This is a genomic window from Streptomyces sp. NPDC052299, from assembly GCF_040679335.1.
Taxonomy (GTDB): Bacteria; Actinomycetota; Actinomycetes; order Streptomycetales; family Streptomycetaceae; genus Streptomyces.
The window spans coordinates 113377-171047 of record NZ_JBFAUP010000010.1 but is presented as its reverse complement, the minus strand read 5'-3'; the positions used below and the strand labels follow the sequence as shown (position 1 = coordinate 171047).

Sequence of the window (57671 nt, the reverse complement as noted above, 5' to 3'; positions counted from 1 at the left end):
ACAGCGCCGGGGCCGACGGCACGGCGCAGGCGCAGGAGAGGACGAACGCTGTGAGGCAGCAGACCGCGGAGAAGGCGGCCCTGGCCACCGGCCAGGTACGCGACAAGGCGGCACTGGTCGCCCAGAAGCTGAGGGAACGCACGCCCGACCCCGTCCTGGAGAAGACGGCACAGGCCGCCGCCCAGGTACGCGAGAGCGCGGCCAGGGCCGGACAGTACGCGGCGGACAAGGCACCCGACCCCCTGCGGGAGACCGCGGGCCAGGCCGCCACCGCGGCGCGCACCCACCGCGCCCCGCTGCTCGCCGCCGGGGCGCTGCTCGCGGTGGTCGTGCTGGTCCGCCGCGGCCGGGGCCACCGCCGGTGAACGCGGCCAAGATCGCGTACAAGCCGGTCGGGATGATCCTGGGCGCCGCGGGCGGCATGGTAGCCGGCATGGCGTTCAAGCAGGTGTGGAAGGTCATCGAGGGAGAGGGCGACGCCCCCGACGCCATGGACGAGGACCGCAGGTGGCGGGAGATCCTGCTCGCCGCGGCCGTCCAGGGCGCGATCTTCGCCGTGGTCAAGGCGGCGATAGAGCGTTCCGGCGCGGTGACCGCCCGCCGCCTCACGGGCAGCTGGCCGGGCTGAAGCGCAGCGGAGACGGAGGGGCCGGGGCAGGCTCACGGACACCGGCCCCCTCCGCCTGCCAGGACCTGTCGGCGGGCGCACGCGGGCCGTGCGCGGGCGAACCCGGCCGTCTTCGGGGAACGTGGATCACATGACTCCTTCGCAGACCCCGGACCCGGATCCGGAACGCCGCGAGACCACAGGACCGGCACCCGGCGGCGGAGTGCCGCCCGAAGAGACGCCCCCCGTCGAGGGCGGCCTGTCGGGAGCGGGGCCCCAGGACATCACGTACAACCCGCCGAAGGGCTGGGCCAAGGCCCCGATGGCGCTGATCATCGTCGTCACGCTGCTCATCGCGGCGTTCTTCCTGGTGTACGCGATCATCCTGCTGCTCTGAAGCGGGGAGACGGCGACCCGAACGGCCGAACCGGCCCGGCGCGGGTGGGCCGACTCCGCGCGCCCGCCCGGGCGGCCCGCCCTGCCGGGCGCGTAAACCTCGCATAGCTTGAGGAAAAGGCGCATACGTACACGTTCCGAAGGAGTCGACGCACGTGACGGACGTTTCGAGCAGGGGGCCCGCCGCCGGGGACGAGCGCGAGACGCTCACCAACCGGCAGGGCCATCCCGTGTACGACAACCAGAACCAGCGCACCGTCGGTGCCCGCGGCCCGGCCACGCTGGAGAACTACCAGTTCCTGGAGAAGATCAGCCACTTCGACCGCGAGCGGATTCCCGAGCGCGTGGTGCACGCCCGGGGCGTGACCGCGTACGGCTACTTCGAGGCGTACGGCACCCTCGGCGACGAGCCCGTCGCCCGGTTCACCCGTGCCAAGCTCTTCCAGGAGCGCGGCAAACGCACGGACGTCGCGGTGCGCTTCTCGACCGTCATCGGCGGCCGGGACTCCTCCGAGGCGGCGCGCGACCCGCGCGGTTTCGCGGTGAAGTTCTACACCGAGGACGGCAACTGGGACCTCGTCGGCAACAACCTGGGCGTCTTCTTCATCCGGGACGCGATCAAGTTCCCCGACGTCATCCACGCGCTCAAGCCGGACCCCGTCACGTTCGAGCAGCAGCCGAGGCGCATCTTCGACTTCATGTCGCAGACGCCCGAGTCGATGCACATGCTGGTCAACCTGTTCAGCCCGCGCGGCATCCCGGCGGACTACCGCCACATGCAGGGCTTCGGCGTCAACACGTACAAGTGGGTCAACGAGGCCGGCGAGTCCTTCCTCGTGAAGTACCACTGGATGCCCAAGGCGGGCGTGCGCAGCATGACCGAGGAGGACGCGGCGAACGTCCAGGCCGACAGCCTCGGTCACGCCACGAAGGACCTGTACGAGGCCGTGGGGCGCGGTGCCCACCCGGAGTGGGAGCTGCTCGTCCAGCTGATGGACGACCACGACCACCCGGAGCTGGACTTCGACCCGCTGGACGACACCAAGACCTGGCCCGAGCAGGACTTCCCGCCCAGGGCGGTGGGCCGGATGGTGCTCGACCGGATGCCGGACAACTACTTCGCGGAGAACGAGCAGATCTCCTTCGGCACCGGTGTGCTGGTGGACGGGCTCGACTTCTCCGACGACAAGATGCTGGTGGGCCGCACCTTCTCGTACAGCGACACCCAGCGCTACCGCGTCGGGCCCAACTACCTGCAACTCCCGGTCAACCAGGCCAAGAACGCCACCGTGCGCACCAACCAGCGCGACGGCCTGATGACCTACCACGTGGACGGCGGTGGCGGGAACCCGATCGTCAACTACGAGCCGTCCATCACGGGCGGCCTGCGCGAGGCGCACTACCCCACGCACGACGAGGTGGGCCCCGAGGTGCGCGGCCGGCTCACCCGCAAGCGCATTCCCCGGACCAACGACTATCTCCAGGCCGGGCAGCGCTACCTCCTGATGGAGCAGTGGGAGCGCGACGACCTCGTGCACAACCTCGTCAACCTGCTGTCGCAGTGCGACCGGCCGGTCCAGGAGCGGATGGTCTGGCACTTCCTGCTCGTGGAGAACGAACTCGGCCTCAAGATCGGCGAAGGGCTCCGCATCACCCCGGCGGACGTCAAGGGGCTGGAGCCGCTGCCCGGCCAGACCCTCACCGACGAGGACCGGCAGCGCCTCTCCCGCCTCGGCGACAACCCGCCGCGCGACGTCACGGGCCTGACCATGACCCACTGCGTTCCCGACGAACGCCACGTCGTCACCCGCTGACGTGACCGGCCCTCCCGCGCGCACGCGCGGGAGGGCCGGTCCGGGGTGAGGTCAGTGCTTCATCGTCAGCAGGCCGGGCCGGTACGGCAGGAGACCGTAGTCACCGCCGGACTGTGGGCTGCGACCCTGGTAGAGCAGCTGCAGGTTGCAGGGATCGACGGTCATGGTCTGGTCGGCGCTGGTGCGGATCAGTTCGCCGTGGCTGATGTCGTTGGTCCAGGTGGCGCCGCTGTTCGCCTTCCCCGCGAAGGGGTTGCCCTCGGTCGCGGCCTGGGGCGTCCACGACCCGTTCAGGCTGGTGGCCGTGAACGAGCGGAAGTAGCGGCCCTGGGAACCGATCGCCTCGACGATCATGAGGTAACGGTTCTGGCCCTGCAGCTTGTACACCTGCGGGGCTTCGAACAGGTTGTTCGTGGTGTCGCTCATGACCACGGTCGAGGACGTCCCGAAGCTGCCCGGGAAGTTCCCGATCGGCATGCTCGCCCGGTAGATCTTGCCGTTGTCACCCGCGAAGAACAGGTACATGTTCGTCCCGTCCCCGATGAGCGTCTGGTCGATCGGTCCCGTGCCGGAGCCGCTGATGCTCCCGGAGAAGAGCGTCTGCGGGGCCGACCAGCCGTTCGCGTTGGTGGGGTCGTTCGACGTCCGGTACGAGAAGGCGGTCGCGCCCCACTGGTAGGTGAGCACCCAGATGTTCTTCGGCGCGAAGTAGAAGAGCGTGGGCGCGACGGTCCCGGAGGACATCGCGTTCTGCCCGGCCGACGCCATGTCCGACCAGTTGGTGAACGGGCTGAAGTTCATGGACCCCCAGTTCGACCCCAGGTCGTGCGTCGTCGCGTAGACGAGCTGCTTGCCGTTGTACGGGACGACGGTGAAATCCTTCAGCGAGGCCCAGCCGGACCGGGGCTGCGCCAGCGCGCCGGTGGAGCTCCAACTGTACGAGGACGGGAGCTCGCACGTACCGGTGCCCGGGTTCTCGTCGCCGGTCTTCACCAGCTTCCACTGCTGGTTGGCGCCGCTCCAGTCGTCGTACTGGACGATGTTCGCGCCGTCGGCGGTGGAGGCACCCTGCACTTCGAGGGCCTTGCCGCTGTGGCGCGAGATCAGCCGCACGTATCCGTCACCGCTGTCGGCGAGCCGCCACTGCTGGTTGGTGGCGTTCAGATCGGTCCACTGGACGATGGAACCGCCGTTCGCGGTCGACCAGTTGTAGACGTCCAGCACCTTGCCCGAGTGGCGGGACTTCACGCGGTAGTAGCCGTCACCGGAATCCACGAACTGCCACTGCTGCTGGGCCTGGTCGTTCCGGGACCACTGGGTGATGCGGGCACCGTCATTGGTCGCCAGGTTGTATACGTCCAGCGCCTTGCCGCTGTTGCGGTTGACCAGCACGTACGAGGCGCCGGGATCCACGGTCGCGGCGGCGGCGGGCTGCGCACCGAGGAACGTGGCGACGAGCAGCAGGGGCGCCAGGACGGCGAGCAACCTTCCTCGACGGAAGGGGAACAAGGGGCGACACCGCATGGGGGGACCTCCTGAGAGCAGGGGTTTGAGAGCAGAGACACCGTCGAAATGTTTCGAGCAGGGCTCGGCGTGTGGTGCCACAAGCTAGAAATGTTAGCGCTCACAGTCAAGGTGTACGGCGGATTCTCTTCCGCAGAACTCCGCGTAAGTCGTTTCGAAATATTTCGTTTCGAACTCGGAAACATTCTTTGACCGAAGTATTGACGAGTCACGGTCAAAGCCTCAATCATCCGTTCCTGAGCGGGCCACGCGGCCCGCCCCGCTTCGGTCCTTCCCCGATCCCCCTACCGAGGAGGCACAGCCATGGGCTCGTACGCCCTTCCGAGATCCGCTCTCAGCCGGCCACTGCGCGCACTGTTGCCGGCCCTGCTCGTCGGCGTCCTGGGCGCTTCCGCCGCACTGGTCGCACCGTCGGACGCGCACGCCGCCGAGACCACCCTCGGTGCCGCCGCGGCGCAGAGCGGACGCTACTTCGGCACCGCCATCGCCTCGGGCAAGCTCGGCGACTCGGCCTACACCTCGATCGCGTCCCGCGAGTTCAACATGGTGACGGCCGAGAACGAGATGAAGATCGACGCCACCGAGCCGCAGCGCGGCCAGTTCAACTTCAGCGCCGGTGACCGCGTCTACAACTGGGCGGTGCAGAACGGCAAGAAGGTGCGCGGGCACACCCTCGCCTGGCACTCCCAGCAGCCCAGCTGGATGCAGAGCCTCAGCGGCAGCACCCTGCGCCAGGCGATGATCGACCACATCAACGGGGTGATGGGCCACTACAAGGGCAAGATCGCCCAGTGGGACGTCGTGAACGAGGCGTTCGCGGACGGCAGTTCGGGTGGCCGCCGGGACTCCAACCTCCAGCGCACCGGCAACGACTGGATCGAGGTGGCCTTCCGCACCGCGCGCGCCGCCGACCCGGCCGCCAAGCTCTGCTACAACGACTACAACATCGAGAACTGGAACTGGGCCAAGACCCAGGGCGTGTACAACATGGTCAAGGACTTCAAGCAGCGCGGAGTGCCCATCGACTGCGTCGGCTTCCAGTCCCACTTCAACAGCGGCAGCCCGTACGACAGCAACTTCCGCACCACCCTGCAGAGCTTCGCCGCCCTCGGCGTGGACGTGGCCGTCACCGAGCTCGACATCCAGGGCGCGTCGGCCTCGACCTACGCCAACGTGACCAACGACTGCCTGGCCGTCTCGCGCTGCCTCGGCATCACCGTCTGGGGCGTCCGCGACAGCGACTCCTGGCGTTCGAGTGACACGCCGCTGCTGTTCAACAACGACGGCAGCAAGAAGGCCGCCTACACCTCCGTCCTGAACGCCCTCAACGGCGGCTCCACCACGCCCCCCGACCCGGGCGGGAACGAGGGGAGCGGGCAGCTGAAGGGCGTCGCCTCGGGCCGTTGCGTGGACGTGCCCAACTCCAGCACCTCGGACGGCACCGCGGTCCAGCTGTACGACTGCCACAACGCCACCAACCAGCAGTGGGCGTCCACCTCCGCCGGGGAACTGCGGGTCTACGGCAACAAGTGCCTGGACGCCGCAGGCACCGGCAACGGCGCCAAGATCCAGATCTACAGCTGCTGGGGCGGCGACAACCAGAAGTGGCGGATCAACTCCGACGGATCCATCGTCGGCGTGCAGTCCGGACTCTGCCTCGACGCCGTGGGCGCCGGCACCGCCAACGGCACCCAGCTCCAGCTCTACTCCTGCTCGGGCGGCAGCAACCAGCGCTGGACCCTGTCGTCCTGACACGGTCCCGCACCGGCCTCCTCGCCCCGCGGGGAATCCGCTGAAGGCCCGGGGGGCCACCGCCGTGACGGCGGTGGCCCCCTCGCGGCGTGGTCCGTCCCCGCCCGTGGAGCCACCCCCGCACCCCGGCACCTTGAAGGGAACCGCTTCTGTGCACACGTACGACAACCCGGTGATCAGCGGCTTCCACCCCGATCCGAGCGTCTGCCGGGTCGGCGACGACTACTACCTGGTGTGCTCCAGCTTCGAGTACGTCCCGGGGCTGCCCCTCTTCCACAGCAAGGACCTGGTGCACTGGGAGCAGATCGGCAACGTGCTCGACCGCCCCGGGCAACTGCCCCTGCCCCTCCCCGGTGCCAAGGCCTCCGGCGGCCTGTACGCCCCCACGATCCGCCACCACGACGGCCGTTACTGGGTCATCAACACCAACATCGACGGGGGCGGCAACTTCGTCGTCACGGCCGAGCGGCCCGAGGGGCCGTGGAGCGATCCGGTGTGGATCGACCTGACCGGCATCGACCCCGACCTCGCCTGGGAGGAGGACGGCACCTGCTGGTGCGCCTTCTCCGGCCCCGCCGGGGGCATCAACATCGCCAGGATCGACCCGGTCACGGGGGAGGTCCTGGAGGGGCCCTTCCCCACGTGGTCGGGCAGCGGTCTCAAGTTCCCCGAGGCACCGCACCTCTACCGCATCGGCGACTGGTGGTACCTGCTGATCGCGGAAGGCGGCACGGAACGCGGCCACAGCGTGTCCATCGCCCGCAGCCGCTCGCCGCGCGGCCCCTGGGAGGGCGCACCCGCCAACCCGCTGCTCTCCCACAGCGGGACCGCCCGCGCCATTCAGAACACCGGCCACGCCGATCTGGTGGAAGCTCCGGACGGCAGCTGGTGGATGGTCCTGCTCGGCGTCCGCCCCCGCGGCTTCACCCCCGACGTGCACGTGCTCGGCCGCGAGACCTGCCTGACGCCCGTGGAGTGGGACGACGAGGGCTGGCCCGTCGTCGCGCCCGTCCCCGCGAAACACCCGGCCCCGGGCGGTGCCTGGCATCCCGTCGCCGCGCCGCCCGACCGCGACGACTTCGACGCGCCGGCCCTGGCGCCGCACTGGATCTCGCCGTTCACCCGCCCGGAAGGCTCCTGGTCCCTCACCGAGCAGCCGGGCCGGCTGGTGCTCCACGCCACGGGGCCCACCCTGGACACCCCCGGCTACACCTTCGTCGGCCGCCGCCAGCAGCACCACGAATGCCGGGTCACCGCGCTGATCGACCCCGGCACCGGCCGCGGCGGTCTCTGCGTGCGCCTGGACGAGGCCCACCACTACGAGATGGAGGCCGGGGACGGGGAGGTCCGCGTCGTCGCCCGCATCGGCCCCCTCCGCCAGACGGTGGCCCGCAGGGCGGTCGCCGCCGGGCCGCTGCGCCTCACCGTGGCGATCCGTACGCAGGACCTCGTTCCCGCCTCGCCCCACCTCACGGACGGCGGCACCACGGGCCCCGACACGCTCGCCTTCTGGCTCGGCGACCCGGGAGCGCCGGACGCCTCGCCGCTGGCCGAACTGGACGGGCGCTACCTGTCCACCGAGGTCGCCTGCGGCTTCACCGGCCGGGTGATCGGCATGTACGCCACACGGGGCTCGGTCGCGTTCGACTGGTACGAGTACGTCCCGGCTCCGCCGCCGTCCGAATGAGGCCCGGGCGCCCGCCCGAAGCGGTCATCGGGCCCCGGAGGACCCCCTGTCCGGTTGGGCTAACCTTTCCCCATGCCGCCTCGACCAGCCGCATCGCGCCCCACCCTGTCCTCGGTGGCCAAGACCGCCGGTACGAGCGTTCCCACGGTGTCCAAGGTGCTGCGAGGCGGAACGGACGTCTCGGCGGAGACCCGAGCGAAGGTCATGGAAGCCGTGCGGGCCGTCGGCTACACCCGCCGGGCCGGGGCCAAGAGCGAGAAGGGGCGGGACGACAGCGGCGGGCTGTCCCAGGTGCTCGACCTGGTGGTCACCCACTTCGAGGGATCGTGGGCGAACCTGCTGATAGCCGGTGTCGGGCGTGAAGCGGCGACAGCGGGGCTCGACGTCGTCCTGACCCTCGCACAGCCGAGGGGCGACTGGGTGTCACGGCTGCTGCGAAGGCGCACCATCGGTGTGATCGGGACGCTGGTCGATCCCGCGTCGCAACAGTTCGGCGCACTCTTCGCAGCGGGCGTCCCCGTCGTGCTGATCGATCCCATGAGCACACCCCCCTCCGGGGTGGCGAGCGTCGGAGTGGCCAACTGGGAAGGCGGCCGCATGGCGGGGGAACACCTCCTGTCGCTCGGGCACGAGCGGATGGGCGTGGTCGCCGGCCACGCCCGCCACCTCTTCAGCAGGGCGCGCGTCGACGGCTTCCGTGCGGCCGCCGACACCACGACCGCCGGCAGCGCCACGGTTTCGGTGGCCCACGGTGCGTGGAACCGGGCGAAGGCGGCGACCGCCACCCACACCCTGCTCGACGGCGATCCGGACATCACCGCGATCTTCGCCTGCGCCGACTCCATGGCACTCGGCGTCTACGACGCACTGGCGGCCCGGGGCCTGCGCATCCCCGAGGACATCAGCGTCATCGGCTTCGACGACCTGCCGGAGGCGCAGTACATCACCCCGGGCCTGACGACGGTCAGACAGCCGAGTACCGAACTGGGCGCCGCCGCCGTCAAACTGCTCCTCGAGATCTCCCGGGGCGACGACGGCGGCGCCCGGTCGCCGGCACGCATGGAACTGGCCACGGAACTGGTCGTCCGGGCCTCCACCGGCCCCGTCCGGGCGGTCGCACCGTCGCCCCGCTGACCCGAGCGGGCGGCGGCCCGCGCCCCCGCCCGCGTCAGGACGGTGCGGGCGGCACGACCTGGAGGACGAGGCGGCTCGGACGGTCGGCGCCGTGACGGATCGTGTACACCGCGACGACGGGGTCCGCCCGGCCGGCCGGGTCGAACACATTGCTCCCGACGTCCCAGCGCGGTGACGAACTGGGCGCGACGTCGACGCGCACCCGGTGACCCGGCAGGAACGTGTGCGCCGTCGACCAGAGATCGATCACGAACTCGTGGTCCCGGCCCGGCTCCAACGGCCGGCGCTCGCCCACGCCCGTGACCGGGTCCACGAACCGTGCCGACCCGCGCTGCACCCCATCGGTGACGACACGGCTGACGCCGTCCGGGGCCTCGTCGCACAGTCGCACGATCACGTCCGCGTCATTCCCCGTGGTCGTGAGGTGGACGACGGCGCGGACCGCGCCCATCACGGTGAGTTCACCGGTGAGCGGTGCGGTGCGCCAGGAGACCACGTCCGGGCGCGCCTCGATCGCCGCCTGGTCCTCCGGCCCCGCTCCGAACGGCCCGAAGAGGAGCACCGATCCGCCGCACGTGGGAACGGGGGACGCCGGATCGCTCGTGAGCCGCCGTTCGCCCGGCCCGGCCGCGTCAGCCGTCAGCGTGCCTTCCGCGTTCAGGTACAGCTCCAGCGTCCGTGTGCCGGGCGGGGGGAACTCCTCCAGTTCGATCCACCGGTTCGTGCCCATGAGGAACACCCGCACCGGGGGCACGTCCGCCGCGGCAGCGCGCAGAGTGGCGTCGAACCACAGCACGTGCTGGGTGGTGAGGTCGCCGTGGCCGCCGAGGTCACCGGCGGACGCCCCCGGCCCGAAGTCCGCTCCGCCGGCCCGGCCCGAGAAGTCGTCGTGCGTCCAGGGGCCGACCAGAAGCTGGGGGACCGGCCCGCCGGTCTCCTTCGCTCGGCGCAGCAGCCGCCGGTAGAGCTCCAGGGTCGAGCCGAGGAAGACGTCGAACCACCCGCCGATCAGGAAGACCGGCACGTCGACCGCGTCGATCCGGTCGACGACCTTCGCCTCGCGATGACGTTCCGACCCGAGCGGCTCCCGCAGCAGCTCCAGGCCCCACGCGACGATCCGCTCCGCGTCCTGCCCGGTGGGCGGCGCCCCGGCGCGGAACGCCGAACCGTTCGTGACCGCCCGCTCGGTGGCCTCCCACCGTTCCGCCTCGGCCTCCCGCTCGCGTGTCGAGCCGATCCGCGCGATGAGGTCGGGGGCGATCGCGTAATGGGTCCACGCCAGGGTGCTGCCGAGCTCCGGCACCCCGCCCCGGAACCGGAAGCCGTCGAGCGCCGACATCGCCGGCGTCATGGCCGGGGCGACCGCCCGCAATCCCGGTGAGCCTCCGAGCAGCGCGGCGAACTGGGTGTCCGAGGCGTAGGAGGCGCCCCACATCCCGACGGTGCCGTCGCATTCGGGAAGCCCCGCGAGCCACGCCACGGCGTCCGCCCCGTCGTCCACCTCCTGCGCGCAGGGGACGAACACCCCCTCCGAGCCGAAGCGGCCCCGGACGTCCTGCAGCGCGACGAGGTATCCGGCGGCGACGAGCCGCCCGACGTCGAGCATTCCCTCGCGCTCCTCACGGGCGACGTCGTAGGGGTGGCGGGTCAGCAGGGCCGGCCAGGGCCCGGGTCCGTGCGGAATGAGGAGAAGGGTGCGCAGGCGCGTCCCGTCGCGCAACGTGCACACCGTCTCGCGGCGTTCGGCGACCGGGCCCGCCGGCTCGTCCGCGGGGCCGGTGGCCCGGGACCCGGCCGGCCGTCGAGCCGCGTTCGTACCCTCGCTCACCGCAGGGCGACCGCCGTCCAGGAGGTCGGCGGCAGCTCGATGGTGAGCAGGCCGTCTGCGAGCGCCGCGCCCGTGTTCGGGGCCGGGGTCACCCGGTCCCGGTGGGCGAGCGTGTTCCGGGCGTACACGTCGGCGTCGGCGAGGGTCACCGCCTCCGTGATGCGCGAGTGCCCGAGGCTGCGCACGTCCACCGTGACCTCGGCCGCTTCCGCGGTGTCGCGGTTGACGAGGAAGATCGCGGCCCGGTCCTCGTCGGCGGTCGCGACGGCGTCGACGACCAACGCCTCCCCGTAGCGGGCCGTTTCGTACGTCGGCGCGTCGATCAGGGGCCGGAGCACCTCGCCGGCGGCCAGCCGGCTCGTGATCGAGAACGGATAGAAGGTCGTCTGCCGCCAGGCCGGGCCGCCGGGTTCCGTCATGATCGGTGCGATCACGTTGACGAGCTGGGCCAGGGACGCCGAGGTGACGCGGTCGCTGCGGCGCAGCAGTGTCATCAGCAGGTTGCCGACGACCACGGCGTCCGCCACGGTGTAGGTGTCCTCCAGGAGACGGGGGGCGTGCCGCCACTCGTCCTGGATTTTGTCGGATTCCTGGTGCTCCTTCAGGTACCAGACGTTCCACTCGTCGAAGGAGACGGCGATCTTCTTGGACGAGCGCTTCTTGTGCCCCACGTGGTCGGCGGTCGCGACGACGGTGTCGATGAAGTAGTCCATGTCGGTCGCCGAGGCGAGGAAGGAGCCGAGGTCGCCGTCGTGCTCCTGGTAGTACGCGTGGCAGGAGACGTAGTCGACGTGGTCGTAGCAGTGCTCCAGCACGGTGCGTTCCCAGTCGCCGAAGGTCGGCATGGTCGATCCGGAGGAGCCGCAGACGACGAGTTCGAGGTCCTTGTCGGCCCGTTTCATGGCGGCGGCGGTGCGGGCTGCCAGCTTGCCGTAGTCGTCCGCCGTCATGAACCCGGTCTGCCAGGGCCCGTCCATCTCGTTGCCGAGGCACCACATGCGCACGTCGTGCGGTTGCGGCGTGCCGTGGGCGACGCGCAGGTCCGACAGCGTCGTGCCGGACGGGTGGTTGGCGTACTCCAGCAGGTCGAGTGCGGGCAGGATGCCCCGGGTGGCGACGTTGACGGCCAGCATCAACTCGGAGTCGGTGAGCCTGAGCCACCGGGCGAACTCGTCCAGACCGACCTGGTTGGATTCGAGTGAACGCCAGGCGAGATCGCGGCGCACCGGCCGCTTCTCGCGCGGGCCGACCGAGTCCTCCCAGCGGAACCCGGAGACGAAGTTGCCGCCCGGGTAGCGGACGGTCGTGCTGCCGAGTTCCCGGACGAGATCGACGACGTCCATGCGGAACCCGTCCGCGTTCGCGGTCGGGTGACCCGGCTCGTAGAGCCCGGTGTACACGCACCGGCCGAGGTGCTCGACGAACGAGCCGAAGGTGCGGCGCTGGACAGGGGCGATGACGGCCTGCCTGTCGAGTTCTATGTGGGCGCGGGGCAATGCGGCGGTCCTTTCGAGGTGATGGCGCGTGCCGGGCGGTCGGCACCGGGCAGCGGCCCGCCCCCGCCGAGACGTACGGCAGGGGCAGGACAGGGTGGGCGGTCCGGCGGCCGGACGCCCGCGTCAGCCCTTCACGGCGCCGGTGAGGCCACCGACGATGCGCCTCTCGAATATCGAGAAGAAGATCAGCGCGGGCAGCATGGCGAGTGAGGTGAAGGCGAGAACCTTCGCGGTGTCCGTGGAGTACTGCGACGTGAAGACCTGGACGCCGAGCGGCAGGGTGTAGTTCGCCTGCGTGTTGAGGATGTACAGGGGCAGGATGTAGTTGTTCCAGCTGCCGACGAATCCGAGGATGCCGACGGTCACCACCCCGGGCAGGGACAGCGGCAGCACCATGCGGAAGAAGAAGCCGAGACGGCCCAGCCCGTCGATCGCGGCGGCCTCCTCGATCTCGTTCGGGATCGCCCTGAGGAACGGTACGAGGATGATGACGGTGGTCGGCAGGCCGAAGGCGATCTGCGGGATGATCACGCCGAGCAGGCTGTCGACGAGCCCGAGGTCCTTGATGACGAGGTACAGCGGAGTGATCGCGATGACCAGGGGGAACATCAGGCCGGCGGCGAACAGGGAGTACATCGCCCCCTTGAGCTTGAAGTCGTAGCGCGCGATGACGAAGCTCACCATCATCCCCGTGGCCACGATGCCGACGGTGCTGGCGATCGCGACGATGAGGGAGTTGGCGAACTCGCCCCAGAAGACGTTCGACGTCAGGATGCCGGTGTAGTTGCTGATCACCCAGGGGTGCGGCAGGCCGGCCGGGTCCGTGGTGATCTGCGAGTTGGAGCGGAATCCGCCGAGCACGATGAAGAGAACCGGCGCGACGCACACACCGACGAAGAGCAGCGCGACAAAGTAGACGGCGGGGCTGCCCCACTTCTGCGGGGCGCCGCGGCGGCCGGTGGGCGGCGTCGCCTCCGACGCGGGGGACGTCCGGGATACGGTGGTCGTCACGCTCATCACACGGTCCCTTCCGTGACGGCGCCCCGGAGGTCGCGGCGCAGCACGAAGCGCTGGTAGATCAGGGCGACGACGAGCGAGATGACGAACATGACCACCGCGACAGCGCTGCCGTAGCCGTAATTGCCCGCGTTGCGGCCCTGGGCGAGCATGTAGATCGCCATCGTCGACGTGCCGGTCGTGCCCGCGACGTACGGGCCCCAGATGATGTAGACGAGGTCGAACAACTGCAGTGAGCCGATGATCGACAGGAAGGCCCAGATGCGGATCGTCGGCCCCAGCAGCGGCAGCGTGATGCGGCGTTGGATCTGCCAGTAGGTGGCACCGTCGATCTGCGCGGCCTCGAAGATCTCCTCGGGGATCGACTGGAGGCCGGCGAGCATCAGGATCACCGCGAAGCCGATGTACTTCCAGGTGATGATGGCGACCAGGGTCCACAGGGCCAGGTCCGGGTCGGCGATCCAGTCGGCTGCCAGGGAGCCCAGTCCGATCCTTTCCAGCAGACCGTTGGCGGCTCCGTTGCTCTGCAGTATCAGGCCCCAGCCGATGCCGACGATGATCTCCGACACGATGTAGGGCACGAAGATCAGGACGCGGATCGCCGAGCGGCCGCGGATCTTCTGGTTGAGCAGCAGGGCGAGGGCGATCGCTATCGGGCCCTGGACGACCAGTGACAGTACGAGAAGCAGACCGTTGTGCCACAGGACGTCGTGGAACGCCGGGTCGGTCAGGATCAGCTTGTAGTTGCCCAGGCCGACCCAGTCGGTGGGATCTCCGTAGCCCTTCCACCGGTAGAACCCGTAGTACGCGGCGAGCACGATCGGGAAGATCACGAACGCCAGGAACAGGATGATCGCCGGCGCGGACAGGACCGTGATCTCCAGTCGCATCCTGGCACGGCCTCGGCGGTGGGCAGCCGCTCGCGGCGGAGCCGGGGCTGCGGACTTCGCCACACCCCTGGCTCCCTGCGTGCCCTGCGACTGGCGGCCATGGGCCGGTTCAGCGCCCAGGGTGTCGCTCATGTCTGCTTACTCAGCCCTTCTCGGCGGCGGCTTTGACGTCCTTCACGATGTCGTCGGCAGTGCCCTTGCCGGCCATCAGGTTCACGACGGCGATGTTCATCGCGTTGCCGACGTTCTGGCCGTACACGGTGTCGAGGAACTGCATGGAGTACGCCGCCTTGTTGAACGCCTGCAGCGCCGAGATGTTGTACGTCTCGGTGACGACTCCCTGGGCGGCCTTGTTGACCGGAATGGTGTCGAACGCCTTCCCGTACGCTTCCTGCTGCTCCTTGGTCACGACGAACCGGAGGAAGTCCGCCGCCTCCTTCGGCGCGTTCTTGGCGAGGGAGTAGCCCCCGGCGCCGCCCATGATGGCGGTCGGGTCGCCCTTGCCGCCGGGCACGGAGGGGAACGGGAACCATCCCAGGTCGGGGAGCTGCTTCTTGTCGGGCGTCAGGTCGGCGATGACACCGGGGTCCCAGTTGCCCATGAGCTCCATGGCCGCCTTGCGGTTGGCGAGCATGCCGGCGGACGAACCGGCTCCCTGCTGCGAGGTCGCCGTCAGGAAGCCCTTCTGGAAGGGCTCGTGCCCCAGCAGACCGGCCAGGTCCTCGCCGGCCTTGTTCCAGCAGGGGTCGTCGAACGTGAGCGACTTGGCGGCCTCCTGCATGGTCTCCTGGCTGCACTCACGCAGAACGAAGTTGTAGTACCAGTGCGCGGCCGGCCAGGCGTCCTTGGCACCGACGGCGATCGGCGCGACCTTGGCCGTCTTCAGCTTGGCGACAGCCTCCACGAGCTCGTCCATCGTCGTGGGCGGCGCGGTGATGCCGGCCTTCTTGAACAGGTCCTTGCTGTAGTAGATGCCCTCGGGCTGCGTGTCGAGCGGCATCGCGTAGACCTTGCCGTCGATCGAAACACCCTGCAGGGCCGCCTCGCCCACGTTCGCCCTGTCGGTGTCCGTCAGGTCCAGTGCCCGGATCTGCCCGGCGTCGACCATGGCCTGCATCTTGCCGCCGCCGCGCTGGAGGAAGATGCTCGGCGCGGAGTTCGAGTTGAGCGCGTTCTGCAGCTTGCCGTCGAGGTCCTCGTTCTGGACCGACTGGATCTTGACCGTGACGTCCTTGTGCAGGGCCTGGTACGCCTTCGCGGCGTCCTTCCAGTACTTGGCCCCCCGGCCCTCCATGGCATTCGTCCAGACGGTCACCGTGGCGTGCCCGCCGGACGTACCGCTGCCGTCGTCGCCGCCGCCCGCGCAGCCGGCAGCGGCGAGTGCGACGCACAAGCCGATCGCGGCACCGGTCGTGCTGCGGATTCTCCTCGTCATCGTGGGAACTCCTGATCTGTTGCCGGTGGTCCAACTGCCGGGTTTTTTGCGCAAATTAATGAGCCACCCGTGAGGTAGGTGCAAGGTCTACCGCTTGAAATGAACGTCGAGCAACCATAAGTTTTCGCAAGTTGCGGGATCGTTATCGATCGTTTCGAAAGCCGGGGGAGCGGGCCGCGAAGGGGGCACCGAAGATCGCCGGACGGCCCGTCCGACGTCTTGACACCGCTTTCCCGATCTCCCTACGGTGCGCAGCACATTGAGCGAGCGCCGGCCTTCCGCCCGCCCGTCCAGGCGCGCCTCGCGCCGCACCGCAGCAGAGGAACCCCACCATGCGGACCGTCGTCCCCCGCCAGCCCACAGCCCGACTCTCCGATGCCTGGCGTCATTGCGTCGGCACCGGGCGCCTCGATCTCGCGCTCCGGCGCGACTACCAGGAATCGCTGGCCCTCGTTCAGCGCGACATAGGTTTCCGGTACATCCGGGGGCACGGTCTCCTCAGTGACGGGATGGGCATCCACCAGCCCTACCACCACGCCGGCGAGCGCCGTGTACGTCACGCCTTCACGTACCTGGACCAAGTCGTCGACGCCTACCTGGAGTTGGGCATCGCACCCTTCCTCGAACTCGGGTTCATGCCCTCGGGGCTGGCCTCCGGCGACGACACCGTGTTCTGGTGGAAGGGCAACATCACTCCTCCGCGTGACGAGAAGGAGTGGGCGGCCCTCGTCCGGGCCGTCATGGGACACCTGATCGACCGCTACGGCGCCGACGAGGTGCGCCGGTGGCCGGTCGAGGTGTGGAACGAGCCGAACCTGGCTCCGTTCTGGGCCTCCGACCAGGACGGCTACCACCGCCTGTACGAGGTGACCGCGCTGGCCGTCAAGGAGGTCGACGCCGGGCTCCAGGTCGGCGGCCCCTCGCTGGCTCCGGGATACCAGGACGAGTGGATCCAGCGCTTCGCGGAGTTCGTGGAGGCCCGCGACCTCCCCATCGACTTCGTCAGCCGCCACGCCTACTCGTCCGGCCCCATCCAGCCCGTACCGTTCGGCGCTCACCAGACCCTCATGCCGGCGTCGGCGCTGCTGGAGCAGTTCGGCGCCCCCCGGCGGCAGCTGGCAGGCACCGGACTCGCCGAACTGCCCTTGCACATCACGGAGTTCAACTCCTCGTACCGGCCGGACAACCCGATTCACGACACCGCGTTCCACGCGGCGTACCTGGCCCCGGTGCTCGTGAACGGAGGTGACCTCGCGGACTCCTTCTCGTACTGGACCTTCAGCGACGTCTTCGAGGAGGTGGGCATACCCACGGCGCCGTTCCACGGCGGCTTCGGCCTTCTGACGCACCGCCAGATCAAGAAGCCCACCTACCACTTGTACGCGTTCATGGCGGAGATGGGGGAGCAGGTCCTCGCCCGGGGCGAGGACCACCTGGTGACACGGCACGACGACGGCCGGATCACCGTGCTGGCCTGGGCACCGGCCGACCCGGCGGGCGGCGATCCCGTGAACGGGCACTCCGTCCGGCTGTCCCTGCCCGTCGGGGCCCCGGACGGGCGGAGCTCCGCCTATCTCCGTCGCCGCTCCGTGAGCGAGGAGGCGGGCAACCCCTGGGCGGCCTGGTGCGAGATGGGGCGGCCCCTCGCGCCCGGCCTCCGTCAGCTCGACGCCTTGCGCGAGGCGGCCGAACCGGCCCACTCGCACGGGAACGTACCCGTCGTCGGCGGGCGTGCCGACGTGGACCTCGTCCTGAGCCGGCACGAGGTGACGCTCGTGGAGCTCACCCCGGTCACCGACGAGACACCCGAGTGGTGGAGCGACGACCGCCTGTTCGGGTTCGGCGACGAGGGCGCCGACGCCTCCGCGGGCCAGGACTGAGCACTCCACCGCACCGCACGAGAGGAGCACACCCGTGCCGAAGGCGACCGTCTCCCTGCGGGACCGCCTCCACGCGGCGGGCCTGACGGATGTCATCGCGGTCGAGCCGGTCACCGGGGGTTTCGCCGCGACCGGAGGGCTGGCCCGTCGCGCCGACGGCACGTCGGTGTTCGTCAAGGCGTTCGCCGAGTCACCGTCGGACGACGTCTTCGCCGCGGAGGCCGAGGGGCTGACCGCGCTGCGCGAAGCGGGCGGCGTCATCACACCCGAGGTGGTTCTCGCCGACCGCGACGTACTCGTGCTGTCCGCGCTGCACCCTCGCCCGCGGACCGAGGCGTTCTGGGAGCAACTCGCCCACGTGCTGGCCCACCTGCACACCGCCACGCGGTACACCCGATTCGGGTGGCACCGTGACAACTGGCTCGGACGCCGTCGTCAGGTCAACACCTGGGCCGACGACGGCTACGAGTTCTTCGCCAGGAACCGTCTGCTGCGCTGGCTCGGTGAGCGCCGCGTCGAGCAGGCGCTCGACGCGGCGGACCGGGCGGCGCTGGAGCGGCTGTGCAGCCGGCTCCCGGACCTGCTGCCGGCCGCGCCCGCGTGCCTGACGCACGGCGACCTGTGGACGATGAACGTCATGGCCACCCCCGACGGGCGGCCCGCGCTGATCGACCCGGCCGTGTCCTACACGTGGGCGGAGGTCGACCTGGCCCACCTGTGGACGACGTCGCCTCCGCCCGAGTCGCGCGTGTTCTTCGAGGTCTACGCGGAGCTGACCGGCCTCGACCGGGACTGGCGCGCACGCATGCCGATCCTCCAGCTGCGCCAGCACCTGGCCGTCATCGCCCAGTTCGACGCGGACTGGGGGGCCGCGGACCTCGTACGTGCCACACTCGCTCCGTTCCGGCGGTCCTGATTCGGCCGGACACCCAGGGACGCGCGGCAGGTGCGGTCGCGAGACCGCACCTGCGGGAACTGCACAGGCTCACCCGGCCGTCACCCGCCGCTGACCGGGCTCGGCGCAGCGCCCGGCCAACTGGGGGACGTCGAGCTGTTGCAGCCGCGACGGGGGCAGAGCGATCGGACTCACTCGCCTCCGGCCACCGCTTCCGCTGCGTGCTGCCGCAGCGCGACCCGGGCCGGCACTCCCGTGGCGGCCAGAGCCAGACCGGCCGCCGCGGCGAGCACCGCCGCATAGGTGGCCGGCGGGATGAACGGGGCGGCTCCGGTCATGCCGGCGGCGAACGCCGTCAGCGTGATCACCGACACGGCCGTACCGAGCACCGCGGCGATGACCAGTGCCGTCAGTGTCTCCAGGCGCAGCATCCGCAGGACCTGCCGCCGAGTGGTGCCGACCAGCCGCAGCAGCGCCAGCTCACGGGTGCGGTCGGTGATCGACATGGCGAGGGTGTTGACCACGGCAATCGCGGTGAACGCGATGATCAGCCCCATCGCCACGTAGTTGACCTCCGCGTCCGGAGCGGCGGCCTCGACCGCCTGGGCACGGTCGAGGACCGAGGACCCCGGCACGGCCGCCGCCACGTCCTCACGGCTCAGCTTCGGCGCGGCGACGAGGACCGTGCCTGTCGGATCGTCCACGTGGTGGGACATGAGCCCGTGGTCCAGGGTCAGTTCGCCGAATCCGAGTCCTCGTGCGTACACGGCGATCACGCGCAGCCGGACCGGAGCGCCGTCGCCCAGGGTGAGGCTCACCGTTCCGCCGACGGCGACGTCCAGCCGGTTCGCCGCGTTCTCGCTCACGGCGACCGTGTCCGGCCCGAGCCCTTCCAGCGACCCGGAGGTCACGCCGAGGTCCGAGGTCCGGGCCAGGCCCTGCGGGGTCACGCCTTGCGCCCCGTACTTCGTCAGTCCCACGCGCACCGACGTGTGCAGAACCTCGGTGACCGCCTCGACACCGGAACGCTCCCGCAGCCGCGCCGCCGAGACGGAAGGGACGTGCGGGCCCAGTACGAAGTCCGCACGGTTGCCCGCGTCCGCCTCCGCCCGAGCCGCGTGTCCCATCGTCGTCGGTACGAACAGAATCGTGCAGGTCACCCCGATCATCAGGGTCAGCGGCGCCACCACGGAAGCCAGCCGGCGCGCCCGCGCCCGCAGATTCGCGGCGGCCAGGTAACCGCTCGTCCGCGAAGTCCGCAGCGCGATCCCGAGCAGTGCCACCGCGGCCCGCACCACCAGCGGACCCAGCACGGAGACCGACACGGTCCACAGCAGGGCGGTGACCATGGTCAGGGGCCCCGAGGCCGCCTCCGTCGTCAGCGTGGACAGGACGATCGTCAGCGCCACCGCGCCCGCCGTCACCAAGGTTCCCGCCAGCAGTCGGGGCCACGGCAGCCGGGCCGTGGGCATCGCCGCCTCGCCGAGCGCCTCGACCGGCCGGATCCGCGACGCCCGCCGGGCCGACAGACGCGCCGCCGCCCAGGCCGCCACCAGCGTGGCCAGCACCGCTGCCGCCGCCGGGAACGGGCTGACGACGAGCTGCAGTTGCTCAGGCATGGCCCCCAGCTCCACGAACTTCGACCGCAGCCAGAATCCGACCCCCAGCCCGGCACCAGCACCGCACACCGAGGCGACGGCGGCGACCAGCAGTGCCTCGCCGCCCATCAGCTTGCGCAACTGCTTCGGCGTGGCCGCGACGGCCCGCAGCAGGGCGATCTCCCGCTGCCGCTGCTGCACGGACAGCGCGAACGTGCCCACCACCACCAGCACAGCCACCAGCAGCGCCGTCCCGCCCAGCGCGCCGCCCAGACTGATCAGCTTGATCCGCGCCTGCTCCGCGTCGAAGAACTCCGCCTTGCCCCGCTCCTCACCCGAGTACGCGATCACCTCGCCGGATCGCTCGATCTTCGCAACGTTCACCTGCGGGAAGACCCCGAACGCCGTGACCTGGCCGGGCCGCCCGGCCAGCCGGGCGGCCCGCGCGGGGGAGAAGAACAACGTGCGCTGACTGCTCAGGTGCTGCCGTGTCACCCCCACGACCCGGTACGAACCAGGGCCGGCCGGAGTCTGCGCCTTGAGCCGCGAACCCACGTGCAGCCCGGACGCGGCGTCGACCACGACCTCGTCGTCGGCTTTGGGGGCCCGGCCCGTCGCCAGCGTGAAGGGTGTCAGGACGGCCGAATCCCAGCCGTGCCCCAGCGCCTCGCGCCCGCCGTCCTCGTGGACGGGGAAGGTCACCTCGGCGACAACTTTCCGGACACCGGGCAGCTTGCGCAACTCGTCCGCCAGCGAGGCAGGAATCCAGCGTCGCTCGGCGATTTGCTTTGCCTTGTGCTTCTTCTTGCCCTTCTTCTTGACGATGGTCTGGTGCACGTACTGGTCACCCGCCAGGACGACCGGTGCGCCCGCGTACCGCTCGGGGGCCACTTCGCCCCGCAGCCCGGTCTCCAGCAGCATCCCGCAGCCGGTGACCAGCGCCGCAGCACACAGCAGGGTGACAAACGCACCCACGAACGCCGCCTTGCGGTGCCGCAGCGTCTTCAGAGCGAAACCCATCATCACGTCCACGCCCCCAGCCGCGTCATCCGCTCGGCCACCCGGTCCGCCGTCGGTTCCGTCATCGAGTCCACGATCCGGCCGTCGGCCAGGAAGAGCACGGTGTCCGCGTACGAGGCCGCCATCGGGTCGTGCGTCACCATCACCACCGTCTGCCCCATCGCATCGGTCACGCCGCGCAGCAGGGTCAGCACCTCCCGGGCCGTCACCGTGTCCAGCGCGCCGGTCGGCTCGTCACCGAAGACCACTTCGGGCCGGGTGACGAGCGCCCGCGCGATCGCCACCCGCTGCTGCTGACCGCCGGAAAGCTGAGCCGGACGGTGCCCCACGCGGCCCGTGAGGCCGACCCGCACCACGATCTCGTCCAGCCATGCCTGCTCCACGCGGGAATGGGCCAGTCGCAGCGGCAGGGTGATGTTCTCCAGGACATTCAGCGACGGGACGAGGTTGAACGACTGGAAGACGAACCCGACCCGTCGGCGCCGCAGCTTCGTCAGTTTGGTCTCGTCCATACCGGCGAGCTCCGTGTCACCGAGCCGCACCGACCCCGACGACGGGGTGTCGAGCCCGGCTGCACAGTGCAGAAACGTACTCTTGCCCGACCCCGAGGGCCCCATTACGGCCGTGAACGAACCCGCAGGGATCCCCACCGACACCTCACGCAGAGCGGCCACCGCGCCCTGCCCCTTGCCGTAGACCTTGCTCACGGCCTTCAACTGCACTGCATCCGTCATGAGTTCAACTCTGCTGAGCTGCGGGGGTGATCACTACGGACGCCGTCCGGGATCTAACATGACCTCGTCATGATCTGGACACTGCCACCCATCACGCCCCACCGACGAGAGGCCCGAAGGTGATACGCCTGCTGCTGGCCGAAGACCAGCACGTGATCCGCACCGCGCTGGCCATGCTGCTCGGCATGGAGGACGACATCGACATCGTCGCGGAAGCCGACACGGGCGCCACCGCCCTCGCCAAGGCCTTGGTCCACCAGCCGGACGTGGCGGTCCTCGACATCGACATGCCCGGCGACATGGACGGGCTCGACGCTGCGGCCCGCATGACCACGCAGGTCCCCGGCTGCCGGCTCCTCATGCTGACCGCGTACGGCAAACCCGGCCACCTGCGCAGGGCTCTCGCCGCCAAGGTCCACGGCTTCCTGCTGAAGACCGCACCTCCCGACGAACTTCTCGCCGCAGTCCGCAAGGTCGCGAGCGGCGAACGGGTGCTCGACCCCTCGTTGGCGGTCACCGCCTGGGACCTGGCCGACAATCCGCTCACCGCCCGCGAGGCCGTCGTACTCCGGCTGGTGGCAGCTGGTGCGGAGGCCACCGAGGCCGCCGCCCAACTGCACCTCTCGGTCGGCACCGTACGCAACTACCTCACAGCGATCGTCGCCAAGCTCAACGCACGCAACCGCACGGACGCAGCCCGCATCGCATCGGAAGCGGGCTGGATCTGATGGATGAGATGCCCCCGGGGCATCTCATCCATCCTCCGCAGCAGCCGGAAGCCATGCCTCCAGCGTGAACCAGCCGTCCGCCGCCTCAACGGTCAAGGTGCCACCACGAGCAGCCAGACGCGTCGTCAGGTTGCCGATGCCGGACGATCCGGGACGACCGCCGAGTCCGGAAACCCCGTCGTTACGGACCCGCAGTACGGTGGCCCGGGCCGTGCACTCCGTACTGATCTCGCAGAGCGTGGCCGAGCTGTGCCGGAGGACGTTCGTCACCGCCTCACGCAACCCGGCGCTCAGCACGGTTTCCGCTGCCGGGGTCAGCACGCCGTGCCCCAGCCGCACCTTCACCTCGATTTCGGCCGCGTTCAGTACGGCTCTCGCCGACTCCGCCTCCGAAGCCAGCGCCATCCACACCTGCCCGCCCGAAGCCGACCGCAGATCCGCCTCCCCGCGCGCCGTCATGGCAAGCACGTCGACCAGTTCCACTCGCGCACGCTCCCACGGCAGCCGACGGGCCAGTTCGCACTTGAGGAGAATGGCAGCCAGGCTGTGTCCCAGCAGGTCGTGCAGGTCACGGGCCGCGCGCAGCCGCTCCTCGACCACGGCGGCCCGCACCTGACGCCCCTGGTCCCGGTGCAACTCCCTTATGATCTGCGCCTGCCGCAACAGCGCGTGCACGACGAGACCCGTCACGACGCACGACACCGTGTAGTTGACGACCGCGCCCGTCGAAAGTCCGAGCCACACCGCCATCCAGGCCACGGCTCCGGCCACGGCGGACACCGACGGCCATGCCAGCCGCCAGGGCAGAGCCAGCAGCAGGGGTCCCGTGACGAAGCCGGGCACACCCAGCCAAGCCTTTCCGAACACCAGCACGGGAACAAAAGCGAGAAGAGTCATCACCGTCAGCTTGTACGGGTGCTTGCCGTGCACCGATGACATCTGCAGGTACACGATCACCGCGAACCCGATCGCCGCGGGCAGCACCAGCCGAGGAGCATCAAGCATCAGCAGCGCCTTGACACAGAACCCGACGAGGACGACCGCGAGCAGGACGATCGACAACCGGTACGCCCACTCGTCGTTCCCGGGCTCCGGATCGCCGGCAACCGCTCCGGGAAGGACCGCCTCGGTGAAATACCGGCCCTCCGGAGTCAGCCCGGTCCTCACACTGCCCCCGGCCTCCGCCACACGGACGGGTATGTCGCCGAGGATCTCGTCGTCGGCAGTCCGCACGGAGTCACTGACGACACGCAGGCCTACCCGCCCGTGCGCCGCCCAGGTCTTGATGCGGCACGTGGTGGCACCCCGGCGGACCACACCGGTCACCGCTTCACGCAGTACGTGAGCCAGCAGAGCGCCGGAGGAACCCAGCGGCTCCACATGCCCGGTGCGCACTTCCACCTCGACACCGGCGGCCTTCAACAGAGCGCGAGCGGTGGTCAGTTCCGGCGCAAGCGACATGGCCCTGTACGACGCTGCCGACTGCCGGGCGGAGGTGAGACAGGCCCGTGCCGATTCGGTCACCTCGGCGAGCACGGCAGCAGCACGGTCCGGACGATCCAGCACGGCCCGCGCGCCGGTGCCGATCGCGGCGAGACCGCGTCCCAGACCATCACCGAGTTCGACGGACATCTGCAGCCGCTCCTCGGCGACCGCCGCCATCACGCCGCCGACACGCGCGGCATCCGCCTCCTCGGCTCGAACGGTGAGCGTGGTCAGCCCGTACACCACCAGACTGGTCAGCACCATGCTGATGGCCGCGTCCGCAGAGCCCAGCAACACCGCGCTCGCCGCGACCGGGAGAGCGGCCAGCGGCCAGGGACGACGGCACAGCAGCAGCGAACCACCGAGGAAACCCAGAATCCCGACGGACGTGCCCGAGCCCAGCACCGCACCGTAACCGGCGCACGCCTGCGCGAGCAGCAGCCAACGGCCCCTGTACCGGTGCGACGCGCGCCGCACGTGGAAGAGCTGCAGCCCGAACACGAACACGGCCACGTAAGAACCCGCGAGCACGTAGACGGATGCGAAGGCAGCCAACACGGCCACAGTGCTCGCCCGTGCAGATCTCGTCACAACGCCCCCGCCCCCTCGACGACCAGCGAAATCCTACGTCCGAGCCCGACGGCGCCTCCGTGGCCGACCGGCCCCTGCGTCAAGCCCCTCCAGGAATCGCCGCGGTGAAGGCTCGGACGCGCGCGGTTTCCGTGCGCCAGACCGGGCCCCACTCGAACGGTGGCGCGTCGCGGATGGGCAGGTAGACCACCCCGGGCCGAGCGTAGTAACGAGTAGCCTGCGCACCCACCACCAGCATGCCCGCCCCCGCGCCGACCATCGCCAGCGCCTCCTGAACCGTCTCCGTGGCAGGCCCGGCGGGGACAGGACGTCCCGACGGCGTGGCGACCGGCGCGTGGTCCGAACGCCAGTATCCCGGCAGCGACACCGGCGGCTGCAGGAGCCTGTCCCGTGCCAGATCCTCCAGCGAGACCGACGTACGGCCGGCGAAGGGATGTCCCGAGGACACCGCCAGCATCCGTGCCTCCGTGAAGAGCACAGGCCCGGAAGCGAGATCGGGCTCACGGACGGGGAAGCAACCGATCGCCACGTCGACCGCGTCGGCCCGCAGCCGTTCCAGGAAGTCGTTCATCTGCAGCTCGTGCAGCTTGACCTGGCAGTCGGGGTGCAGGGCGTGGAAAGCCGCGACCGCGTCGGCCGCCGCCTGCCCCGCAGCCGCTCCGGCGAACCCCACACGAAGGACCCCCGTGACTCCCTTAGCGGAGGCGATCGCCCGGCCCACCCCCGCCTGGATGCGCTCCCACCCCGGCGCGACGTCCGCACGCAGGCGCCGCCCGATCGCGGTGAGCGTCACCCGGCGGCTGGTGCGTTCGAAGAGCTGCGCCCCGATCCGCCGCTCCAGCTTCTGGATCGTCTGCGTGACGTGCGAGCGCGACACCAGCAGCCGTTCTGCCGTACGGCCGAAGTGGAGTTCCTCTGCCAGCGTCAGGAACGCCTCGATCTCGTGCCGCTCCACCGCGCCCCCATTCACTCTGGATGAATGATCGTTCCACACAGCGGCGTTGTTGGCGGCATCGCGCCGGAACACAGTGGATGCCGTAGGGAAACACAGCTGACGAGGAGACAGAGATGTTCTTCACCCCTGACGACGCCGCGGTGCTGCTGATCGACCACCAGGTCGGCACGATCGGCTGGGTCGGCTCGGCCGACCACGACGAACTGCGCGCCAACACCGTGCGCCTGGCCAGGACGGTCAAGGCGCTGGGCCTGCCCGTCGTGCTGACGTCGAGCATGGAGGACCAGGTCCAGGGCCCTCTGATCCCCGAACTGGAGCAGACCCTGCCCGCCGAGTACGCCGCCAGGATCCAGCGCACCGGCGCGGTCAACGCGATGGCCGACCCGGACTTCGCCACCGCGGTCGAGAACACGGGGCGCCGCCGCCTGATCGTCGCGGGCGTGACCACCGACGTGTGCGTCGTCTTCCCCGTGCTGAGCGCGCTCGAGGACGGCTACCAGGTGCAGGTCGTCGTCGACGCGGGCGGCTCGCTCAGCCCGGCCTCCGATGAGATGGCGCTGCGCCGCATGGAGCGGGCGGGGGCCGTGCTGACCACGACCCGCCCGCTGCTGGCCGAGCTCGCCGGCAACTGGGCCTCCCCGGCCGGCCAGGCCGTACTGCGGGTGGACGCCGAACTCCACGCGGCCCGACGATGACCATGGCCGCGACCTCGGCGGTTTCCAGGAGCACCGGCTCAATGCGCTGTCGCCCGTGGGGCCGACCCCATGGACGGGGCCGTGGGCATCAGGCGCCTGGATGCTCGCGGTGTGACGGCGATCACGAGGCTTCCGGCGGGGTGCTACGTAGGATTGCGTGGGCGTCGAGACGGGGAAGCCGGCGAGTGGTCGGCATGTGTCCTGGAGAACCTTCGGAACGCCGCCCGGACATGCGACTCGTTGTAGAGTGGCCAACCAGCCCTTGACCTGCAAAAACGCAGGCAGGGAGCCTAAGCCCAGGAGTACCTCGATGATGCGAACGATGTTCAAGTCCAAGATCCACCGTGCCACCGTGACCCAGGCCGACCTGCACTACGTGGGTTCCGTCACCGTGGACGCCGAGCTGATGGAGGCCGCGGATCTGCTGCCCGGTGAGCTCGTGCACATCGTGGACATCGACAATGGTGCCCGGCTGGAGACGTACGTCATCGAGGGCGAGCGCGGTTCCGGCGTGATCGGGATCAACGGTGCCGCCGCGCACCTGGTGCACCCGGGTGATCTGGTCATCCTCATCAGCTACGCCCAGGTCGAGGATGCCGAGGCGCGTGCCCTCGTCCCGCGTATCGTGCACGTCGACGCGGACAACCGCATCGTCGCACTCGGTGCCGACGCCTCCGCGCCCGTGCCGGGCAGTGACACCGAGCGCAGCCCGCACGCGGTGCCCGCGGCGCGCTGAGGCGGCTCGTCGAGCGAGGGGTACACCGCCATGGCAGAGCAGACCGGGCCCGAGATCCGTGACGACCGGGCGGCCGGCAAGCTGTCCGCGTACGAGGGCGGCGAGGCCGTCGGCGTCATCGCGTACTTCGTGCTGGACGGCGAACCCGCCGGGCTCGTCGCCGTCCACACGGTCGTCGGCGCCGGGCACGAGGGCAAGGGCATCGGCGGCGCCCTGGTCAGGGAGTTCTACGCCATGGCGGGACGCGAGGGCGTCCCGGTCGTGCCGCTGTGCCCGTACGCCGCCAAGTGGGCGTCGCGCCATCCCGACGAGGCGCCCGAGGCGCCCGAAGGGCTCGTGGAGCGCGCGAAGACGCAGCTCGCCGCGCACCCCGAGCTGTACTGACCCGGAAGGAGCGGCCCGGCCATGGCGCTCGCGCTGCTGCACACCTCACCCGTCCACGTCCCGGTCTTCGACGCCCTGCGTGACACCGACCACCCGGGAACGGCCCTGCGTCACGTCGTACGGGAGGAGCTGCTGACCACGGCGGCGGCGCTGGGGCCCGAGGCGGTGGCCGACGAGGTGGAGGCGGTCGTCGCGGACCTGGCGGCCGACGGCGCGGACGCCGTGCTCTGCACCTGCTCCACCATCGGGGCGGTGGCGGAGGCCGCGGGCATCGCGGTCGGCGTCCCGGTCCTGCGCGTCGACAGGCCCATGGCAGCCGCGGCCGTCCGGGCGGGCCGGGTCACCGTCCTCGCCGCCCTCGCCTCGACCCTGGAGCCGACCCGCGCGCTGCTCGCCGAGGAGGCGGCCGGTGCCGGGCTGCCGGGGGCCGACGTGCGCACGGTGCTGGTGGAGGGCGCCTGGGACCGCTTCACGGCGGGGGACAACGACGGCTTCCTCGACCTGGTGGCGGACTCGGCCGACGCGGTGCGCGACGCGGACGTCATCGTGCTCGCCCAGGGCTCCATGGCGGGCGCGGCCGAGCTCGCGACCACCGGAATCCCGGTCCTGTCCAGCCCGCGCCCCGGCCTGGCCGCCGCGGTGGTGGCCGCGGGGCGGTAATCCGGCGGGGGTGTGCGCTTCGTCCGTACGCCGGACGGATCCGCGTCCGTACGTATGGGCTCGCCAGGCGCGGGCAGCCGCTCCGGGAGACGGTGGAAGAGGTCCACCCCCGATCGTCCGGAGGCCCGAGATGACTCATCCGTTCCCCGACCCCGTCCCTCCGGCGCCGACCCCGGGCCCGCTGCCTGAGCCGACGCCACCCGCGCCGACCCCGCCCGTCCCCACGCCGCCGGCGCCGACGCCCACTCCGCCGGGGCCCGCGCCGGACCCGATCCCGCAGCCGCCGTCGCCGAACCCCGACCCGGTGCCGCCGCCCGAGCCCGAGCCGTCACCGGTCTGACCCGGCGCCGGTCCGCGCTCGGCTGTCAGCCGGCGGCCAGCATCGCGTCGGCCCGGGCCGTGACCTCGGCCAGCACCCGGCCCGCCGCGGCCAGGTCCTCGGCCGGCAGGTCCCCGTACAACCCGGCCGCGATGCGGGCGACGCCCGCCTTGTACGACTGGACCAGCGCGTCGCCCGCAGCGGTGAGCGCGAGCACGTCACCGGGCCGCTCCTCCAGCAGTCCGGCGGACGTCAGATCCGCGACGGTGGCCTCCGCCGCCGGAGCGCCGAGCTTCACGGCTCCGGTCAGCCGTTCGGTCAGCGCGCGGCGCTCGACTGCGCCGCCCGCGGCCTCGGCGGTGTTGAGGGCCAGGGCCTGGTAGAACGTGGTGCCCGCCGGCAGCAGCCGTTCGGCGACGGCGCGGGTGGCGTAGTGGGCCATGCCGATGACCTGGCCGTTCACGGTGGGTGTGGTGGTCATGATGACTCCTCGCGGGAAGCGGTGACGGGGGGAAGCGGCACGTCGAGCAGGGCCGTCAGTGCCTCGGTGAACGCCTCGGTCTCCTGGCCGCCGAGACCGCCCAGGGGTTCTAGCAGGCCATTGACGAGCTCTCGCACCACCGTGACCGCGCGCTCCGTCGTCGTGCGGCCCTCCTCGGTCAGCGAGAGCCGGACGGCCCGGCTGTCCGACGGGTCGGCGGTCCGTTCGACCAGGCCCGCCTTCTCCAGGGCGCGGGCCAGCTTCGAGACGTAGAGCGCTTCGAGGCCGGTGTGATCCGCGAGGGCGCGCTGACTCGGCCGCACCCCCGCGTGCTCCATCCCCTGGAGAGAGGCGACCAGCGCATACTGCGCGTGCGTGAGGCCGAGCGGTGTCAGCGCCCGGTCGATGGCCACCCGCCACTTCATGGACAGGCGCCAGACCAGGAAACCCGGGGTCGCGCCCTCGACTGCGTTGCTCATGCCAAATATCGTACATGGCTACTATGTACATGGCTACTAAATTCCGCGAGGTCATGAGGGCGCGGGCACTCCGTTCGCTCAGTCGCCCAGGTCGAGCAGCGCGTCGGCGTGCGCCAGGCCGCTCTCGGCGGAGACCGAGTCCAGCGACTGCGCGTCGCGTACCGGAGCGAACCGCACCACGGGGTCCTCCCGGCCGCTCGTACCGGCGAGGTCGAAGCCGTACACCGCCGGGCGCGGCAGGCTGTTGTACGACCACGGGGTGGAGAAGTAGTACGCGCCCGTGTCGTACAGCACCACGAAGTCACCGGCCCGCAGCTCGGGCAGTTCCCGGGCGTGTGCGACGACGTCCCCGGCGAAGCAGCACGGCCCAGCGACGTCCTGGACCACCATGGGCCCGGTCTTCGGCCGCCCTGCGGCGTCGAAGGCGCCGACGCGCAGGGGCCAGGCGTCCGGCATGAAGACGGTACGGGTGGCGGTCTGCGCCCCCGCGTGGGTCAACGCGATACGGCGGCCGCCCGCGTCCTTCGTGTACTCGACCAGCGCGCCGATGAAGCCGTTCTTCGCGAGCAGGGACCGCCCGAACTCGGTGACCAGCTCGTACCGCCCGTCGAAGAGCCCCGGCACGGCCGCCCGCAGCGCCGCCGCGTACGCCGCGAAGGTGGGGCGCACCTCGTCGTCGGCGAAGTTGACCGGCAGGCCGCCCCCGATGTCGAGCCCGGTGACCTGGCGCCGGCCCAGCGTCTCGTTGATCTCCTCGGCCAGCCGGTACGTCTCGGCGATCCCGGCCGCGATCAGCTCCAGGGAACAGCCCTGCGAGCCGACATGGGCGTGCAGCCGGGACAGCCACGGGTGAGCGGCGAACGCCTTCACGACCTGTTCGCGCGCGCCGGGGTCGCGCAGCGCCACGCCGAACTTAGAGGTGGCCGTGGCCGTGCTCATCGCGCCGATCGAGCCGCCGCCGACCTGCGGGTTGACCCGGAGGCCGATGGCGGACACCGCGTCCGCCGGGCGCAGCGAGGCGATCCGGTCCACCTCGTCCAGGTTGTCCGCGTTGATCGCCACGCCCACGGCCAGGGCGCGGCGGATCTCGTCCCGGGTCTTGGCGGGGGAGTCCAGCACGATCTTCGACGGCGCGAACCCGGCGTCCAGCGCCAGCCGCAGCTCACCCGGGCTTGCGACCTCGCAGCCCATCCCGCACCGGGCGAGCAGCCGCAACACGGGGACCAGCGAGGACGCCTTCGCGGCGAAGGTGTGCAGCACGGCGGGCACCCCGGGGAACGCCTCGTGCAGTGCGGCGACCGAGGCGCGGACGCCGTCCGTGTCGATGAAGCCGACGACCGGGCTCGCCTCGCCGAGCAGACCGGCGGCCACGGCGTGGCGGACGACCGCCGCGACACGCGCGGAGCCGGCCGGAGTCGAGGGGGAAAGGGCGGAGGAGGCTGAAGAAAGGCTCATGGAGCCAGAGTCGGCGATGAGTGCCCCCAGGTCTCTGTCCGGGCGGCCAAGAACGGTGCGCTTCCTTGTCCGAGTGGCCAACGAGTGGTCGCGAGCCACTGCCGTACGGACAGACCGCAACCTACCCGCTGAGCCGGACTGCGAGCGTGACCAGCAGCCGGGTGTCGGGGTCCTCCAGATCCACCCCGAACCGCTCCCGGGCGCGCCGCAGCCGGTAGCGCAGCGTGTTCGGGTGGACGACCAGGTGCTCTGCGGCCCGCGCGACGTCGCCCGAAGCGTCGAAATAGGCCGCCAGCGAGCGGACCAGCTCACCGCCCGCCGCCAGATCCGTCCGTACGAGCTCGTGCACCGGCCCCCGCCCCGCCTCCCAGACCGGCCGGGCGGCGTCCAGAATCCGGGCGACGTCCAGCGACGGGCCCACCCCCGCCGCGTCCGCCGCCCGCCTGCCGTCCCCCGCCGCCGCCCGCTCGCGCAGCACCCGTACGACGAGCAGGGCCTCCTCGCACGACTCGCGCACCCCGGCCGCCCCGGCGGCCACCGGCCCGGCCCCCGCCAGCACCCCGGCGTCCTGGGCCTGGCCCGCCAGCTCCCGGGCCAGCGCCGCCGCGCCCCGGTCCGGCCCGGCGTCCACGGGAAGCAGCACCAGCAGCCGGTCGCCGTCGCGCAGCACGCGCACGGACGGGCGGTACGTCGCCGCCTGGAGCGCGGCCACGTCGAGCGTGCGGTCGCCCGGGGCGGACGTGCCGGTGAGGGGTTCGGCGACCACGACGGCGCAGGCGGCGTCGGGGGAGAGGCCGAGCGACCAGGCGTGCGTACGGGCGTCCCCGTCCCCGTACAGCAGTCCGCGCAGGGCGAGTTCGCTGCGTCGGGCGGCACCGCTCTCGCGCAGCCGGTGCCGCACCAGCAGGGGCGCCGCGACCTCGGCGGCCCGGCGGAGCGCGTCCGGTGCGTCCGGGCGCAAAGGGCGTCCGTCGCCGGCCACCCAGATCGAGCCGAGGACCTCCGGCCCGCTGCGGACCGCGATGATCAGGCGCTCGGGTCCCTCGGTGTCGGCCGCGCGGTGGATCACGTCCCGGGACGTCCACAGCGTGCGGAGCATCCCGCTGCGCCGCAGCTCCGCGACCCGCCACTCCGGGACCCGGCCGCCCAGGATGGTGGACCGGCGCAGCGCGTCGGCGTCGGGGCCGGTGGCGGAGTGGGCGAGGACCCGCAGGCGCGTGTCCTCGATGGTGATCGACCCGCCGGTGTACTCGGCGACGGCCGCCGCGAGCGCGCTCAGGCTCTCCGGGCCCCCGGGCGTCACCGGGCCGGTGGCCGCGTCGTCCGCGCCCGCCCGGGCGCAGGCCAGCGCGGAACGCAGCAGCGCGGCGGCGTCCGTCCAGTCGGCCCATTCCGCGCGGGTGAGCAGGGCCACCCCCGTCTCCTCGGCCGCGGCGAGCACCTGCGGCGCGGCGGCCACCCCCTCCACGGCGCGCAGCACCACGCCGGACGCGCCCCGCCGTGCGGCCTCACGGACCGGGGCGGCGGCCGCGGGGGACGAGGCGGGCGCTCCGGTGACCAGGACCAGGCAGCCGTCCAGCGACCGGGCCGGGCCCTCGTCGCCCACGGCCACCCCGCGCACCCCGACGTCCCGGCCGGCCGGGGCGAGCAGCAGCCGCAGGCTCCCCCCGTCGTCGAAGGCGAGGATCTCGCGCAGCGCGACGGAGGGCTCCGGCGGGAGGGCGGCACGGCTCGTCATGGCAGCCGAGCATACGAGCACCCCGGTGCCGGGGCCGGTGCTCACTCGTCGTTGAGGTCGCTCCGGCTGCACGCCAGGACCCCGGCCGTGCCCGCCAGCCGTGCCGTCAGCGCATCGGGGTCGCCCCGCCCCTGCACGCTCAGCGCGATCTCCACGGTCCCCTCGGCGTCCGGCTGCGCGCGGCGCCGCCGGTATCGGCCCGAGCCGGAGAGCGTGGTCAGCTCGGACACGGCGAACCCGGTCTCCGTGCAGTGGTTGACCAGTTCGCGCAGTGCTCCGACGCCCTCGGTGTACGTGATGCGGAAGCCGATCGACGCGTTGCGCAGGGCGGGGAGCCGGTGGGCGAGGGGGCGTACCCCGTAGGACACCAGGAAGTACGCGAGCGTGGCCAGCGTCGCGAGCACGGGCAGCCCGGCCCCGGCCGCGCAGCCCACGGCGGCGGTGAGCCAGATGGAGGCCGCCGTGGTAAGCCCCCGCACCGAGCCCCGGTGGACGAAGATGACGCCGCCGCCGATGAAGCCGAGCCCGGACACGATCTGGGCCGCGACGCGCGACGGGTCCAGCTCCACCTGGCCGGTCACCACGACGTCGGAGAAACCGAACTTGCTGACCAGCGTGAAGAGCGCGGCCCCGAGCCCGACGATCGTGTACGTGCGCAGACCGGCCGCCTTCTGGCGGATCTCGCGCTCGATCCCGATCGCGCACGACAGGACGAACGCGATGCCGAACTGCGCGGCGTGCGTCCAGTTCTGACCGAACGGTTCGTTGATGTCGAGTGCCACGCAGCCTCCGTACCCGTCCGGCGGAACATGATCGGACAGAGTCCACCGTACCCGCCGATCCGGGGCCCGTCGGAGAGCGGCGGGACGGTCTTGGGTCAAGGCCGCGGCAAGAAGGCGGCGGTTCCCGGGAGGCCCGGGAACCGCCGCCTTCCTTGCGCGTCAGGGGTTACGGGCTGACGCAGCCGATCGAGCCGACGGGGAAGTCATTGCCCGTCGAGGTCGCCGTGAAGCCGAAGGTGACGCTGCCGTCCGGCGGGATCGACCGGTTGTAGTCGGCGTTCTTCACCGTCAGCGTGCCGTCGGACCCGGTGCTGAGCACCCCGCTCCACACACTGCTGACCTTGGTGCCCGTACCGGGCTTCCACTGCACGGCCCAGCCGTCGAGCGCCGTCGTGTTGTGGTTCATGACCTCGACGGAGCCCTGGAAGCCGCCGCTCCAGGAGTTGGTCACGTTGTAGACGGCCATGCAGCCGGTGTGCGGGTCGGTGGGGTCCGTCGGGTCCGTCGGGTCCGGGGTCGGGTCGGTGGGGTCCGGGTCGGGGGTGCTGCCCGAGCCGCGGATGCCGGTCACCTCGCCGTTTCCGCCGTCGAAGACGATGTCGGAGCAGGAGAAGAAGTTCTCCTGGCTGTCCGAGCGCACCCACTGGATGAACATGACCGCGTCACCCGAGCGGCCCGAGGGGAGGGTCAGGTCCCAGTAGTAGTGACCGCCGTCGGTGCCCGGCGAGCCCACCTGGGGCGGGTTGGTCACGGTCTGGATCAACTCCAGGTCGTCCCAGCCCAGTTCGGAGGTGGGGGAGTATCCCGGCTTGGACACGTACACCCGGAACGAACCCGGGTGTGCGGCCCAGTTGCTGTGGTCGACCTCGATCGTGGCGCCCGAGGTGAGGTGCGTACGGGGCCAGTCGCCGCGCGGCGCGTTGTAGCCGGTGAAGTCGTACGGGGAGCGGTCACCGGCGCTGCACAGCGTGCCGTCCGGGACGTAACCCTCGCCCCGGCCGCCCGCGTTGGAGTCCAGCACGGCGAACCAGTTGTACAGGGAGCTCGCACCGCTCTCCGCGAGCGCGGCCTTGCACGCGGGGTTGGTCGGGTCCAGCGAACCGGTGCTCGTCTTCGCGTCCAGCCAGCAGAGATAGGTGCGCGAGCCGGGTGACATGGTGACGCCGTGGGCCTGTGCGCTGCCCTGGCCCAGCAGGGTGAAGGCGATGCCGCCGAGCAGTGTCGCCAGCACCGCCGCCAGGGAGGCGAGTTGTGTTCTGCGTCGAGCCATGGTGTCTCCTTCTGCGGGTGCGGGTGCGGGTGCGGGTGCGGGTGCGGGTGCGGGTGCGGGGGTTGTGGGGGTGCGGAGGCGGGCGGGCCGCGGAGGGGTGCGGGGGCGTGTGAATGTGGGAGCGCTCCCATGTGTTCGTTGGTAGGGGACTGTAGGACACGGTCGTGTCCCTGACAACCCTGCGGACGGCATCGGCCGAAACGAGCCCCGGTCGGCGCACCCTTCTAGCAGCGACGATCAACGGCCTTGTGGATCAACCGGATTGACGCACCATCAATCGCGTACGCAGGATCACGTGGTGCCACGCGACCCTGGGCCGGCTCATCTCCTCCAGCAGCAGCCGCACCATCGCCCGGCCGATCTCCTCCATCGGCTGCCGGACCGTCGTGAGCGGCGGGTCGGTCTGCTCGGCGAGCTCGAAGTCGTCGAAGCCGACCACCGCCACGTCCTCGGGTACCCGCCGCCCCGCCGCGTGCAGCGCGGCCAGCGCCCCGGCCGCCATGCTGTCCGACGCGGCGAACACCGCGTCCACCTCCGGATGCCGCTCCATCAGACGGGCCATCGCCCGCCGCCCGCTGGCCTCGGTGAAGTCGCCCTGGGCGACCAGGGACGGCGGCTCGGCGCAGCCCGCCTCGCGCAGGGCCTCGCGGTAGCCGCGCAGCCGGCACTGGGCGACGTACATCTCGGGCGGACCTGCGATCGCGGCGATGGTCCTGCGCCCGCCGCGCACCAAGTGGCCGACGGCGTCCCGCGCGCCGCCAACGTTGTCGGCGTCCACGTAGGTCACCCGCTCGTCGCCCGAGCGCCGGCCGAGCAGCACCGTGGGCACCCCGGCGTCCGCGAGCATGTCGGGCAGCCGGTCCTCGGCGCTCACCGACATCAGCAGCACCCCGTCGACCCGGCCGCCGCGCACGTACTCCAGGAGCCGCTGCCGTTCGCTGTCCGTCCGGACGAGGGTGAGCAGCAGTTGGACGCCCTGCTCGTCGAGGGCGTCCCCGACCGCGCGCACGATCTCCGAGAAGAACGGCTCCCCGAACAGCCGCCAGTCCGTCTTCGTCATCACCAGGGCGACGGCACCGGCGCGCTGTCCGGCCAGGGAGCGGGCGGCCAGGTTGGGCACGTAGCCGAGTTCGTCGATGGCGCGCTGCACGGCGCGGCGGGTGGACTCCCGGACGCCCGCGGCGTTGTTGATCACTCGGGAGACCGTGCCCCGGCCCACCCCGGCCAGCGCCGCCACCTCTTCCAGCGTCGGCGTGCCGGAATCCCTGTTCAGCATGGACCACCCCCAAGAGCCACCGATCCTACGGCCCGGAGGGCGGACGGCCGAAGGAGTCGTATCAATTGACGGCGCGATCGGGTCATCGATCTGGGAGCGCTCCCAACTTTATTTGTGCATGACAGCGTCGGATGACTATGCGTGGGCTCCCGCGGCGTGTACGGTCTCGGGCCGATGGGTTCTGGGAGCGCTCCCATCCAGTTGTTCCTCAGTTGTTCCCCTTCGGACGAGGAGAAATGCTGTGAAACGCTTCTTGGCTCTGCTGGCGGCCGGTGCCACGGCCACGGGCCTGACGGTCCTGGCCGGCCCACCTGCGGCGGCCGCCACCGGATGCAAGGTGGAGTACACGGTCGCCAGTCAGTGGGAGGGCGGCTTCCAGGGCGGGGTGAAGGTCACCAACCTGGGTGACTCGGTCAGTGGCTGGCAGCTCAAGTTCACCCTGCCCGGCTCGGGTCAGAAGGTGGTCCAGGGCTGGAACGCCACCTGGTCGCAGTCCGGCTCCACGGTCACCGCCGCCCCCGTCGACTGGAACCGCACCCTGGCCACCGGCGGCTCGGCGGACCTGGGCTTCGTCGGCTCCTTCTCGGGCGCCAACCCGGCGCCCACGGACTTCACGCTCAACGGTGTCGCCTGCACGGGCACCGTCGGTGGCGGAGGCGACGACGATCCGCCGCCCGCCACGGGCAACGGCACCCCGGTGGAGACCAACGGGCAGCTCCGGGTGTGCGGCGTGAACCTGTGCAACCAGTACAACCGCCCGATCCAGCTGCGCGGCATGAGCACGCACGGCCTCCAGTGGTTCAGCCAGTGCTACAACAACGCGTCGCTGGACGCGCTGGCGAACGACTGGAAGGCGGACCTGCTGCGCACCGCCATGTATGTGCAGGAGGACGGTTACGAGACCGACCCGGCGGGCTTCACCAGCAAGGTCAACAGCCTGGTCGACATGGCCGAGGCCCGTGGCATGTACGCCCTGATCGACTTCCACACGCTCACACCGGGCGACCCGAACTACAACCTGGAGCGGGCCAAGACCTTCTTCGCGTCGGTCGCCGCCCGTAACGCCTCCAAGAAGAACGTCATCTACGAGATCGCCAACGAGCCCAACGGCGTGAGCTGGGCGGGCATCAAGAACTACGCCGAGCAGGTCATCCCGGTCATCCGTGCCGCCGACCCGGACGCGGTCGTCATCGTCGGCACCCGCGGCTGGTCGTCGCTCGGTGTCTCGGACGGCTCCAACGAGAGCGAGGTCGTCAACAGCCCCGTCAACGCCACCAACATCATGTACGCGTTCCACTTCTACGCCGCGAGCCACAAGGACAACTACCGGGCGACGGTGAGTCGGGCTGCCTCTCAACTCCCGCTCTTCGTGACGGAGTTCGGCACGGTCAGCGCCACCGGTGGCGGCACGCTGGACCGTTCGAGCACCACCGCCTGGCTGGACCTGCTCGACCAGCTGAAGATCAGCTACGCGAACTGGACCTACTCGGATGCCAACGAGAGCAGTGCCGCTTTCAAGCCCGGCACCTGCGACGGCGGCGACTACAGCAGCAGCGGTGTGCTCACCGAGTCCGGCACCCTGCTGAAGGCCCGGATCAGCACCCCGGACAACTTCCCCACCAGCTGATCCGTGCGATGCGGGGGCTCCGGCGCGGTCGGGGCCCCCGCATCCGCGTGTCCAGCGGCGGAATCTTGACACCCTGTCGACAGCGACGAGACACTGGGAACGCCATGGGAGAGCGCTCTCCCGGGCGTTCCTGGCCGCCGTGCCGACCCACTCCCCGCTGTCGGTGCGGTACGGAAGCCCGCGGTGGTCACGGATGACCGTGACCACCGCGGGCTTCTGTGTATATTCGGCGGAGCGTCAAGCTAAGGGGTCTAGGAAACACGTCGGCAGGGGTGGACATGGTGCGCGCGGGGCTCACGACCGAACGGGTCGTGGCGGCTGCGGCCGATCTTGCGGACTCGGCCGGCTTCGACAAGGTGACCATCTCCGCGCTGGCCCGGGGCTTCGGCGTCAAGGACGCGAGCCTCTACTCCCACGTCAAGAACCTGGGCGACCTGCGGACCCGCGTCGCGCTGCTGGCCGCCGAGGAGTTCATCGACCGCATCGAGGCGGCGGTGGCCGGCCGGGCCGGGAAGGACGCGCTGGTCGCGTTCGCCGACGCCTACCGGACCTTCGCGCTGGAGTGCCCCGGCCGCTATGCCGCCACCCGCTACCACGTCGACCCCGCGATCGTCGCCGAGTCCCCCGCGTACCACCGCACGATCCGCACCACCTCGGCAATGCTGCGCGCCTACGGCCTGACCGACCCGGACCTCACCGACGCGGTACGCCTGCTGCGCAGTACGTTCCACGGCTTCACGGACCTGGAGGCCGAGGGCGGCTTCGAGGCGGCACGCCCGGTGCAGACCTCCTGGGAACGGGCGGTGGAGGCGCTGCACTTCCTGCTGTCGAACTGGTCGCGGGCGACGGAGGGCGTGCAGACGCCTTCCGCGAGACCCTAGGTGGGCGGGCGTGTGCACCCGTTTCAGGCTGTAGTCGTTGCGTCCTGGGCGAAGTCCGGCAGCTCGGTGGAGATGAGTTCTTCTGCGCCGTGGTCGAGGGTCTTCTGCCACTCGTTGGAGCGGGGAAGCATGGTCTGCTCGTAGGCGCGGATGGCGTCCGCGACGGTGTCGTGCCGCACCACGGCGAGGGCGAGTTCGCCGGCGTCGAGCATGGCGAGGTTGACGCCGACGCCGAGCGGCGGCATGAGGTGGGCCGCGTCGCCGAGCAGGGTGACGGTCGGGTTGTGGGCCCAGGTGTGCGGGACGGGCAGCGCGTTGATGGGGCGGTCGACGTAGAGGCCGTCGTTGTCGGTGAGCAGGCTGCGCAGGGCCGGGGACCAGTCGCGGAACCGCTCAAGCAGCAACGCGCGGATGGCGCCGGTGTCCCGAGGGGTGAGACCCGCGTCGCGGATCCAGGTGCGCGGGAGCCGCTGGATGATGTAGGCGCGGATGTGGTCGCCGCTGTTGCGCTGGGCGAAGAGCCCGCGGTCGCCGTCGGCCGCGGCGGCGCTGCCCTGGCCGACGAGTTCGGCGAGGGCGGGGTGCCTGTTCTCGACGTCGTGGAACCAGGCTTCGAGGAAGCTGATGCCGGTGTACTCGGGCCGGGCCGGGGAGACGGCGGTGCGGACGGTGGACCAGGCGCCGTCGGCGCCGATGACGAGATCGGCGGGGGCGGTCGAGCCGTCGTCGAAGCGCAGCTGCCGGGGGCCCTCGTCGGGGCCTTCGACAGCGGTCAGGGTGTGGCCCCAGCGGATGGTCCCGGGTTCGAGCGAGCCGAGGAGGAGGTCGCGCAGGTCACCGCGGTCGATCTCGGGCTTGAAGCGTTCGCCCGCCTCGGGGACGTGGTGGAAGAGGATCGTGCCGGCCGGGTCCAGCTGACGCATCTCCTGGCCCTCGGGGCGCGAGAGGCGGAAGAAGTCGTCGAGGAGTCCGGCTTCCCGCAGGGCAATCTGGCCGTTGTCCTCGTGCAGGTCCAGGGTGCCGCCCTGGTCACGGGCGTCGGGGCCGGTCTCGTGGTCGTAGACGGTGACGGCGATGCCGTGGCGCTGGAGGATTCGTGCGCAGGTCAGACCGCCGGGCCCGGCGCCGATGATCGCTATGCGGGGTGTGGGGGTGGTGTTCATGGTGGTGCTCCTCAGGGGTGGTGGACAGGGCGCGGCGGAGCCGTCGAGGTCTTCGGGGGTGCCGGCAGAAGGAGTGGGCGGCCAGGAAGGCAAGCGCGCACCGGGTCGCGGCGCTGTGGAAACAGGGGCGTGGGCGACTCGGTGAGGGGGCGCCCGCCGCTCCAGAAGAGCACACCGACTCACTAAGTGCAACTGCTCAACTTTTGAAGTTGGTCAACCGAGAGGTAAGGTTGTCGCCATGACCGACACCCATTCCGGGCCCGCACCGATGGGGCGCCGCGAGCGCAAGAAGGCGGCCACCCGGCAGGCCATCGCCGACGCCGCCCTGCGCCTGTTCCTGGAGCGCGGCTACGACGACGTGGGCATCCGCGAGATCGCGGAGGCCGCCGACGTCTCCACCACCACGCTCTTCAAGCACTTCCCGGTCAAGGAGGCCCTCGTCTTCGACGAGGACAGCGACCAGGAGACCCGTCTGCTCGACGCCGTCCGCCAACGCCCCGAGGGCCGGTCGATTCCCGAGGCACTGCGCGAGCACGCGCTGCATCACCGCATGGCGGCGGCCGACAGCGACGCCCGCTTCACCGCGTTCTTCGACCTGGTGAACAGCACGCCGGCCCTGCACGACTACGTCCAGGCCATGTGGCTGCGCCACACCGACGCGCTCGCCGCCGTCATCGCCGAGGAGAGCGGCCGGCCGGCCGACGACCCCGCCTGCCTCGCCCTGGCCCATTTCGCCCTCGAAGCACCCCGCGCGGCGCGGGGCCACGACGACCCCCGCCAAGTGATCACCCGCGCCTTCGAACTCCTCGAAATCGGCTGGGACGGTCTCACTTCGGCCGGATGATCACGCGCACCGTGTGCCCTGGGACATCACTGCTCTCGTATGCGTTGCGCCGGCCGGCTACGTCACCGCGCGGTCTTCCCGCTGCTCAGCCCTCGCTTCCGAGCTCGCGCATCACCTCGGTGACCGTCGCCCGATACGTGTGCAGCGCCTCCAGACCGGCGGTGTAGCGGGCCCGGTGCCGCGTGATGTCGACGGCCTGTTCCCGCGCCCGTGTGGTGTGCCAGATCTCGGCCGTGTGGTGGCGGCGCTTGCAGGTGACGTCCGCGACGGCGGTGTCACGCTCCCGCCGGGTGTGCCTCGTATTGCCGTCGCTGTCCCGCTGCCAGGCGGCGTCCGAGTACGCCTCGACCGGGTCGGCATAGCGCGTGAACCCCCGGTCGGCCATGCAGTCGCCCCACGCCTCCCAGGCCGCGCGGAGGCCCGGATCGCGCTTTACCACTGCGGCGATCTCGATCTCCCGGGTGCCCGCGTAGAGCCAGTCCCGCTGCACATCGATGCCCCGCATCAGCCGCTGCTCCGACTGCGTCCGGCAGGTGAGGTAGTCCGGATACTCGGCGTCGCTCATCCGGCGGCCCGTCGGCCGGTGCGCCCGCGACTTCGCCGGGTCCCAGCCGTATCCCCAACGGCGGGCGGCGGCCAGGTCCAGGGCGCCGTAGTCGGTGGAGACGGCCGTGAGGGCGATCGGATCGCTGGGGCTGCGAGGGTCGAGGGGGAAGTCCGCGTGGCCGCGGTCCGCCATGCACTGGCGCACCAGCAACGCCGCCGCCTGCTGCGACCGTTGGTAGTCCTGGGCGGTGTACGTGTAGCGGTCGGCCGGCAGCCGCCCCAGGTCGGACGCCGTGCGCACGACGTCGGGGCGCCCTGGGCCGGAAGCGCACATCGCCGCCAGTACCGCCACGCAACCCAGCCGCAATCCCCGCCCCGTCATGCGACAGGATGCTAACGAACGGCCCGCATCGGTCGGCGCCCGCCCCGGTGGTCGCGCAGCGCACCGCGAAACCCCCGGCGGCGGCGGTGGTGGTCCGTCGCGGCCGGGGGCCGTAGGGGGCGCAGCCGGGTCAGGCGGCCTTGCGGGAGCGCGGAGTTGTCGCTTCGCGGATCAGTTCCGCGTAGCGGCGTCCGCTCGTCTTGACCGTGCGGCGTTGCGTCACGTAATCGACGTGGACGAGGCCGAACCGCTTGTCGTAGCCGTAGGCCCACTCGAAGTTGTCGAGGAGCGACCAGGCGAAGTAGCCGGCGAGCGGGGCGCCCTTGCGGACCGCGCGGGCGCAGGCCGCGAGGTGTTCCTCCAGGAACTGGGTGCGCTCGGGGTCGTGTACGGACCCGTCGGGAAGTACGACGTCCTGGTAGGCCGAGCCGTTCTCCGTGACGTAGATGCGCTCGACGCCGTACTCCTCGGTCAGGCGCAGGAGCAGTTGCTCCAGGCCCTGGGCGTGCACCTCCCAGTCCATGTGGGTGTGGCGCGACCCGGGCAGGTAGACCTGCTTGGCGTGCGGGACCGGGCCGGTCGGGTCGGCGGTGACGACCTGGCGGAAGTAGTAGTTGACGCCCAGCCAGTCCAGCGGCGCGGAGATGAGCTCCATGTCGCCTTCCTGGACGGGGAGTTCGACTGCGTACAGGTCCACCATGTCCTGTGGGTAGCCGCGCCCGAGGATCGGGTCGAGCCACCAGCGGTTGACGTGTCCGTCGCCGCGCACCGCCGCCGCCCGGTCCGCCTCGCGGTCGGTGGCCGCCTCCACGGGGCTGAGGTTGTTGACGATGCCGACCCGGGCGTCGGGGGAGACGCTCCGGATCGCCCGGACCGCGAGGCCGTGGCCCAGGTGCAGGTGGTAGGAGGCCCGGACGGCGGCGGTCAGGTCGGTGAGACCCGGTGCCATGGTGCCCTCCAGGTGGCCGATCCACGCCGAGCACAGGGGCTCGTTGAGGGTCGCCCAGTCCTTGACCCGGTCCCCGAGGCGTTCCACGACGACCGAGGCGTACGCGGCGAAGTGCTCCGCGGTCTCCCGTACGGTCCAGCCGCCCCGGTCCTGGAGGGCCTGGGGCAGGTCCCAGTGGTAGAGCGTGGCGAACGGGGTGACCCCGGCATCGAGCAGCCCGTCCACCAGCCGGTCGTAGAAGTCGAGGCCGGCCGCGTTGACCGGTCCGTCGCCGCCGGGCACGATGCGCGGCCAGGCGAGCGAGAAGCGGTACGCGTTCGCGCCCACCTCCTTGATCAGGCCGATGTCCTCCGGGACCCGGTGGTAGTGGTCGCAGGCCACGTCGCCGGTGTCGCCGCCGGCCACCTTGCCCGGGGTGTGCGAGAACGTGTCCCAGATGGAGGGGGCACGGCCGTCCTCGGCCACGGCCCCCTCGATCTGGTACGCGGCGGTGGCGACGCCCCAGGTGAAGCCGGCCGGCAGGGCGCTGAGGTCGTTCACGGACTTCCTTTCCTGAGCGGTCACTTGACGGCTCCCGCGGTCAGGCCGGCCACCAGATAGCGCTGCAGGAGCAGGAAGCCGGCGACGATCGGCACGCTGACGACCAGCGAGGCCGCCATGACCTGGTTCCAGTACACGTCGTTCTGGGTGGCGTAGCCCTGGAGGCCGACGGCCAGGGTGCGGGTGGTGTCGTTGGTCATGACGGACGCGAAGAGGACCTCGCCCCAGGCCGTCATGAAGGCGTACACGGCGACGGCCACGATGCCCGGCACCGCGGCCGGCACCACGACCTGGAACAGGGCGCGGATCGGCCCGCAGCCGTCGACGAGCGCGGCCTCGTCCAGATCCCGGGGGATCGAGTCGAAGTAGCCGATGAGCATCCAGATGGAGAACGGCAGCGAGAACGTCAGGTACGTGAGGATCAGACCGCCGCGCGAGCCGTACAGGGCGACGCCCGTGCTGTTGCCGATGTTCACGAAGATCAGGAACAGCGGCAGCAGGAAGAGGATGCCGGGGAACATCTGCGTGGAGAGCACCGTGACGGTGAAGACGCGCTTGCCGCGGAACCGGTAGCGGCTGACCGCGTACGCCGAGAACACCGCGATGATCACCGAGAGGACCGTCGCGGCTCCCGCCACGATCAGCGAGTTCACGAAGTAGCGGGCCAGCGGGACAGTCTTCCAGATGTCGAAGTAGGGCTTGACCGTCAGCCCGGACGGAATCCAGTGGAACTTCCCGGAGACGTCCTGGAGGGGCTTGAGCGAGCTGCTGATCATCACGTAGACGGGCAGCAGCGCGAAGACGGTCAGGAAGGTCAGGATGATCCGGCGGACCCAGACGAAGGACTGCGGAGCGGCCATCGGGGAGCGCGGGCGCGAGCGCCCCGTCGTCTTCACGGGCAGCACGGACGGCTGGGCAGGGCTAGGCATCGGCACCCTTCCTTCCGCGTGAGGTGATGAACAGGTAGACGGCCGTCACGACCAGCAGGAACAGCAGGAGCAGCACGGACATCGCGGAGCCGGTGCCGAAGTTCCAGGTGACGAACGAGGACTGGTAGATGTGGATCGAGATGAGGTCCGCGTTCTCGGGTGCCGCCTTCCCGAACAGCACGTACGGGGTGTTGAAGTCGTTGAACGTCCACAGGAACAGGACGAGCACCAGGACCTGGTTGACCGGGCGCAGCGAGGGCAGCGTGATCTTGCGGATCTGCTGCCAGATGCCGGCGCCGTCGATCGAGGCGGCCTCGTACAGCTCGCGCGGGATGTTCTGGAGCCCGGCCATCACGATCAGGAAGGCGAAGGGCCAGCCCTTCCAGACCGAGACGATGATCAGGGCGTAGATGCTGTTGTCGCCGATCAGCCAGAACGACGGCTGGTCGGTGATCCCGAGCTGGTCGTGGAGCACGTGGTTGACCAGGCCGTTGTCGCGCTGGAACATGAAGGCCCAGGTGATCACGGCCGCGTAGACCGGCAGGGCGTACGGGACGAGGAAGACCGCCCGCAGGAAGCCCCTGCCGCGGAAGTTCTCCTGCAGCATGATCGCCGCCGCGACCCCGAACAGCCACGCCAGGCCGACGGCGAAGAACGTGAAGACACAGGTGACGAAGAACGAGTGGAGCAGTGCCTCGCCGATCGGGGCGTTGACGTCGACGGCGATCTTGTAGTTGTCGAAGCCACTCCAGGGCGCCCCGCCCCAGTTGTTGATGTAGAACTGCGTGAACTGGCGGAAGCTCATCACGATCCCGATGATCATCGGGATCACGTGGACGAGGAGTTCGAGCAGGACGGCCGGCAGGAGCAGGAGATAGGGCAGTCCGCCCTGGCGGATCCGGTCGGGGATGCGCGGCAGTCTCCTGCGCGCACCCCCGCTGCCCCGGCTCGTCACCCTGTCCGACTTTTCCGTCAGGCTGTCGGTGGTCACGGTGGCGGTCATGGAGATTGCCTTACTGCTGCATCGTCTGCTGGGCCTTTTCCAGGCGCGCCTTGACGGATTCGGTGGTCACGGGGCGGCCGGCCGCCGCGTCGGCCCACAGCTCCTTGACCGCGGTGCCGACGGCGGTCTCGAACTGCGACTCGTTGGGGACCTGCGGCAGCGGGGCCGCGCTCTTGGCCAGCGTGTCGCGCAGGACCGCGAGGTCGGGCGCCGAGAACGCCTCGTCCGCCTGGGCGGTCTTGACCGGCGGGATCGACCCGTAGGTCTTGTTGAGCAGCTTCTGCTCGTCGTCGCTCGTCATGAACTTGACGAACTTCTTGGCGCCGTCGAGGTTCTTGGTGTTCTTGAACACCGCCATGTTGATGCCGGCGACCATGGAGTTGGTGTTCTTGCCCTGGCCGGGCGTGCCGGAGGCGACGGGGACGGGGGCCGCGCCCCAGTCCTCGGGCTTCATGCCCTGCGAGGCGAAGGTGGAGGCGGCGGCCTGCCAGAGCACCATCGCGGTCTTGCCCTTGGCGAAGTCGGTGAGGGACTGGTTCTGGGCGTACTCCGCGTTCCCCGGAGCGATGATCTTGTCCTTGGCCATGAAGTCGATGTACTGCTTCACGGCCGCGACCGCGCCGTCCGAGGTGAAGGTGGGCTTGCCCTCGGCGTCGAAGAAGTCGGCGCCGTGCTGCCGGCCCAGGACGAACGTCTGGTGGATGTTGTTGGAGAGGTTGGAGCCCTCGGCGCCCAGCCCCCACTTGCCGTCCTTGGTGAGCTTCTTGGCGTCCGCGACCAGCTCGTCCCAGGTGGCCGGGGGCTTCTCGATCCCGGCGTCGGCGAAGCTCTTCTTGTTGTAGTAGAGGGCGTACGCGAGTGAGTACAGCGGGACCGCCGCGGGGTCCTTGCCCTCCGCCCCGGCCGAGGCGACCGCCGAGTCGACGAACCGGTCACGGCCGCCGATCGCGTCGAAGTTCTCCTTGTTCCACGGGAGCAGCGCGCCGGTCGCCTGGAGCGAGGCCGACCAGGTGTTGCCGATGTTGAGGACGTCCGGGCCCTGACCGGACGTGGTGGCGGCGAGGATCCGGTTGAGCAGGTCGGCCCACGGCACGACCTCCAGCTTGACCTTGATGCCGGTCTGCTCCTCGAACTTCTTCAGCTCGGGAGTGAGGATCTTCTTGTCGGCCTCGATGCTGGGTCCCTGGTTGGAGGCCCAGTACGTGAGGGTCTTCGGTGAATCGTTGCTGCCGCCCGAGGACGTACCGCCTCCGCAGCCGGTGACACCGGCGGCTATGGAGATCGCGAGGGTGACGGCTGCCGCGGCTCTGATGGTGCGCATGCGGGATGGCCCCTTTCCGGGGAGGAAGGCTGTGTTCGAGATCCGAACGACCTTCAGGGCTTAATTTATGACGTGATTTAAGAGCTGAGGGAAGGTCGCGTCAAGTCCCGGGGTCGCGGTATGTTTCCGCCAGGGAAGGAGCCACATGGCTGAGCGCAACAGACGGACCGTGCGTGACCTGCGACGCGGCAACCGGTCGCGGGTATTGCAACGGTTGTATTTCGACGGCCCGCTGAGCCGCCAGGAGCTCGGTCCCGCGACCGGGCTCAGTTCGGGTTCCATCAGCAACGTCGTCGCGGAGCTCTCCGCGGAGAACCTCCTGGAGGAGGCCGGGGTCGTGGACTCCGACGGCGGCCGCCCCCGCACGCTGCTGCGCGTCGCCCCCGGCGGCGGTCTCCTGATCGGCATCGACATCGGTGAGACCCGGATCAGGGTGGAGCTGTTCGACCTCTCCCTGACCGAGCTCGCCCGCACCGAGCGGCTGCTCGCCCAGCACGGCTACGACGTGGACCGCATCGTCGGCCATGTCCGCAGCGGCGTCGCCGACGTGCTGCGGGACGCCGGTGCCGACCCGCACCGGCTGCTCGGCATCGGGATCGGCGTCCCCGGCATCATCGAGCGCCACGCGCCGGACGGCTCCGTCGGCGACGTGGGCTCCGTCGTCCACGGCCAGACCATCGACTGGAGCGCCGTCCCCTTCGAGCGGCTGCTCCGGGACGCCGTGCGGGTGCCGGCCGAGGTCCCGTTCTTCATCGACAACGGCGCCAAGACGCTCGGCCAGGCCGAGATGTGGTTCGGCGGCGGGCGGGGCGCGGGAGCCTCCGCGATAGCCCTCATCGGTTCCGGCGTCGGCGCCTGCGTCAACCACGGCGGGCTCCTGGACGAGGACCGCAGCAGCCAGGCCCTGGAGTGGGGCCACAGCACCGTGCAGCTGCGCGGCCGGCGGTGCCGCTGCGGCTCGATCGGCTGCCTGGAGGCGTACGCGGGTGCCGAGGCGATGCGCGAGCGCTGGCACGAGGCGGGCGGCCCGCTGCCCGCCGACGCCGACGACGAGACCGCGCTCGCCGCGCTCCTCGGCGCCGCCTACCCGCCCCCCGGCGTGGAGCCCGACCCGGTGGCGGTCGCGCTGCTCGACGAGACCGCCGAGTGCCTGGGCGCCGCGCTGGGCGACCTGATCAACCTCTTCCTGCCCGAGCGCATCCTGCTCGGCGGCTGGGCCGGTCTCCTCATCGGCCCGCACCTGCTGCCCGACATCCGGCGGTACGCCCAGGAGTACGCGCTGAAGCACGCCGCGGCCCGGACCACCATCGAGATGGGCCGCCTCGGCCCGGACGCGGTCACGGTCGGCGCGGCGACCCTGCCCCTGGCGGACTTCCTGGCGCGCGGCGGCGGCCGCCCCTCACCGGCGACCCGCCCCGGCCCCACGGCACCGGCGGCGCTCCGGACCCCGGCGGACGCGGTCCGCGGCAGGGAGCGGCCCCGGACGGGGTGACGGGGGCTGTCCGGCGGACCGCGGGCCCCGCGCCGCCGTGGACCCGGGGCCTACGCCGAGTCCCGCACCACCAGCGACGGCTCGAAGATCACGGACGTCGCGGCGCCCTCCGGCTTGCCCAGTCGCTCGATCAGCAGCCGGGCCATCTCGGCGGCCATCGCCTCGACCGGCTGGCGGACCGTGGTCAGCGGCGGGCGGCAGGCCAGGGCCGCGCTGCTGTCGTCGAAGCCGATCACCGCGACGTCCTCCGGGACCCGCTTGCCGCGCTCCCGCAGGACGTGGCAGGCGCCCGTGGCCATCAGGTCGTTGGCCGCGAACACCCCGTCCAGGTCCGGGTGTTCGGCGAGCAGACGCTCCATCGCGGTCTCGCCGCTCTCCTGTGTGAACCGGCCCTCGGCGATGGCGATGTAGGGGTGCCCGTGGTGCGTCATCGCGTCCCGGAAACCGGCCAGCCGCTCCTGCACCGCGGGCACGTCGAGCGGTCCGGTGATGGTCGCGATCCGGCGGCACCCCCGGGCCAGCAGATGCTCGGCGGCCAGCCGCGCGCCGTCCTGATGGGCGACGTCGACATAGCTGATCCGGGCCGCCCGCGCCGGGCGCGCGTAGAGCACGGCGGGCAGCCCCGCGTCCGTCAGCATGCCCGGCAGCGGGTCCTCCGCGTGGGTCGAGACCACCAGCGCGCCGTCCGCGCTGCCCTGGCGCAGGAACGCCACCACGTCCTCCCGCGCCCGTGACGTCTCGGCGAACATCAGGACCGGGTGCATCCCGCGCGGGCGCAGGTAGTTGACCACCCCGGTCACCACCCGGCCGAAGAACGGGTCGGCGAAGACCTGACCGGTGAACGAGGCCCCCTCGCCCCCGTCGGCCTCGTCCCCCGGCGTGTCCTCCTCCGTCTCCGGCTCGACGCCCGCGCCGGACACCACCAGTGCGATGGCGTCGGTGCGCCGGGTCACCAGCGAGCGCGCCGCGCGATTGGGCGTGTAGCCGGTGGAGGCGACCGCGCGGCGCACCGCCTCCTGGATCACCGGGTCGACATTCCGTACGCCGTTGATCACCCGGGAGACGGTGGCGCGGGAAACACCGGCCGCCCTCGCCACGTCCTCAAGGGTGGGTGTTCCGGCCGGTCGCAGATCATCCGTCATGAGCGCATTTATAGCATCAGCGGAGAGCGCTCTCCATCGTGCTCCGAACCGTTACCGGATCCTTTCCCGGCCGGGTCCGCGCCCCGCCGTGCCACGATCCGCCCGGCGAGCGGCAGATCGCCGGCCGAACGGCCTCCGAGCAGCGTGAACGCACCCGCCTCCGTCTCCCAGCCGTGCCCTCCGGGCGACCAGTGGGCCAGCGCCCGCCCGTCCACCCGGACCACCGCGACCACGCTCTCCCCGGGGTCCGCCCGGACCGTCGCGTAGCCGATGAGCTTGCGCACCGGGCGCTCGACGGCGGAACCGCTCCGCGCCAGGTAGACCTGCACCACCTCCCGTCCGCGCCGCCGCCCGGTGTTCCGCACCCGCACCCGGACGTCGAAGGGCTCCCCGGCCCCCACCTGTGCCGGGGCCGTCAGCTCCTCGTACTCCCAGCCGGTGTATCCGAGCCCGTGGCCGAACCAGTACGCCGGAGCGGCCCCCGAACGCAGCCATGCCCGGTGGCCGATGTGCGGGCCCTCCGCGTAGTGCAGGTGCCCCTCCCCGTCGGGCGTGGTGCCGAGCACCGGTACGTCGGCCTGGGCGGCGGCCCAGGTGGTCGGCAGCCGGCCGCCCGGCTCGGCGTTCCCGAACAGCACGTCGGCAAGCCCGTCCCCGGCCTCCTGGCCCGGGAACCAGGCGAGCAGCAGCGCGGGGACCCGGGTGTGCCAGGGCAGGGCGACGGGGCCGCCCGCGTTGACCACCACGACGGTGCGCGGGTTGGCCCGCACCACCGCCCGCACCAGCGCGTCCTGGCCCTCCGGCAGGTCCAGGCTCTCCCGGTCGTGGCCCTCGGACTCGCTCTGCTCGGTCGTGCCCACGACCACCACCGCCACGTCGGCCGCGCGTGCGGCGGCGACCGCTTCGGCGAGCGCGGCGTCCGCGTCACCCGCGGGCGGGGCGGCGGCGAGGACCGTGGCGACCCCCGACCCCGGGGCGAGCGAGCGACGGGCGACGACCTCCACCTCGCGGCCGGCGGCCAGCTCCGCGCGGGCGGTGTGCAGCGGCGGGGCGACGTGCACCCGGGTCGGGTCGTCGCTGTCCAGCGGGAAGGTCCCGGACAGCACCTCGTGGCCGTCGACGGAGAGCGAGATGTCGCCCCAGCCGCCCACCGCCCAGGTCCACGTGCCGCTCTCGGCGGGCCGGAAGAGCGTCCGGATCTCGATCAGCGCCGCGCCCCCCGCGGGCACCGACGGCTCCACGATCCGGCCGGACAGCCGGTGCTCGGCGTGCAGTTCGGCCCCGTCCGCGTCGAGCAGCCGCACCAGCACGCCGGGTTCGCCGTCGCGGGGATCGCGGGCCCGGTCGCGGCCGAGCGGTTCGGGCCTGCGGGACGGCGGAAGGCCCGGCCGGTACGTCACCGCCGCCACCCCGTCGAGCGCCCGCTCGATCCCGGCCAGCGGGGCCACCACGTGCTCGGGGAACACCTCCGCGCTGCCGCCGCCCTGGATGCGTACGGCCGTGGCGTGCGGACCGATCACGGCCACGGACCGCAGCGCCGGCGCGTCGAGCGGCAGCAGCCCGCCCTCGTTGCGCAGCAGCACCGCACCGGCGGAGACGGCACGGCGCAGCAGGGCGCGCCCACCCTCCGGAGGCGTCGCGGGCCCGCGCGCCGGGCGGTCCGGGCCGAGCGCGCCCACCCGGCGGGCCAGTCCCAGCAGCCTGCGCACCTTGTCGTCCACGGCCTCGGCGGGGACCCGGCCCTCTTCGAGCGCCGCGAGCAGCCCGGCGGCCCAGGGGCCCTCGGGGCCCGGCATCGCCAGGTCCTGGCCGGAGCGGGCCGAGTCGAGGAGGGTCCGCACGCCGCCCCAGTCGGAGACCACGAGCCCGTCGAAACCCCAGTCGTCCTTGAGGGGATGCGCCAGGAGCGGTGAGGCGGACATGGTGACGCCGTCCACCTTGTTGTACGCGGACATGACCGCCCAGACCCCGGCCGCGACGGCCTCCTCGAACGGGGCGAGATACACCTCGTGCAGGGTGCGTTCATTCATGCGAACATCGACGGTCAGCCGGTCCGTCTCCGCGTCGTTTCCGACGAAGTGCTTGGCGGTGGCGGCCACCCCGCCCGACTGGATGCCCCGGATCAGCGCCGCGCCGGTGCGGCCGGTGAGCAGCGGGTCCTCGGAGAAGCACTCGAAGTGCCGGCCGCCCAGCGGGGAACGGTGCAGATTGAGGGTGGGGGCCAGGAGCACGTCGACGCCCTTGCGCCGGGCCTCGGAGGCGAGCAGCGCGCCGAGGTCCGTCAGCAGTCCCTCGTCCCAGGAGGCGGCGAGCGCGGTGGGGGAGGGGAGGACGAGCGAGGTCTCGCGTTCGTCCCAGGTCTCGCCCCGGACGCCGGCCGGGCCGTCCGAGAGGGTGAGCGCGCGCAGCCCGGCGGCCGGTTCGGCGCAGGTGCGCCAGGTGCTGGCGCCGGTGAGCAGACGGACCTTCTGTGCCGCGTCCAGCTTGTCGAGCAGCGGTTCGGTCTCTTCGTCCGTCATGGCGGCCATGCTCCTTCGCGCACCGCGCTCCCACGGATCTCGGAGAGTGCTCTCCCAGCTGTCGGGTCCAGCGTCCCCGCTCGCCGTCGACCATGTCAATGGGCGCCCGGGGCAGGGCTGTTCGTGGCCGCGGCCCAGGGGCGGGGCCTACGATGCCCCCGGTCCTCGTTCTGGGGGGAAACATGAGAGCCATACGCGTCACGGGCGTCCTCGCCCTCGTCGTGCTCCTGGCGGCGTGCGGCGGCGGCAGCGGCGGTCCCGGTCCGGAGCCGAGCGCGTCCGCCCCGCCGCCGGTGTCGGTCGAGCTGGAGACCGTCGGCAAGCGGGGGGACACCCGCCTCGGGCTGGCGCTGCACCTCTCCAACACGGGCCGCACCCGCCCCGGAGTCGTCGTGCGCGTGCACATCGGAGCCGCCCGGACCGGTGACCCCCTTCCGGACCTGGAGGAGAGGTCCGGCGCGGGCTGGGAGGACGTCGCGCTGACCGCCGACCGGGACGGGCGGGGCTGGGCGGGGGAGTTCCGGACGAACCTGCCGAAGGGCGGCCTGCTCGGCTTCCTGGGCCTCACCCCGCACGCCGGGCCCCGGGTCGAGGGCGACGAACTCCCGGTGGACGTCACCCTGTCCGACGGCTCCCGGACACTCGCGCGCGGACACGGGACCGTGCGGCCGGCCACCCTGTCGCTCCGCCGCGCCACCGTGGACGAGCCCGCGGCGCTGGGGCCCGGGCGCTGGACGGAGGTGACGTACACCGCCGTCAACCACTCCCGCAGCGGCTACCCGCAGGCCCAGGTCCAGGCCGAATTCGGCGCCTGCGAGGCGGGGCCGGACAGCCCGCTCGAAGGAGTCGCATGCTCCGGCTCGCGGCGCCACTCCGTGACCACCCGGCTGCGCGTCCAGTGGTACGACGGCGGCCGCTGGAAGGACGTGTCGGCACCGGACGACGGCACCCTGCTCGCCGAGACGTTGACACTGCCGCTGGGCGAGCTCCCCGCGGGCTCCGGGCGCAAGATCCGGCTCAGGTTCGCCGGAACGGGGGACCTCGACGGAAAGGACCGCCTGCTCACGCTCACGGCCCGGGTCAACGGCAAGGCCGTCGGTGCGTCGGAGCGCTCCCTGGGCACCGGATCGCCGCTGACCTTCGCCCTCCGCTGACGGGCCGGCGACCCCGGCTTCCAGGGATGGCCGAAACTGACCGTGGTCTTGTCATCACCCGTTGTCTGCACATAAGTTGACCGCTTGCGACGTGTCCTACAGCCAGTGGGGGAGCCAAGTCATGGCCGCGAACGGACGGCACCGCAGATACCAGCCGAGCCGCATCAACAGGGCTTCGCTCACCGTCACGGCAGGAGGCGCCGGCCTCGCCCTCCCACTCCTCACCGCCGCCTCGGCGGGAGCCGCGTCCACGGACGTCTGGGAGAAGGTCGCCGCCTGCGAGTCCACCGGCAACTGGCACATCAACAGCGGCAACGGCTACTTCGGCGGCCTCCAGTTCACCCGTTCCACCTGGGCGGCGTACGGCGGCACGGTCTACGCGGCGCGCGCCGACCTGGCCACCAGGGACCAGCAGATCGCCATCGCGGAGAAGGTCCTGGAGGGCCAGGGACCCGGCGCCTGGCCGGTCTGCTCCGGGAAGGCGGGCCTGACCGCGGGCGGCGCCACGCCCGACGTCAGCCCGCAGAGCGAGCGCAGGGCGAGCGTCGCGACGCCGAAGAAGCCCGACAACGCGTCCTTGTCGTCCCGCCCCGCGCAGGCCAAGAAGGCCACACCCCCGGCCACGCCGACCACGGTGCCGGGCAAGCGCGAGTCGTACACCGTGACCCCCGGCGACTCGCTCTCCGGGATCGCGGACGACCAGCACCTCCAGGGCGGCTGGCAGCGCCTCTACGCGGCGAACCGCACGGTCGTCGGCGACGACCCGGACCTCATCTTCCCCGGCCAGCGCCTGACGCTCACCGGAACGCCCCGGACGGCCCCGAAGGCGAAGCCGAAAACGGCATCCAAGACGGCCCCGAAGACAGCGCCCAAGGCGACGCCGAAGCCCGTTCAGAAGCCCGCCCGGAAGGCCGAGCCGCAGCAGAAGCAGCAGACCAAGCCGCAGCCGAAGAAGACCCAGCCGCACAGGACCGAGACCCACAGGACGCAGACGCACACCGGGCTCACCGCCCCCGTCGCGGCCCGCACCGGCACCCCGTACCACCAGGCCGGTTCCTGGTCCAGCGGCTACCACACGGGCGTCGACTTCCCCGTCCCCACCGGCACCTCCGTGAAGGCGATGGCGGCGGGCACCGTCGTCTCGGCGGGCTGGGCGGGGCCGTACGGCTACCAGGTGGTCATCCGGCACGGTGACGGCAAGTACAGCCAGTACGCGCACCTGTCGTCGCTGCTCGTGCGCGGCGGGCAGCACGTCGGCGGCGGCCAGCGGATCGCCCGCTCCGGCGCCACCGGCAACGTCACGGGGCCGCACCTGCACTTCGAGGTCCGCACCGGCCCCGAGTACGGCTCCGACATCGACCCGCTGGCCTACCTCAGGGCCGGCGGCGTCAAGGTCTGAACGCCGCTGTCACCGGCCTCCCCGGCGCTCCTGCGCGCGGCGCCCGGGGGCGGGCCGAACTCCACCCGGCCGCCCAGGCGCTCCAGCGGCATCCGTACGGGCAGCGCCGGGCGGGGCGTCCGAGGACCCGCCGCCCCTGGACCGGCCCCGGCGGCCGGAACCGGCTCCACCGTGCGGGGAGGGGTGCCCGCCGGGGCCGGTGGTCCGGCGGGCCCGGCGAAATCCCCGGCCTCCTCGTCCACCGGGGGAGGCCCGCCCGGGGCGGGGACGGTGGCCGGTCCGGCGTCCAGGGCGGCCGTCGGCGCCTGCGCCTCCAGCCGCTCCGAGGTCATCCGTTCCGTGGTCAGCATGATCAGCCCGCCGGCCGCGACCGCCCCGCACACCAGGGCCAGCACGGTGCCCGTGACCCCGTGCCGGAACTGCTCGCCGAACAGCGTGATTCCCACCGCCGCGGCCACCACCGGGTTCACGACGGTCACCGTGGCCAGCGGCGCCGTCAGACCCGCGCCCCGGTAGGCCGCCTGGGAGAGCAGCAGCCCGGAGCCCGCCAGCGCCGCGATCACCAGCAGGGGCAGCAGCCCGGACTTCACGGCGCCCGCCGTCCACTCCATGGCCACGGTCTTCGTGTACACCGACGCGATGCCGAACGCGACGCCCGCCGCCCCGGCCAGCACCACGCTCCGCATCATCGGCCGGCGCATCGCCCGCGAGAGCAGGATCAGCGCCGCCACCGCGCCGAAGGTCACCAGGGCCAGCATCAGCTGCTCCGGCGCCCCCAGGCTGTGCGCGTCGGAGCTGCCGGTCAGCGCGAGCAGCCCGGCCAGACCGACCGTCGCCATGACCGCGCCGCGCCAGGCCGTGGCCCCGGCCCTGCGGCGTACGAACAGGGCGGCCTTCGGCAGCGCGAAGACGATCGTGAGCGCCCCCAGCGGCTGCACGAGGCTCAGCGGGCCGTACGCCAGCGCCACGACGTGCAGGACGGCGCCCAGCCCGTTGAGCGTGACGGCCGCCCACCAGACCCGGTTGCGCAGCGGGGCGAGCGAGCGGCCGTCGGAGGCCGTGGCCACGCGCTCCTGGACGATCGCCCCGGCCGCGTAGGCGACCGCGGAGACCAGCGACAGGAGCACGGACAGCGCAAGGGAACTCATGTACACCACGATCCCCTTTTGCAGCCGCCGCGTCGTCGTCCCTGAGGCGGCGATCCGGCGTACTGCTTTGGTAGTACGGCAGTGGTCCGGGTGTCCTCCTCTTGACGGTAGTCCTCCCGGCGGCGGACGTCAGAAGGATCTTGCCGGGCGGTGGCCTTCACGGGACCGACACGCGAGGTGTTCGTCCGACCCCTTGACGCGGTCACGGCGGAATCCAAGAATGATCGCGCTCTGACAACGTTGTCCTAAGGAGTCTCACCATGCATCGGACCCCACGACCGGGACTGCGCGGCCCGGCGGCCGTACTCGCCGCCGCCGCGCTCCTGGGCGGTGTCCTCCTCCCCGGGGCCACGGCCGAGGCCGCACCCCGGAGCGACGGCCGGCTGACCGATCTGGTCAACCCGTTCATCGGCACCCAGAACGAGGGCAACACCTACCCCGGCGCCTCCGTGCCCTTCGGCATGGTGCAGCTCTCGCCGGACACCGGTCACAACACCGGTTACGACTACGGCGAGAACCACATCCGCGGCTTCTCCTCCGTCCACCTCTCCGGCGTCGGCTGCGGGCTCGGCGGCGACCTGCCGACACTGCCCACCACCGGCGACGTCACGGAGACCGACTACGCGAAGTACGCGGCGGAGTTCAGCCACGACGACGAGAAGGCGAGCCCCGGCTACTACAAGGTCGGGCTCAAGACCGGCATCGAGGCCGAGCTGACGGCCACGCGGCGCACCGGCGTCCAGCGCTACACCTTCCCCGCCACGGACAAGGCCAACGTCCTGCTCAACGCGGGCCAGTCACTGCACCGGACGCTCTCGTCCGACGTGGAGATCCTGGACAACCGCACGGTGCGGACCGCCATCACCGGCAGCGGCTTCTGCCAGGACACGAAGCCGTACACGGTCTACACGATCACTCGCTTCGACCGCCCCTTCACCACCTCCGGCACCTGGAACGGCGACACCGTCAGCGGTGCGAAGAAGTCCACGGCGACCGACGCCCGCAACGGTGCCTGGCTGAGGTTCGACACCACCGAGGACCGCACCGTCGAGGCCACCACGGCCCTCAGCTACGTCGACGCCAAGGGCGCCGCGCTCAACCTCCGAGCCGAGGGCGGCCACGACTTCGACGGCGTGCTGCGCGCCGCCGAACGCACCTGGGAGGACCGCCTCGAAGGCGTGAAGGCCCAGGGCGGCAGCGACGAACTGCGCCGCACCTTCTACTCCTCCCTCTACCGGTCCTTCCTCGCGCCCAACGTGGGCAGCGACGTGGACGGCCGCTACACCGGCTGGGACCAGAAGAAGCACAAGGCTGTCGACTCGCACGGGACGTTCACCTACTACCAGAACTGGTCGCTCTGGGACACGTACCGCACCCAGGCCCAGCTGCTCTCGCTGCTCGCCCCGCGCGAATCCCGCGACATGGCGATATCTGTCCTGCGCATCGACGCGGAGAGCGGCTGGCTGCCCAAGTGGGGCTACGGCACGGTCGAGACCAACATCATGACCGGCGACCCGGTCACCCCCTTCCTCACCAACGCCTACCAGCAGGGCCTGCTGAAGGGGTACGAGGAGGAGGCGTACCGCGCCCTGAAGAAGAACGCGGACGGGGTGCCGCCCACCGACTCCGCGCCCGTGGGCCGCGAGGCCAACGTCCAGTACCTGAAGGACGGCTTCGCCCCCTACATCAAGGGCCGGCCGCACGCGAAGCCCGGTGACTCCGACTTCGACCACGGTGCCTCCGCGACCCTGGAGTACGCCCTCGCCGACGGCATGCTCGCCGAGATGGCCCGCGACCTCGGCCACGAGGCCGACGCGGCACGCTACGGGGCCCGCGCCCAGAACTACCGCCGGATCTTCGACCCCTCGACCGGCTTCTTCCGGGCCCGCGACGCTTCCGGCGCGTTCACCGGCCCGGCCGACCCGGCGGAGAGCGAGGGCTTCCACGAGGGCACGTCGTGGCAGTACCAGTGGATGGTCCCGCAGGACATCCCCGGCATGGTCGACCTGATCGGCGGGAAGGACGCCGCCAACCAGCGCCTCGACTCGTTCTTCGCGTACGACAAGCTCCTCGCCGACCCGGCGAGGACCGCCCGCGAGGTGTGGGTGAACGGCCCGTACGCCTACTACAACGCCGACAAGTACAACCCGCAGAACGAGCCCGACCTCATCGCCCCGTACACCTACCTGTCCACCGGCCAGCCGTGGAAGACGACCGACGTGGTCCACGCGGCCCTGACGCTCTTCACCAACGGCCCGACCGGCATGACCGGCAACGACGACCTCGGCACCATGTCAGCCTGGATGGTGCTCTCGTCCATCGGCGTCTTCCCGGTCCAGCCGGGCACCGACACCTGGGGCCTGTCCACGCCCGCCTTCGAACGCGTCGACATCAAGCTCGACCGGCGCTACTACCCGCGCGGCGCGCTGACCGTCAGCGCCCCCGGCACCTCGGACGCCGACCGCTACATCCAGTCCGCCCGGCTCGACGGCGCGGCACAGGCGCGTACCTACCTGACCACGGACGACATCCGCTCGGCCCGCTCGCTCTCCTTCACGGTGGGCGACGAGCCGTCGGCGTGGGGGACCTCGCCCGAGGACGCCCCGCCCGCCCTGGACTGACCGGGCCGCCACACGGCCGAGCGCCCTTCTCCCCGCCGGCGGGGAGAAGGGCGCTCGGCGTTTGCCTCCGCCTACGCGGGCAGCGGCGGGTCGATCGCCTCGGCGACGCTCGGGAAGACCGGGACCGCGCTGTCCAGGCCCAGAACGGAGATCAGCCGCTCCATGAAGACCGAGGGTGCGGCGAGCCGCAGCCGGGGACCGAGCGCCGTCTGTCCCTGCAGCAGCACGTTCACCGTCGTGGAGTCGGCGAAACTCACGTCCGAGAGGTCG

General features: G+C 71.4%; 48 protein-coding genes (1 of these 48 running past the window's edge). 21 read left to right on the top strand and 27 right to left on the bottom strand.

From position 1 onward, the window contains the following. The first annotated feature begins 50 nt into the window (after positions 1-50). The 4 genes from AB0L33_RS19160 (at position 51) to AB0L33_RS19145 (ending at position 2817) form a co-directional block, all read left to right on the top strand. Positions 51-365, top strand: coding sequence for a hypothetical protein (locus tag AB0L33_RS19160; protein WP_365682845.1), 315 nt, complete (start codon positions 51-53; stop codon positions 363-365). Continuing rightward, positions 362-628 carry a DUF4235 domain-containing protein gene (locus tag AB0L33_RS19155; protein WP_365682843.1) on the top strand — a complete coding sequence of 89 codons (267 nt, stop codon included), beginning with the start codon at positions 362-364 and terminating at the stop codon, positions 626-628. Before AB0L33_RS19160 ends, AB0L33_RS19155 begins: the two co-directional genes overlap by 4 nt. Positions 629-758: 130 nt before the next feature. Next, a complete protein-coding gene (locus tag AB0L33_RS19150) occupies positions 759-1004 on the top strand; it encodes a DUF6480 family protein (protein ID WP_365682842.1) in 246 nt (81 codons plus the stop codon). 154 nt (positions 1005-1158) lie between these two features. Then, complete coding sequence (locus tag AB0L33_RS19145) at positions 1159-2817, top strand: catalase (protein ID WP_365682841.1); 1659 nt, start codon at positions 1159-1161, stop codon at positions 2815-2817. A gap of 51 nt (positions 2818-2868) precedes the next feature. Here the strand turns inward: AB0L33_RS19145 and AB0L33_RS19140 are convergent, their stop codons facing one another. Further along, complete coding sequence (locus tag AB0L33_RS19140) at positions 2869-4341, bottom strand: non-reducing end alpha-L-arabinofuranosidase family hydrolase (protein WP_365682840.1); 1473 nt, start codon at positions 4339-4341, stop codon at positions 2869-2871. Positions 4342-4644: 303 nt separating this feature from the next. Here AB0L33_RS19140 and AB0L33_RS19135 point away from each other — a divergent pair, with 303 nt between their 5' ends. The 3 genes from AB0L33_RS19135 to AB0L33_RS19125 all read left to right on the top strand — a co-directional run bounded on the left by AB0L33_RS19135 (position 4645) and on the right by AB0L33_RS19125 (position 8914). Further along, positions 4645-6093: an endo-1,4-beta-xylanase gene (locus tag AB0L33_RS19135; protein ID WP_365682838.1), complete on the top strand. Its 1449-nt coding sequence runs from the start codon at positions 4645-4647 to the stop codon at positions 6091-6093. 151 nt (positions 6094-6244) lie between these two features. Then, positions 6245-7780, top strand: coding sequence for a glycoside hydrolase family 43 protein (locus AB0L33_RS19130; RefSeq protein ID WP_365682836.1), 1536 nt, complete (start codon positions 6245-6247; stop codon positions 7778-7780). Positions 7781-7852: 72 nt separating this feature from the next. Further along, positions 7853-8914 carry a substrate-binding domain-containing protein gene (locus AB0L33_RS19125; RefSeq protein ID WP_365682834.1) on the top strand — a complete coding sequence of 354 codons (1062 nt, stop codon included), beginning with the start codon at positions 7853-7855 and terminating at the stop codon, positions 8912-8914. Between the two features lie 34 nt (positions 8915-8948). On the opposite strand, the gene AB0L33_RS19120 is transcribed toward AB0L33_RS19125, so the two are convergent. From AB0L33_RS19120 to AB0L33_RS19100, 5 genes are all read right to left on the bottom strand, one after another. Then, complete coding sequence (locus AB0L33_RS19120; protein ID WP_365682832.1) at positions 8949-10742, bottom strand: CocE/NonD family hydrolase; 1794 nt, start codon at positions 10740-10742, stop codon at positions 8949-8951. Continuing rightward, positions 10739-12238: an alpha-N-arabinofuranosidase gene (locus AB0L33_RS19115; protein ID WP_365682830.1), complete on the bottom strand. Its 1500-nt coding sequence runs from the start codon at positions 12236-12238 to the stop codon at positions 10739-10741. Before AB0L33_RS19115 ends, AB0L33_RS19120 begins: the two co-directional genes overlap by 4 nt. 123 nt (positions 12239-12361) lie before the next feature. Next, complete coding sequence (locus AB0L33_RS19110; protein ID WP_365682829.1) at positions 12362-13255, bottom strand: carbohydrate ABC transporter permease; 894 nt, start codon at positions 13253-13255, stop codon at positions 12362-12364. Beyond that, complete coding sequence (locus tag AB0L33_RS19105; protein WP_365682827.1) at positions 13255-14277, bottom strand: sugar ABC transporter permease; 1023 nt, start codon at positions 14275-14277, stop codon at positions 13255-13257. Before AB0L33_RS19105 ends, AB0L33_RS19110 begins: the two co-directional genes overlap by 1 nt. Before the next feature lie 10 nt (positions 14278-14287). Continuing rightward, entirely contained in the window at positions 14288-15580 is a 1293-nt protein-coding gene (locus tag AB0L33_RS19100; protein WP_365682825.1) for an extracellular solute-binding protein, read from the bottom strand. Between the two features lie 332 nt (positions 15581-15912). On the opposite strand from AB0L33_RS19100, the gene AB0L33_RS19095 reads away from it, so the two are divergent. Beyond that, the gene (locus AB0L33_RS19095; RefSeq protein ID WP_365682823.1) at positions 15913-17460 is read left to right on the top strand and encodes a xylan 1,4-beta-xylosidase; all 1548 of its coding nucleotides are present in this window, start codon (positions 15913-15915) and stop codon (positions 17458-17460) included. 34 nt (positions 17461-17494) lie between these two features. Further along, positions 17495-18376, top strand: coding sequence for a fructosamine kinase family protein (locus AB0L33_RS19090; RefSeq protein ID WP_365682821.1), 882 nt, complete (start codon positions 17495-17497; stop codon positions 18374-18376). A 170-nt stretch (positions 18377-18546) separates the two neighbouring features. Here AB0L33_RS19090 and AB0L33_RS19085 read toward each other — a convergent pair whose 3' ends face one another. Then, on the bottom strand, positions 18547-20976 hold the full coding sequence (locus AB0L33_RS19085; protein WP_365683055.1) for an FtsX-like permease family protein: 2430 nt from the start codon (positions 20974-20976) through the stop codon (positions 18547-18549). Beyond that, positions 20976-21707 carry an ABC transporter ATP-binding protein gene (locus tag AB0L33_RS19080; protein ID WP_365682819.1) on the bottom strand — a complete coding sequence of 244 codons (732 nt, stop codon included), beginning with the start codon at positions 21705-21707 and terminating at the stop codon, positions 20976-20978. Before AB0L33_RS19080 ends, AB0L33_RS19085 begins: the two co-directional genes overlap by 1 nt. Before the next feature lie 119 nt (positions 21708-21826). On the opposite strand from AB0L33_RS19080, the gene AB0L33_RS19075 reads away from it, so the two are divergent. Continuing rightward, positions 21827-22435 (top strand): response regulator transcription factor, encoded by a 609-nt coding sequence (locus AB0L33_RS19075; protein WP_365682817.1) that lies wholly within the window; start codon positions 21827-21829, stop codon positions 22433-22435. A gap of 24 nt (positions 22436-22459) precedes the next feature. On the opposite strand, the gene AB0L33_RS19070 is transcribed toward AB0L33_RS19075, so the two are convergent. Together AB0L33_RS19070 and AB0L33_RS19065 are read right to left on the bottom strand one after the other, a co-directional pair. Continuing rightward, a complete protein-coding gene (locus tag AB0L33_RS19070) occupies positions 22460-24478 on the bottom strand; it encodes a histidine kinase (RefSeq protein WP_365682815.1) in 2019 nt (672 codons plus the stop codon). Between the two features lie 112 nt (positions 24479-24590). Then, on the bottom strand, positions 24591-25538 hold the full coding sequence (locus AB0L33_RS19065) for a LysR family transcriptional regulator (RefSeq protein ID WP_365682813.1): 948 nt from the start codon (positions 25536-25538) through the stop codon (positions 24591-24593). Between the two features lie 41 nt (positions 25539-25579). Here AB0L33_RS19065 and AB0L33_RS19060 point away from each other — a divergent pair, with 41 nt between their 5' ends. The 4 genes from AB0L33_RS19060 (at position 25580) to AB0L33_RS19045 (ending at position 27941) form a co-directional block, all read left to right on the top strand. Continuing rightward, the gene (locus tag AB0L33_RS19060) at positions 25580-26161 is read left to right on the top strand and encodes an isochorismatase family protein (protein ID WP_365682811.1); all 582 of its coding nucleotides are present in this window, start codon (positions 25580-25582) and stop codon (positions 26159-26161) included. A gap of 310 nt (positions 26162-26471) precedes the next feature. Beyond that, a complete protein-coding gene (panD, locus tag AB0L33_RS19055) occupies positions 26472-26897 on the top strand; it encodes an aspartate 1-decarboxylase (RefSeq protein WP_164398211.1) in 426 nt (141 codons plus the stop codon). 30 nt (positions 26898-26927) lie between these two features. Next, positions 26928-27281 (top strand): GNAT family N-acetyltransferase, encoded by a 354-nt coding sequence (locus AB0L33_RS19050; RefSeq protein ID WP_365682808.1) that lies wholly within the window; start codon positions 26928-26930, stop codon positions 27279-27281. A 21-nt stretch (positions 27282-27302) separates the two neighbouring features. Next, a complete protein-coding gene (locus AB0L33_RS19045) occupies positions 27303-27941 on the top strand; it encodes an aspartate/glutamate racemase family protein (protein WP_365682806.1) in 639 nt (212 codons plus the stop codon). 365 nt (positions 27942-28306) lie between these two features. Here the strand turns inward: AB0L33_RS19045 and AB0L33_RS19040 are convergent, their stop codons facing one another. The 7 genes from AB0L33_RS19040 to AB0L33_RS19010 form a co-directional block, all read right to left on the bottom strand. Beyond that, on the bottom strand, positions 28307-28741 hold the full coding sequence (locus AB0L33_RS19040; RefSeq protein ID WP_365682804.1) for a hypothetical protein: 435 nt from the start codon (positions 28739-28741) through the stop codon (positions 28307-28309). Next, positions 28738-29220 (bottom strand): MarR family transcriptional regulator, encoded by a 483-nt coding sequence (locus tag AB0L33_RS19035; RefSeq protein WP_365682802.1) that lies wholly within the window; start codon positions 29218-29220, stop codon positions 28738-28740. Before AB0L33_RS19035 ends, AB0L33_RS19040 begins: the two co-directional genes overlap by 4 nt. Positions 29221-29298: 78 nt before the next feature. Further along, positions 29299-30675, bottom strand: coding sequence for a diaminopimelate decarboxylase (locus tag AB0L33_RS19030; protein ID WP_365682800.1), 1377 nt, complete (start codon positions 30673-30675; stop codon positions 29299-29301). 121 nt (positions 30676-30796) lie between these two features. After that, positions 30797-32413 (bottom strand): helix-turn-helix domain-containing protein, encoded by a 1617-nt coding sequence (locus tag AB0L33_RS19025; protein ID WP_365682798.1) that lies wholly within the window; start codon positions 32411-32413, stop codon positions 30797-30799. Positions 32414-32454: 41 nt separating this feature from the next. After that, positions 32455-33195 (bottom strand): MgtC/SapB family protein, encoded by a 741-nt coding sequence (locus AB0L33_RS19020; RefSeq protein ID WP_365682796.1) that lies wholly within the window; start codon positions 33193-33195, stop codon positions 32455-32457. Between the two features lie 166 nt (positions 33196-33361). After that, a complete protein-coding gene (locus AB0L33_RS19015; RefSeq protein WP_365682794.1) occupies positions 33362-34465 on the bottom strand; it encodes a lytic polysaccharide monooxygenase in 1104 nt (367 codons plus the stop codon). A gap of 253 nt (positions 34466-34718) precedes the next feature. Beyond that, positions 34719-35741, bottom strand: a complete 1023-nt coding sequence (locus AB0L33_RS19010) for a LacI family DNA-binding transcriptional regulator (RefSeq protein ID WP_365682793.1) — start codon at positions 35739-35741, stop codon at positions 34719-34721. A gap of 241 nt (positions 35742-35982) precedes the next feature. Between AB0L33_RS19010 and AB0L33_RS19005 the strand changes: the two genes are divergently transcribed. Together AB0L33_RS19005 and AB0L33_RS19000 are read left to right on the top strand one after the other, a co-directional pair. After that, positions 35983-37368, top strand: a complete 1386-nt coding sequence (locus AB0L33_RS19005; RefSeq protein ID WP_365682791.1) for a cellulase family glycosylhydrolase — start codon at positions 35983-35985, stop codon at positions 37366-37368. 278 nt (positions 37369-37646) lie between these two features. Next, on the top strand, positions 37647-38249 hold the full coding sequence (locus AB0L33_RS19000) for a TetR-like C-terminal domain-containing protein (RefSeq protein ID WP_365682789.1): 603 nt from the start codon (positions 37647-37649) through the stop codon (positions 38247-38249). Between the two features lie 23 nt (positions 38250-38272). Here the strand turns inward: AB0L33_RS19000 and AB0L33_RS18995 are convergent, their stop codons facing one another. Then, positions 38273-39412 carry an NAD(P)/FAD-dependent oxidoreductase gene (locus AB0L33_RS18995; RefSeq protein ID WP_365682787.1) on the bottom strand — a complete coding sequence of 380 codons (1140 nt, stop codon included), beginning with the start codon at positions 39410-39412 and terminating at the stop codon, positions 38273-38275. A gap of 238 nt (positions 39413-39650) precedes the next feature. Between AB0L33_RS18995 and AB0L33_RS18990 the strand changes: the two genes are divergently transcribed. Beyond that, entirely contained in the window at positions 39651-40256 is a 606-nt protein-coding gene (locus AB0L33_RS18990; RefSeq protein WP_365682785.1) for a helix-turn-helix domain-containing protein, read from the top strand. A gap of 85 nt (positions 40257-40341) precedes the next feature. On the opposite strand, the gene AB0L33_RS18985 is transcribed toward AB0L33_RS18990, so the two are convergent. The 5 genes from AB0L33_RS18985 to AB0L33_RS18965 form a co-directional block, all read right to left on the bottom strand. Continuing rightward, complete coding sequence (locus AB0L33_RS18985) at positions 40342-41184, bottom strand: hypothetical protein (RefSeq protein ID WP_365682783.1); 843 nt, start codon at positions 41182-41184, stop codon at positions 40342-40344. A gap of 130 nt (positions 41185-41314) precedes the next feature. After that, positions 41315-42673, bottom strand: coding sequence for a GH1 family beta-glucosidase (locus tag AB0L33_RS18980; protein WP_365682781.1), 1359 nt, complete (start codon positions 42671-42673; stop codon positions 41315-41317). Positions 42674-42693: 20 nt separating this feature from the next. Next, on the bottom strand, positions 42694-43602 hold the full coding sequence (locus tag AB0L33_RS18975) for a carbohydrate ABC transporter permease (RefSeq protein WP_365682779.1): 909 nt from the start codon (positions 43600-43602) through the stop codon (positions 42694-42696). Beyond that, positions 43595-44605, bottom strand: a complete 1011-nt coding sequence (locus AB0L33_RS18970) for a sugar ABC transporter permease (RefSeq protein ID WP_365682778.1) — start codon at positions 44603-44605, stop codon at positions 43595-43597. Before AB0L33_RS18970 ends, AB0L33_RS18975 begins: the two co-directional genes overlap by 8 nt. Positions 44606-44615: 10 nt before the next feature. Beyond that, on the bottom strand, positions 44616-45926 hold the full coding sequence (locus AB0L33_RS18965) for a sugar ABC transporter substrate-binding protein (RefSeq protein ID WP_365682776.1): 1311 nt from the start codon (positions 45924-45926) through the stop codon (positions 44616-44618). 145 nt (positions 45927-46071) lie between these two features. On the opposite strand from AB0L33_RS18965, the gene AB0L33_RS18960 reads away from it, so the two are divergent. Beyond that, positions 46072-47418, top strand: coding sequence for an ROK family transcriptional regulator (locus AB0L33_RS18960; protein ID WP_365682774.1), 1347 nt, complete (start codon positions 46072-46074; stop codon positions 47416-47418). Positions 47419-47468: 50 nt separating this feature from the next. On the opposite strand, the gene AB0L33_RS18955 is transcribed toward AB0L33_RS18960, so the two are convergent. Together AB0L33_RS18955 and AB0L33_RS18950 are read right to left on the bottom strand one after the other, a co-directional pair. After that, entirely contained in the window at positions 47469-48560 is a 1092-nt protein-coding gene (locus AB0L33_RS18955) for a LacI family DNA-binding transcriptional regulator (protein ID WP_365682772.1), read from the bottom strand. Positions 48561-48568: 8 nt separating this feature from the next. After that, complete coding sequence (locus tag AB0L33_RS18950; protein ID WP_365682769.1) at positions 48569-51079, bottom strand: glycoside hydrolase family 3 C-terminal domain-containing protein; 2511 nt, start codon at positions 51077-51079, stop codon at positions 48569-48571. 182 nt (positions 51080-51261) lie between these two features. Here AB0L33_RS18950 and AB0L33_RS18945 point away from each other — a divergent pair, with 182 nt between their 5' ends. Both AB0L33_RS18945 and AB0L33_RS18940 read left to right on the top strand, forming a co-directional pair. Next, on the top strand, positions 51262-52233 hold the full coding sequence (locus AB0L33_RS18945; RefSeq protein ID WP_365682767.1) for a hypothetical protein: 972 nt from the start codon (positions 51262-51264) through the stop codon (positions 52231-52233). 121 nt (positions 52234-52354) lie between these two features. Then, on the top strand, positions 52355-53632 hold the full coding sequence (locus AB0L33_RS18940; RefSeq protein WP_365682765.1) for a transglycosylase family protein: 1278 nt from the start codon (positions 52355-52357) through the stop codon (positions 53630-53632). Here AB0L33_RS18940 and AB0L33_RS18935 read toward each other — a convergent pair. Continuing rightward, the gene (locus tag AB0L33_RS18935) at positions 53602-54789 is read right to left on the bottom strand and encodes a DMT family transporter (protein WP_365682763.1); all 1188 of its coding nucleotides are present in this window, start codon (positions 54787-54789) and stop codon (positions 53602-53604) included. The two genes, AB0L33_RS18940 and AB0L33_RS18935, sit on opposite strands and share 31 nt — an antisense overlap. A gap of 251 nt (positions 54790-55040) precedes the next feature. On the opposite strand from AB0L33_RS18935, the gene AB0L33_RS18930 reads away from it, so the two are divergent. After that, positions 55041-57401, top strand: coding sequence for a GH92 family glycosyl hydrolase (locus AB0L33_RS18930; protein WP_365682761.1), 2361 nt, complete (start codon positions 55041-55043; stop codon positions 57399-57401). Positions 57402-57472: 71 nt separating this feature from the next. Here AB0L33_RS18930 and AB0L33_RS18925 read toward each other — a convergent pair whose 3' ends face one another. Then, on the bottom strand, positions 57473-57671 hold the 3' portion of the coding sequence (locus tag AB0L33_RS18925) for an STAS domain-containing protein (protein ID WP_026171109.1). The gene runs 134 nt beyond the window's last position; only the last 199 of its 333 coding nucleotides appear in the window; its start codon lies off the right edge, out of view; its stop codon occupies positions 57473-57475.

What these genes read in the sequence shown, in the direction of transcription:
- AB0L33_RS19025 (WP_365682798.1), bottom strand. Translation starts at nt 32,413, where the DNA reads ATGACGAGCCGTGCCGCCCTCCCGCCGGAGCCCTCCGTCGCGCTGCGC.
- panD (WP_164398211.1), top strand. Translation starts at nt 26,472, where the DNA reads ATGATGCGAACGATGTTCAAGTCCAAGATCCACCGTGCCACCGTGACC.
- AB0L33_RS18990 (WP_365682785.1), top strand. Translation starts at nt 39,651, where the DNA reads ATGACCGACACCCATTCCGGGCCCGCACCGATGGGGCGCCGCGAGCGC.
- AB0L33_RS19015 (WP_365682794.1), bottom strand. Translation starts at nt 34,465, where the DNA reads ATGGCTCGACGCAGAACACAACTCGCCTCCCTGGCGGCGGTGCTGGCG.
- AB0L33_RS18945 (WP_365682767.1), top strand. Translation starts at nt 51,262, where the DNA reads ATGAGAGCCATACGCGTCACGGGCGTCCTCGCCCTCGTCGTGCTCCTG.
- AB0L33_RS19085 (WP_365683055.1), bottom strand. Translation starts at nt 20,976, where the DNA reads ATGATGGGTTTCGCTCTGAAGACGCTGCGGCACCGCAAGGCGGCGTTC.
- AB0L33_RS19050 (WP_365682808.1), top strand. Translation starts at nt 26,928, where the DNA reads ATGGCAGAGCAGACCGGGCCCGAGATCCGTGACGACCGGGCGGCCGGC.
- AB0L33_RS19135 (WP_365682838.1), top strand. Translation starts at nt 4,645, where the DNA reads ATGGGCTCGTACGCCCTTCCGAGATCCGCTCTCAGCCGGCCACTGCGC.
- AB0L33_RS19040 (WP_365682804.1), bottom strand. Translation starts at nt 28,741, where the DNA reads ATGACCACCACACCCACCGTGAACGGCCAGGTCATCGGCATGGCCCAC.
- AB0L33_RS19140 (WP_365682840.1), bottom strand. Translation starts at nt 4,341, where the DNA reads ATGCGGTGTCGCCCCTTGTTCCCCTTCCGTCGAGGAAGGTTGCTCGCC.
- AB0L33_RS19060 (WP_365682811.1), top strand. Translation starts at nt 25,580, where the DNA reads ATGTTCTTCACCCCTGACGACGCCGCGGTGCTGCTGATCGACCACCAG.
- AB0L33_RS18975 (WP_365682779.1), bottom strand. Translation starts at nt 43,602, where the DNA reads ATGCCTAGCCCTGCCCAGCCGTCCGTGCTGCCCGTGAAGACGACGGGG.
- AB0L33_RS19035 (WP_365682802.1), bottom strand. Translation starts at nt 29,220, where the DNA reads ATGAGCAACGCAGTCGAGGGCGCGACCCCGGGTTTCCTGGTCTGGCGC.
- AB0L33_RS18985 (WP_365682783.1), bottom strand. Translation starts at nt 41,184, where the DNA reads ATGACGGGGCGGGGATTGCGGCTGGGTTGCGTGGCGGTACTGGCGGCG.
- AB0L33_RS18995 (WP_365682787.1), bottom strand. Translation starts at nt 39,412, where the DNA reads ATGAACACCACCCCCACACCCCGCATAGCGATCATCGGCGCCGGGCCC.
- AB0L33_RS19150 (WP_365682842.1), top strand. Translation starts at nt 759, where the DNA reads ATGACTCCTTCGCAGACCCCGGACCCGGATCCGGAACGCCGCGAGACC.
- AB0L33_RS19045 (WP_365682806.1), top strand. Translation starts at nt 27,303, where the DNA reads ATGGCGCTCGCGCTGCTGCACACCTCACCCGTCCACGTCCCGGTCTTC.
- AB0L33_RS19125 (WP_365682834.1), top strand. Translation starts at nt 7,853, where the DNA reads ATGCCGCCTCGACCAGCCGCATCGCGCCCCACCCTGTCCTCGGTGGCC.
- AB0L33_RS19110 (WP_365682829.1), bottom strand. Translation starts at nt 13,255, where the DNA reads ATGAGCGTGACGACCACCGTATCCCGGACGTCCCCCGCGTCGGAGGCG.
- AB0L33_RS19010 (WP_365682793.1), bottom strand. Translation starts at nt 35,741, where the DNA reads ATGCTGAACAGGGATTCCGGCACGCCGACGCTGGAAGAGGTGGCGGCG.
- AB0L33_RS19105 (WP_365682827.1), bottom strand. Translation starts at nt 14,277, where the DNA reads ATGAGCGACACCCTGGGCGCTGAACCGGCCCATGGCCGCCAGTCGCAG.
- AB0L33_RS18930 (WP_365682761.1), top strand. Translation starts at nt 55,041, where the DNA reads ATGCATCGGACCCCACGACCGGGACTGCGCGGCCCGGCGGCCGTACTC.
- AB0L33_RS18950 (WP_365682769.1), bottom strand. Translation starts at nt 51,079, where the DNA reads ATGACGGACGAAGAGACCGAACCGCTGCTCGACAAGCTGGACGCGGCA.
- AB0L33_RS19080 (WP_365682819.1), bottom strand. Translation starts at nt 21,707, where the DNA reads ATGACGGATGCAGTGCAGTTGAAGGCCGTGAGCAAGGTCTACGGCAAG.
- AB0L33_RS18960 (WP_365682774.1), top strand. Translation starts at nt 46,072, where the DNA reads ATGGCTGAGCGCAACAGACGGACCGTGCGTGACCTGCGACGCGGCAAC.
- AB0L33_RS18955 (WP_365682772.1), bottom strand. Translation starts at nt 48,560, where the DNA reads ATGACGGATGATCTGCGACCGGCCGGAACACCCACCCTTGAGGACGTG.
- AB0L33_RS19100 (WP_365682825.1), bottom strand. Translation starts at nt 15,580, where the DNA reads ATGACGAGGAGAATCCGCAGCACGACCGGTGCCGCGATCGGCTTGTGC.
- AB0L33_RS19000 (WP_365682789.1), top strand. Translation starts at nt 37,647, where the DNA reads ATGGTGCGCGCGGGGCTCACGACCGAACGGGTCGTGGCGGCTGCGGCC.
- AB0L33_RS19030 (WP_365682800.1), bottom strand. Translation starts at nt 30,675, where the DNA reads ATGAGCCTTTCTTCAGCCTCCTCCGCCCTTTCCCCCTCGACTCCGGCC.
- AB0L33_RS18965 (WP_365682776.1), bottom strand. Translation starts at nt 45,926, where the DNA reads ATGCGCACCATCAGAGCCGCGGCAGCCGTCACCCTCGCGATCTCCATA.
- AB0L33_RS18970 (WP_365682778.1), bottom strand. Translation starts at nt 44,605, where the DNA reads ATGACCGCCACCGTGACCACCGACAGCCTGACGGAAAAGTCGGACAGG.
- AB0L33_RS18940 (WP_365682765.1), top strand. Translation starts at nt 52,355, where the DNA reads ATGGCCGCGAACGGACGGCACCGCAGATACCAGCCGAGCCGCATCAAC.
- AB0L33_RS19095 (WP_365682823.1), top strand. Translation starts at nt 15,913, where the DNA reads ATGCGGACCGTCGTCCCCCGCCAGCCCACAGCCCGACTCTCCGATGCC.